The sequence below is a fragment of the Streptomyces sp. NPDC093225 genome (genome assembly GCF_044753805.1).
Classification (GTDB): domain Bacteria; phylum Actinomycetota; class Actinomycetes; order Streptomycetales; family Streptomycetaceae; genus Streptomyces.
Map to the genome: position 1 here is coordinate 1 of NZ_JBIVNX010000049.1, position 57,671 is coordinate 57,671.

49 protein-coding genes, 2 tRNA genes and 1 pseudogene (1 of these 52 running past the window's edge) are annotated in these 57,671 nt (G+C 73.0%); 42 read left to right on the plus strand and 10 right to left on the minus strand.

The genetic code is table 11. From position 1 onward, the window contains the following. Positions 1–277: 277 nt before the first annotated feature. The 7 genes from ACIQCH_RS31295 (at position 278) to ACIQCH_RS31325 (ending at position 6,904) form a co-directional block, all read left to right on the plus strand. Positions 278–1,255, plus strand: a complete 978-nt coding sequence (locus ACIQCH_RS31295) for a glycosyltransferase family 2 protein (protein WP_402586462.1) — start codon at positions 278–280, stop codon at positions 1,253–1,255. Next, positions 1,252–1,713, plus strand: a complete 462-nt coding sequence (locus tag ACIQCH_RS31300) for a GtrA family protein (protein ID WP_402586464.1) — start codon at positions 1,252–1,254, stop codon at positions 1,711–1,713. Before ACIQCH_RS31295 ends, ACIQCH_RS31300 begins: the two co-directional genes overlap by 4 nt. Before the next feature lie 20 nt (positions 1,714–1,733). After that, positions 1,734–2,861 (plus strand): glutamate 5-kinase, encoded by a 1,128-nt coding sequence (proB, locus tag ACIQCH_RS31305; protein ID WP_402586466.1) that lies wholly within the window; start codon positions 1,734–1,736, stop codon positions 2,859–2,861. A 52-nt stretch (positions 2,862–2,913) separates the two neighbouring features. Beyond that, a complete protein-coding gene (locus ACIQCH_RS31310; protein ID WP_402586537.1) occupies positions 2,914–3,396 on the plus strand; it encodes a hypothetical protein in 483 nt (160 codons plus the stop codon). Between the two features lie 305 nt (positions 3,397–3,701). Then, entirely contained in the window at positions 3,702–4,976 is a 1,275-nt protein-coding gene (locus ACIQCH_RS31315; RefSeq protein WP_402586468.1) for a glutamate-5-semialdehyde dehydrogenase, read from the plus strand. 77 nt (positions 4,977–5,053) lie between these two features. Continuing rightward, the gene (locus ACIQCH_RS31320; protein ID WP_402586470.1) at positions 5,054–5,659 is read left to right on the plus strand and encodes a hypothetical protein; all 606 of its coding nucleotides are present in this window, start codon (positions 5,054–5,056) and stop codon (positions 5,657–5,659) included. 75 nt (positions 5,660–5,734) lie between these two features. Next, on the plus strand, positions 5,735–6,904 hold the full coding sequence (locus ACIQCH_RS31325) for a hypothetical protein (RefSeq protein ID WP_402586472.1): 1,170 nt from the start codon (positions 5,735–5,737) through the stop codon (positions 6,902–6,904). On the opposite strand, the gene ACIQCH_RS31330 is transcribed toward ACIQCH_RS31325, so the two are convergent. Further along, complete coding sequence (locus ACIQCH_RS31330; RefSeq protein WP_402586474.1) at positions 6,901–8,082, minus strand: M48 family metallopeptidase; 1,182 nt, start codon at positions 8,080–8,082, stop codon at positions 6,901–6,903. The two genes, ACIQCH_RS31325 and ACIQCH_RS31330, sit on opposite strands and share 4 nt — an antisense overlap. Positions 8,083–8,204: 122 nt before the next feature. Here ACIQCH_RS31330 and ACIQCH_RS31335 point away from each other — a divergent pair, with 122 nt between their 5' ends. From ACIQCH_RS31335 to ACIQCH_RS31365, 7 genes are all read left to right on the plus strand, one after another. After that, positions 8,205–8,372 carry a hypothetical protein gene (locus tag ACIQCH_RS31335; RefSeq protein ID WP_037890146.1) on the plus strand — a complete coding sequence of 56 codons (168 nt, stop codon included), beginning with the start codon at positions 8,205–8,207 and terminating at the stop codon, positions 8,370–8,372. A gap of 50 nt (positions 8,373–8,422) precedes the next feature. Further along, on the plus strand, positions 8,423–9,040 hold the full coding sequence (gene nadD / locus ACIQCH_RS31340) for a nicotinate-nucleotide adenylyltransferase (RefSeq protein WP_030205537.1): 618 nt from the start codon (positions 8,423–8,425) through the stop codon (positions 9,038–9,040). A 26-nt stretch (positions 9,041–9,066) separates the two neighbouring features. Continuing rightward, a complete protein-coding gene (locus ACIQCH_RS31345) occupies positions 9,067–10,929 on the plus strand; it encodes a LytR C-terminal domain-containing protein (RefSeq protein ID WP_402586476.1) in 1,863 nt (620 codons plus the stop codon). Positions 10,930–11,090: 161 nt separating this feature from the next. Then, complete coding sequence (gene rsfS, locus ACIQCH_RS31350; protein ID WP_402586478.1) at positions 11,091–11,537, plus strand: ribosome silencing factor; 447 nt, start codon at positions 11,091–11,093, stop codon at positions 11,535–11,537. Continuing rightward, entirely contained in the window at positions 11,534–12,181 is a 648-nt protein-coding gene (locus tag ACIQCH_RS31355; RefSeq protein WP_402586539.1) for a histidine phosphatase family protein, read from the plus strand. The genes rsfS and ACIQCH_RS31355 overlap by 4 nt, the downstream gene beginning before the upstream one ends. A 152-nt stretch (positions 12,182–12,333) precedes the next feature. Continuing rightward, a tRNA-Ala gene (locus tag ACIQCH_RS31360) sits at positions 12,334–12,406 on the plus strand. A gap of 226 nt (positions 12,407–12,632) precedes the next feature. Continuing rightward, positions 12,633–12,866: a hypothetical protein gene (locus ACIQCH_RS31365; RefSeq protein WP_078910470.1), complete on the plus strand. Its 234-nt coding sequence runs from the start codon at positions 12,633–12,635 to the stop codon at positions 12,864–12,866. On the opposite strand, the pseudogene ACIQCH_RS31370 reads toward ACIQCH_RS31365, so the two are convergent. Further along, positions 12,760–14,121, minus strand: a pseudogene (locus tag ACIQCH_RS31370) (glycosyltransferase 87 family protein); the annotation flags it as partial. The gene ACIQCH_RS31365 and the pseudogene ACIQCH_RS31370 overlap by 107 nt on opposite strands. 140 nt (positions 14,122–14,261) lie before the next feature. Here ACIQCH_RS31370 and ACIQCH_RS31375 point away from each other — a divergent pair. The 9 genes from ACIQCH_RS31375 to holA all read left to right on the plus strand — a co-directional run bounded on the left by ACIQCH_RS31375 (position 14,262) and on the right by holA (position 26,225). After that, positions 14,262–14,334 (plus strand) — tRNA-Ala (locus ACIQCH_RS31375). 258 nt (positions 14,335–14,592) lie between these two features. Beyond that, positions 14,593–17,457, plus strand: a complete 2,865-nt coding sequence (leuS, locus tag ACIQCH_RS31380; RefSeq protein ID WP_402586480.1) for a leucine--tRNA ligase — start codon at positions 14,593–14,595, stop codon at positions 17,455–17,457. Between the two features lie 196 nt (positions 17,458–17,653). Further along, a complete protein-coding gene (locus ACIQCH_RS31385) occupies positions 17,654–18,457 on the plus strand; it encodes a hypothetical protein (protein WP_402586482.1) in 804 nt (267 codons plus the stop codon). Between the two features lie 340 nt (positions 18,458–18,797). Next, positions 18,798–19,643, plus strand: a complete 846-nt coding sequence (locus ACIQCH_RS31390; protein ID WP_402586483.1) for a DegV family protein — start codon at positions 18,798–18,800, stop codon at positions 19,641–19,643. Positions 19,644–20,250: 607 nt separating this feature from the next. After that, a complete protein-coding gene (locus tag ACIQCH_RS31395) occupies positions 20,251–20,937 on the plus strand; it encodes a helix-hairpin-helix domain-containing protein (protein WP_402586485.1) in 687 nt (228 codons plus the stop codon). A 65-nt stretch (positions 20,938–21,002) separates the two neighbouring features. Beyond that, positions 21,003–23,603 carry a ComEC/Rec2 family competence protein gene (locus ACIQCH_RS31400; protein ID WP_402586487.1) on the plus strand — a complete coding sequence of 867 codons (2,601 nt, stop codon included), beginning with the start codon at positions 21,003–21,005 and terminating at the stop codon, positions 23,601–23,603. A gap of 260 nt (positions 23,604–23,863) precedes the next feature. Beyond that, on the plus strand, positions 23,864–24,745 hold the full coding sequence (locus ACIQCH_RS31405; protein ID WP_402586489.1) for a YceI family protein: 882 nt from the start codon (positions 23,864–23,866) through the stop codon (positions 24,743–24,745). 170 nt (positions 24,746–24,915) lie between these two features. Next, positions 24,916–25,176 (plus strand): hypothetical protein, encoded by a 261-nt coding sequence (locus tag ACIQCH_RS31410; protein ID WP_402586491.1) that lies wholly within the window; start codon positions 24,916–24,918, stop codon positions 25,174–25,176. Between the two features lie 59 nt (positions 25,177–25,235). Continuing rightward, the gene (gene holA, locus ACIQCH_RS31415) at positions 25,236–26,225 is read left to right on the plus strand and encodes a DNA polymerase III subunit delta (RefSeq protein WP_402586493.1); all 990 of its coding nucleotides are present in this window, start codon (positions 25,236–25,238) and stop codon (positions 26,223–26,225) included. 706 nt (positions 26,226–26,931) lie between these two features. Here the strand turns inward: holA and rpsT are convergent. After that, entirely contained in the window at positions 26,932–27,198 is a 267-nt protein-coding gene (gene rpsT, locus ACIQCH_RS31420; protein WP_030205502.1) for a 30S ribosomal protein S20, read from the minus strand. Between the two features lie 197 nt (positions 27,199–27,395). On the opposite strand from rpsT, the gene lepA reads away from it, so the two are divergent. From lepA to ACIQCH_RS31440, 4 genes are all read left to right on the plus strand, one after another. Beyond that, positions 27,396–29,261 (plus strand): translation elongation factor 4, encoded by a 1,866-nt coding sequence (gene lepA / locus ACIQCH_RS31425; RefSeq protein ID WP_402586495.1) that lies wholly within the window; start codon positions 27,396–27,398, stop codon positions 29,259–29,261. A 272-nt stretch (positions 29,262–29,533) separates the two neighbouring features. Further along, positions 29,534–31,423 (plus strand): AMP-dependent synthetase/ligase, encoded by a 1,890-nt coding sequence (locus ACIQCH_RS31430; protein WP_402586497.1) that lies wholly within the window; start codon positions 29,534–29,536, stop codon positions 31,421–31,423. Positions 31,424–31,627: 204 nt separating this feature from the next. Continuing rightward, on the plus strand, positions 31,628–32,860 hold the full coding sequence (hemW, locus tag ACIQCH_RS31435) for a radical SAM family heme chaperone HemW (protein WP_402586499.1): 1,233 nt from the start codon (positions 31,628–31,630) through the stop codon (positions 32,858–32,860). A gap of 123 nt (positions 32,861–32,983) precedes the next feature. Further along, positions 32,984–33,541 (plus strand): Uma2 family endonuclease, encoded by a 558-nt coding sequence (locus ACIQCH_RS31440; protein ID WP_402586541.1) that lies wholly within the window; start codon positions 32,984–32,986, stop codon positions 33,539–33,541. Here the strand turns inward: ACIQCH_RS31440 and ACIQCH_RS31445 are convergent. Further along, positions 33,519–34,328, minus strand: a complete 810-nt coding sequence (locus ACIQCH_RS31445; protein ID WP_402586501.1) for a DUF3097 domain-containing protein — start codon at positions 34,326–34,328, stop codon at positions 33,519–33,521. The two genes, ACIQCH_RS31440 and ACIQCH_RS31445, sit on opposite strands and share 23 nt — an antisense overlap. A 28-nt stretch (positions 34,329–34,356) precedes the next feature. Beyond that, positions 34,357–35,082: an MBL fold metallo-hydrolase gene (locus ACIQCH_RS31450; protein WP_030205484.1), complete on the minus strand. Its 726-nt coding sequence runs from the start codon at positions 35,080–35,082 to the stop codon at positions 34,357–34,359. A 161-nt stretch (positions 35,083–35,243) separates the two neighbouring features. On the opposite strand from ACIQCH_RS31450, the gene hrcA reads away from it, so the two are divergent. From hrcA to ACIQCH_RS31510, 12 genes are all read left to right on the plus strand, one after another. Continuing rightward, complete coding sequence (hrcA, locus tag ACIQCH_RS31455) at positions 35,244–36,260, plus strand: heat-inducible transcriptional repressor HrcA (RefSeq protein WP_402586504.1); 1,017 nt, start codon at positions 35,244–35,246, stop codon at positions 36,258–36,260. Continuing rightward, complete coding sequence (dnaJ, locus tag ACIQCH_RS31460; RefSeq protein WP_030205479.1) at positions 36,261–37,397, plus strand: molecular chaperone DnaJ; 1,137 nt, start codon at positions 36,261–36,263, stop codon at positions 37,395–37,397. A gap of 112 nt (positions 37,398–37,509) precedes the next feature. Continuing rightward, a complete protein-coding gene (locus ACIQCH_RS31465; protein ID WP_402586506.1) occupies positions 37,510–38,574 on the plus strand; it encodes a nitronate monooxygenase in 1,065 nt (354 codons plus the stop codon). Between the two features lie 56 nt (positions 38,575–38,630). Continuing rightward, positions 38,631–39,380, plus strand: coding sequence for a 16S rRNA (uracil(1498)-N(3))-methyltransferase (locus tag ACIQCH_RS31470; RefSeq protein WP_402586508.1), 750 nt, complete (start codon positions 38,631–38,633; stop codon positions 39,378–39,380). A gap of 147 nt (positions 39,381–39,527) precedes the next feature. Continuing rightward, on the plus strand, positions 39,528–39,887 hold the full coding sequence (locus tag ACIQCH_RS31475) for a histidine triad nucleotide-binding protein (protein WP_402586510.1): 360 nt from the start codon (positions 39,528–39,530) through the stop codon (positions 39,885–39,887). A gap of 3 nt (positions 39,888–39,890) precedes the next feature. Next, on the plus strand, positions 39,891–40,796 hold the full coding sequence (locus ACIQCH_RS31480; protein ID WP_402586511.1) for a ribonuclease Z: 906 nt from the start codon (positions 39,891–39,893) through the stop codon (positions 40,794–40,796). 395 nt (positions 40,797–41,191) lie between these two features. Then, entirely contained in the window at positions 41,192–42,292 is a 1,101-nt protein-coding gene (locus tag ACIQCH_RS31485; RefSeq protein WP_402586543.1) for a carbohydrate kinase family protein, read from the plus strand. A 530-nt stretch (positions 42,293–42,822) separates the two neighbouring features. Next, on the plus strand, positions 42,823–43,848 hold the full coding sequence (locus ACIQCH_RS31490; protein ID WP_402586513.1) for a PhoH family protein: 1,026 nt from the start codon (positions 42,823–42,825) through the stop codon (positions 43,846–43,848). Positions 43,849–43,860: 12 nt separating this feature from the next. Next, on the plus strand, positions 43,861–44,358 hold the full coding sequence (ybeY, locus tag ACIQCH_RS31495) for an rRNA maturation RNase YbeY (protein WP_402586515.1): 498 nt from the start codon (positions 43,861–43,863) through the stop codon (positions 44,356–44,358). Then, the gene (locus tag ACIQCH_RS31500) at positions 44,355–45,653 is read left to right on the plus strand and encodes a hemolysin family protein (RefSeq protein WP_402586517.1); all 1,299 of its coding nucleotides are present in this window, start codon (positions 44,355–44,357) and stop codon (positions 45,651–45,653) included. Before ybeY ends, ACIQCH_RS31500 begins: the two co-directional genes overlap by 4 nt. Next, complete coding sequence (locus ACIQCH_RS31505; RefSeq protein ID WP_402586519.1) at positions 45,650–46,003, plus strand: MmcQ/YjbR family DNA-binding protein; 354 nt, start codon at positions 45,650–45,652, stop codon at positions 46,001–46,003. Before ACIQCH_RS31500 ends, ACIQCH_RS31505 begins: the two co-directional genes overlap by 4 nt. Positions 46,004–46,227: 224 nt before the next feature. Further along, positions 46,228–46,575 carry a cytidine deaminase gene (locus tag ACIQCH_RS31510; RefSeq protein ID WP_402586521.1) on the plus strand — a complete coding sequence of 116 codons (348 nt, stop codon included), beginning with the start codon at positions 46,228–46,230 and terminating at the stop codon, positions 46,573–46,575. Positions 46,576–46,655: 80 nt separating this feature from the next. Here ACIQCH_RS31510 and ACIQCH_RS31515 read toward each other — a convergent pair whose 3' ends face one another. After that, complete coding sequence (locus tag ACIQCH_RS31515; RefSeq protein ID WP_402586523.1) at positions 46,656–48,002, minus strand: MFS transporter; 1,347 nt, start codon at positions 48,000–48,002, stop codon at positions 46,656–46,658. A gap of 70 nt (positions 48,003–48,072) precedes the next feature. Here ACIQCH_RS31515 and ACIQCH_RS31520 point away from each other — a divergent pair, with 70 nt between their 5' ends. The 3 genes from ACIQCH_RS31520 to era all read left to right on the plus strand — a co-directional run bounded on the left by ACIQCH_RS31520 (position 48,073) and on the right by era (position 52,564). Further along, entirely contained in the window at positions 48,073–49,095 is a 1,023-nt protein-coding gene (locus ACIQCH_RS31520; RefSeq protein ID WP_402586525.1) for a GlxA family transcriptional regulator, read from the plus strand. A 95-nt stretch (positions 49,096–49,190) separates the two neighbouring features. Continuing rightward, complete coding sequence (locus ACIQCH_RS31525) at positions 49,191–50,603, plus strand: beta-xylosidase (protein ID WP_402586527.1); 1,413 nt, start codon at positions 49,191–49,193, stop codon at positions 50,601–50,603. 1,019 nt (positions 50,604–51,622) lie between these two features. Beyond that, positions 51,623–52,564, plus strand: coding sequence for a GTPase Era (gene era, locus ACIQCH_RS31530; RefSeq protein WP_030205406.1), 942 nt, complete (start codon positions 51,623–51,625; stop codon positions 52,562–52,564). A 96-nt stretch (positions 52,565–52,660) separates the two neighbouring features. Here era and galE read toward each other — a convergent pair whose 3' ends face one another. The 4 genes from galE to ACIQCH_RS31550 all read right to left on the minus strand — a co-directional run. Beyond that, positions 52,661–53,641 (minus strand): UDP-glucose 4-epimerase GalE, encoded by a 981-nt coding sequence (galE, locus tag ACIQCH_RS31535; protein WP_402586529.1) that lies wholly within the window; start codon positions 53,639–53,641, stop codon positions 52,661–52,663. Continuing rightward, the gene (gene galU / locus ACIQCH_RS31540) at positions 53,638–54,570 is read right to left on the minus strand and encodes a UTP--glucose-1-phosphate uridylyltransferase GalU (RefSeq protein WP_402586531.1); all 933 of its coding nucleotides are present in this window, start codon (positions 54,568–54,570) and stop codon (positions 53,638–53,640) included. The genes galE and galU overlap by 4 nt, the downstream gene beginning before the upstream one ends. Positions 54,571–54,619: 49 nt before the next feature. Further along, entirely contained in the window at positions 54,620–55,780 is a 1,161-nt protein-coding gene (locus tag ACIQCH_RS31545; RefSeq protein WP_402586533.1) for a glycosyltransferase, read from the minus strand. Continuing rightward, positions 55,777–57,671: part of a CDP-glycerol glycerophosphotransferase family protein coding region (locus tag ACIQCH_RS31550; RefSeq protein WP_402586535.1), annotated on the minus strand (this coding region is incomplete at its 5' end). The annotated region continues 76 nt past the right edge of the window; the window shows 1,895 of its 1,971 annotated nt. The genes ACIQCH_RS31545 and ACIQCH_RS31550, both read right to left, overlap by 4 nt.

Here is a 57,671-nt window from a genome sequence, read left to right on the forward strand (position 1 = left end):
GACGACCTCGACCCCGTGCAGGGTCTGGTCCAGAACGGACTGGACCGCCGTCGGAAGACGCTCTGCGTCGTTGTAGACGATGACGACCACGGAGACGTCAGGCACTGGCACCTCAATCGTTGTGTTCCGTTTACGCCCGCCAAAGCTACCGTGTGTTCCACTCATCGGCGGCAGGTCGTACGGCGGGGTGTGGCGGCCGTGCATACTTCCTTTGAGAGGTGAGTGTCGGGTCCCGTGGGCGACAATCACCCGTTCGGACCCGCAGGTGGAAGAGTTCATGACGAAGCTGTCCGTAGTCGTTCCCTGTTACAACGAAGAAGCGGTCATCGACAGCTTCGACACCGAGATCCGCAGGGTGCTCGACGCACTCCCCGTGGACTACGAGGTCTGCTACGTCGACGACGGTTCCCGTGACGGCACTCTCGGCAGGCTCCGCGCCATCGCGGCCCGGCACGGCGAGCAGACCAGGTACGTCTCCTTCAGCCGCAACTTCGGCAAGGAGGCCGGCATGCTCGCCGGCCTGCGCGAGGCCACCGGCGACGCCGTCGTCATCATGGACGCCGACCTCCAGCACCCGCCGGAGCTCATCGGAAAGATGCTCGACCTGTACGCCCTCGGGCACGACCAGATCATCGCCCGCCGCAACCGCGAGGGCGACAAGAAGGTCCGCAGCGCGCTGAGCAGCCTCTACTACCGGGCCGTCAACAGCTGGGTCGACGTCGAGCTCACCGACGGCGTGGGCGACTTCCGCCTGTTGTCGCGCCAGGCCGTCGACGCGCTGCTGTCCCTCCCGGAGTACAACCGCTTCTCCAAGGGCCTGTTCTCCTGGGTCGGCTTCGACACCGTCACCTTCGACTACCAGAACGCGCAGCGCGAGGCCGGCGAGACCAAGTGGCGGTTCGGCGCCCTGCTGAACTACGCCATGGACGGCCTGATCTCGTTCAACAACCGGCCGCTGCGCGCCGCGATCTGGACCGGCGCGATCCTGACCGCCCTCGGCGCCCTCTACACCCTGTGGATCGTCATCGCGGCGCTGACCACCGGCATCAAGACCCCCGGCTACACCACGCTCGTGGCCATCATCGTCGGCCTCGGCGGCGTCCAGATGACCATGCTCGGCCTGATCGGCGAGTACATCGGCCGCATCTACTACGAGACCAAGCGCCGCCCGCACTTCCTCGTCAAGGAGTCGCACGGCGCCGACGTCCGGACCGGCGCGGCGCTGTCCGCCCCGGCGGAGACGGACGCCCGGTGAAGCTGCGCGGCCAGCTCGGCCAGGTCCTGCGCTTCGGCCTGGTCGGCGGGGTCAACACCGGGACGTTCTTCGGCATCTACCTGCTGCTGCACCCGTGGATGCCGTACTTCGCCGCGTACACCCTCGCCTTCCTGCTCAGCATGGTCGGGTCGTTCTTCATGAACACCTACTTCACCTACCGCACCCGGCCGACCTGGAAGAAGTTCCTGCTCTTCCCCCTCACCCAGGTGACCAACTACGTCGTCCAGTCCATCGGGCTGTACGCGCTGGTGGCCTGGGCCGGGATGGACTCGAAGATCGCCCCGCTGGCGGCCGCGGTCCTCGCGATCCCCTTCACGTACCTGATCGCCCAGCGGATCCTGGTCAGCCGCGGGCCGGCCGCTCCGGTGTCCACGGTCCGGAACGCGGACGCCGGCGCCGAGCCGGACCCCGTAGATTGGGCGCAGAGCAACCGGTAGAGCGCATAGGGGTCAGGGACGTGTCAGGGGCAAGGCAGGCTGTGGCGGACGCCCGCAGGATCGTGGTCAAGGTCGGCTCCTCCTCCCTGACGACCGCTTCGGGAGGCCTCGACGCCGATCGCGTCGACGCCCTCGTCGACGTCCTCGCCAAGGCCCGCAGCGGTGGCGAGAAGGAGATCGTCCTGGTCTCCTCCGGCGCCATCGCTGCCGGCCTGGCCCCCCTCGGCCTGCGCCGCCGCCCGAAGGACCTGGCCCGCCAGCAGGCCGCCGCGAGCGTCGGCCAGGGCCTCCTGGTCGCCCGCTACACCGCCTCCTTCGCCCGCTACGGCGTCCGGGTCGGCCAGGTCCTGCTGACCTCCGACGACACCAGCCGGCGCGCCCACTACCGCAACGCCTACCGCACCCTCGACCAGCTGCTGGCCATGGGCGCCCTGCCGGTCGTCAACGAGAACGACACCGTCGCCACGGACGAGATCCGCTTCGGCGACAACGACCGGCTCGCCGCCCTCGTCGCCCACCTGGTCCGCGCCGACCTGCTCGTCCTGCTCTCCGACGTCGACGGCCTCTACGACGGCGACCCGTCCCAGCCCGGCACCTCCCGCATCGACGAGGTCCGCGGCCCCGAGGACATCGCGCACGTCTCCATCGGCAGCGCCGGCAAGGCGGGCGTGGGCACCGGCGGGATGGTCACCAAGGTCGAGGCCGCGCGCATCGCCGCCGCGGCCGGCATCCCGGTCGTCCTCACCTCCGCGAGCCAGGCCGCCGACGCCCTCGCCGGCCGCGGCACCGGCACCTACTTCCACGAGACCGGGCGCCGCTCCGCCGACCGGCTCCTGTGGCTCCAGCACGCCTCCACCCCCCAGGGCCACCTCACCCTCGACGACGGCGCCGTCGCGGCCGTCACCCAGCGCGGCGGCTCCCTGCTGCCGGCGGGCATCGCGGCCGTCGAGGGCGAGTTCGTGGCCGGGGACCCGGTGGAACTGCGCGACACCAGCGGCCGGGCCGTGGCCCGCGGCCTGGTCAACTTCGACGCCAAGGAGCTGCCGCGACTGCTCGGCCGCTCCACCAAGGAACTCGCGAAGGAACTCGGCCCCGAGTACGAGCGCGAGGTCGTCCACCGCGACGACCTGGTCGTTCTCCAGCGCTGAGGGCCCGCCCAGGGGCCGGATCCGGCAAAACCGTCGCACGGCGGGCCGCGGACTGGTCAACTTTGTTGGCAGGGGGGCTGTGGGGGACCAGGCAGGACACCGACGCACAACCAGGAGGCCGCCGGTGAGACGAGCGCGCGCCGAGCGCACGCTGACCAGCGTCGCAGTGGGCGAGGATGCCGGGCCCGCGGAGACGACCCGGCTCTGGCACGTCACGCTCAGCGTCTCCGGCGACCCCGTCCCGCTGGCGGAGGTGCGACGGGGCCTGGAGCAGCTGGCCCACGACCACCCCTTCCTCCTCACCAGCCGGTACGCCGCCGACCACGCGGAGATCCGGTACTGGGAGGAGGCCCGCGACCTGCACGACGCGGCGGCCGTCGCCCTGCGGCTGTGGGGCGAGCACCGCTCCACGGCGAAGCTCCCGCCCTGGGAGATCGTCGGCCTGGAGGTCATCGACCGCGCCACCTACCACCAGCGCGTCGCCGAGGGCTACGGTCCACCCCCGGCCTCCCCGGTGGGCGTCCACCCGTACTGACCCCTCCGCGTCGCCGGTGGTCCGACCCCGCCCGCCCCGTGGTGTGTGGGGAAGCCTCTTGAGGCGTCATGGCAGGCTGGTCCGGAGGCAGGCCCGGGCCTGGGGTGGCCGTAGGCCAGGGCCGAAGGCCCCGAAGCCCCAGGGGTGGGCCTGCCGCAGGGCCTGCAGGCCATGACGCCTCAAGAGGCGAGGGGACCCACACACCACGGGGCGGCCCACGGAGCGAGCAAGCACCGACACCGGCCGGCCGTCTCGGGGGCTGAAACCCCGGCCGACCGGCCGCAGCGGGGGGCTACCCTGCAAGCATGACCTCGCAGAACGCCGCCTCTCCCGTGATCGCCACCGCGCAGCGCGCCCGCACCGCCGCCGCCGTGATCGCCCCACTGCCGCGCTCCGCCAAGGACACCGCGCTGCACGCGATCGCCGACGCGCTGGAGGCCCGCTCGGCGGAGATCGTCGAGGCCAACGCCAAGGACATCGAGAAGGCCCGGGCGGCCGGCACGAGCGAGACCGTCGTCGACCGCCTCACCCTCACCCCCGAGCGCGTCGCCGCCATCGCCGCGGACGTCCGCCACGTCGCCGCCCTGCCCGACCCGGTCGGCGAGGTCGTCCGCGGCTCGACCCTCCCCAACGGCATCGACCTGCGCCAGATCCGCGTCCCGCTCGGTGTGGTCGGCATCATCTACGAGGCCCGCCCCAACGTCACCGTCGACGCCGCCGCCCTCTGCCTGAAGTCCGGCAACGCCGTCCTGCTGCGCGGCTCGTCCTCCGCGTACGCCTCCAACACCGCCCTCGTCGCCATCCTGCGCGACGCCGTCGAGAGCACCGGCCTGCCCGCCGACGCCATCCAGCTCGTGCCCGGCGAGTCCCGCGACTCCGTCCGCGAGCTGATGCGCGCCCGCGGCCTCGTCGACGTCCTCATCCCGCGCGGCGGTGCCTCCCTCATCAAGACGGTCGTCGAGGAGTCCACCGTCCCCGTCATCGAGACCGGTACCGGCAACTGCCACGTCTACGTCGACGCCACGGCCGATCTCGACATGGCCGTGGACATCCTCGTCAACTCCAAGGCCCAGCGGCCCTCCGTCTGCAACTCCGCCGAGACCCTCCTGGTCCACCGCGACATCGCCGCCGCCTTCCTGCCGCGGGCCCTCGACGCCCTCGCCGAGGCCGGCGTCACCGTCCACGGCGACCCGGCCGTCCTCGGGTACGCCGAGGACAGCAAGGTCACGGCGCTGCCGGCCACCGACGAGGACTGGGCGGCCGAGTACCTCTCGTACGACATCGCCGCCGGCGTCGTCGACTCCCTCGACGCGGCCGTCGAGCACATCCGCCGCTGGACCTCCGGCCACACCGAGGCGATCGTCACCACCTCCCAGGCCGCCGCCCGCCGCTTCACCCAGCTGGTCGACTCCACCACCGTGGCCGTCAACGCCTCCACCCGCTTCACCGACGGTGGCCAGTTCGGCTTCGGCGCCGAGATCGGGATCTCCACGCAGAAGCTGCACGCCCGCGGTCCGATGGGGCTGCCGGAGCTGACCTCGACCAAGTACATCGTCACCGGCGACGGTCACGTACGGTAATCAGACCCTGGACTCCGAGTGGCCGATTTTCGGCGTACTCCCTGCCCAAAACAGCCCCCCAGGTCTACTCTGGTCCCGTGCCGGACGACGTGGGGGGCAAGCCGTTCCCGGACGACTGGGAGCCCGACGACGACCGCGGAGGCGCGGACCAGGACTTCGCCTCCGTGGTGTTCGACGAGGACTTCGTCCGGAGCGCCGAGATCCATGAACCGACCGCCGCCGAGCGGGTGCTCGCCGCCGCCCAGGCGCGCGCGCAGGCCGAGGAGGCGCGCGCGGTCGCGGCCGCCCGCGCCACCGACGACGAGGGCCTCGAGAGCCACGACAGCTACGACGGCTACCTCGACCGCTACGGGTACGGGTACGGCCCCGACGGTGAGCCCTACGGCTTCGGCCCCGAGTACGCCTACAGCTACCCCTACGGCGGCCACGGCCCGTACGGGGTCTACGGCGGCACCCTGCGCCCCTACCGCGGCCGGTCCCGCTGGCTGCGCCCGGTGGCCTGGATGCTCGCCGTCGTGATGGGCGTCGGCATGGTCGCCCTCGCCTTCAGCGCCGTCTACCGCAGCGCCACCCGCGACGAGGCGCCCCCGCCCGCCACCACCGGCGTCGAGGGCAACCGCGCCGAGTCGGAGAAGTTCCCCGCCAGCGGTGCGTTTACGTACAGCGGTAGCCGCCAACCCTGAAAGTACGACCCCTCGAACGCCCCTGCGCGGGACCGGGAGGGGGCTTCTCTAGTGCGGGGACAGCGGGGAGAAGCGATGGCCGTGCCAGGAGATCCACCCAACGGCGCCCCCGACGGCATCGGCGGCGAGGACGAGTACCGTTCCGTGGTGTTCGACGAGGACTTCGTCCGGGCCGCCCGGCTCCAGGAGTTCTCCGCCCAGGAGCGGATGGGCGAGCACGCCCGCGCGGTGCGCAGCCGCTCCGTGTGGGCCGGCAGCGCGCCCGGCGCGGGCTCGGGCCGCGGCGCCCGGCAGGGCCTGGCCCTGCTGCTGGTCGTGGTGCTGGCCTTCACCATGGCCGTCTACCTGGGGCTGCGCCAGCCCTACACGGCCCCGCCCGACACCCACACCGACCCGCTCGCCATGACGGTCGTCCCGCTGGCCCCGAAGGGCGCGGTCCCCGGCGGACGGCCCGCCGACCTGTACGCGGCGAGCCCCGCGGCCGACTTCCGGGCCGGTGCGGCCGGCATCACCCTGCCCGCGGTCCGCCGCACGGACCACTTCACCGAGGCGCAGGTGCTCACCGCCCTGTCCACGGCCAAGGACTACCTCGTCCAGTCCGGGATCGACCCGGACGTGCTGTCCGGCGACGCCACCCGGCCGGTGCGGGTCCTGCTCGACCCCGACCTGCTGGCCCAGTTCGACCACAGCCTGAGCCGGCCCGCCCCGGACGGGCGGCACGCGCTCACCGGCTGGCTGGTGCGCATCGATCCGGCCACCGCCGTCCTCGCCGACCCGGGGGTGCGCGTCCAGGGCACGATGGCCTTCACCGAGGCCGGCCCGGACACCCTGGAGGTCGTCACCGACCACACCTTCGTCTACGCCGTCCGGCCGGCCGTCGCCGGGCCGCGGACCGAAGGGGGCGCGGCCTCGCTCTTCACCGTCCGGCGCGAGCTGCGGCTGCGCTTCGACCGCGAGGACCTGGAGGCCCGGCGCGCCGAGGTGTTCTCCGCGTACGTGCAGGCCGGTCCGCAGGACTGCGCGGCCGACCCGTCCGGCGGCTTCACGCCGCTGCTCGCGGGGCAGCGGGCCACCGGCACGGGGCCGGCGGCCAGCGATCCGTACGCCACCGGGGACGGGCCGGGCGCGACCGGCGCGGTCGCGGGGACGGGCGCGGCGGTGGGCACGGGCACGGCCGCGGGCACGCGCGGGCTGTGCGGGGTGCTGGCCCCGGGGGCCCAGCCGAGCCCGCGGCCCCCCGCTTAGGCGGTGTCCCCGCCGGGCGTCGTACCGCCGTCCTTGCCGGTGTCCCCGCCCGTGCCGCGGGCGGAATCCCGGCCGGCGTCCTTGGCCTCGCCCTTGGCCTCGCCCTCGGCACCGTCTTCGGCGCCGTCCTTGGTGCCGGCCCTGCCGGAGCCCTTGGCGCCGCCCGAGAACCGGTCGAAGAGCTTGCCGCCGACGTCGCCGACGCCCCCGGCGAGGTCCCCGACCAGCTTCAGCAGCGGGTCCTTGCTGGTCCGCACGGTGTCCGCGTAGTGCGTCGCGGACTGGCGGAACGAGTCCGTGACCGAGGTGTCGCCGTCCTCGGACCGGCGCGGGTAGTGCCCGTCCATGAGCCGCTGGTGGTCGCGGCTCTCCGCCCACCGCTTCAGCTCCGCGGCGCGCACGGTGGTGAAGGGGTGCGTCCGCGGCAGCAGGTTAAGGATCTTGAGCACCGAGTCGCGCAGGTCACCGCTCTCCTCGTACTCCTTCGCCTGCTCCAGGAACGCGTCCACGTTCATCTCGTGCAGGTGGTGGCCGCCCGCCAGCTTCATCAGCCCGCGCATCGAGGCCTGCAGGTCCTGCCCCACCAGCAGCCCCGCCCGGTCCGCCGACAGCTCCGACTTGCGGAACCACTCGCGCAGCGCGGTCACCAGCGCCGTGACGGTGACCGTGCCCAGCGGGATCCACGCCACCTTCAGGGCGAGGTTCGTCAGGAACAGCAGTATCGTCCGGTAGACCGCGTGGCCGGACAGCGCGTGGCCCACCTCGTGGCCCACGACCGCCCGCATCTCCTCCTCGTCGAGCAGCTCCACCAGCGCGGTGGTCACCACGATGATCGGCTCGTCGAGGCCCACGCACATCGCGTTCGGCTTCGGGTCCTGCTGCACGTACATCTGCGGGACCTTCTCCAGGTCCAGGATCATGCAGGCGTCCAGCAGCATCGCGTGCAGCTGCGGGAACTGCACCTCGCTCACCCGCACCGAGTCCGACAGGTACAGCAGGCGCAGGCTGCGCTCCGGCAGCAGCCCGCTGAGCGTCTTGAACACCGTGTCGAAGCCGCTCAGCTTGCGCAGCGCCACCAGTGCCGAACGGTCGGCAGGGTGCTCGTACGCCCGCGAGGAGATCCCCGGGAAGCGCCTGCGGCTGCGCCCGGGCAGCTTCTCGAAACCCTGGTCAGTCATCGGTTCCCCCTCGGTCGTGCGGACGTCCACGCTCCCTAACGCCTGAGTCGACGTGATCGTGCCCGGAGCCCCCGCATACGATGTCCGCGACGTCTGACGCCCTCACGATAGGTCCCTGCCTGATGAGCCTCCTGAGCACCGCCCACGACCTGGTCACCCTCGCGTCCGACGAGGTCGAGCAGCACGGCGGCAACCACGACAGCCTCAGCCCGTACATGACCGGCGGTGCCGCCCTCTTCATCCTGCTGTTCCTGCTGTGGATCACCACCCGCCTCAACCGCGACCGCTGAATCGACCGCCGGTTCGGGGCCGCCGCACCGGGCCAGTAGGCTCTGCACGCATGGGAGAGCAGGAAGTGCCTACCGGTCCGGTCAAGCGCCGCCTCGGCGTGATGGGCGGGACGTTCGACCCGATCCACCACGGACACCTCGTGGCCGCCAGTGAGGTGGCCGCGCTGTTCCACCTCGACGAGGTGGTGTTCGTGCCCACCGGCGAGCCCTGGCAGAAGTCCCAGCGGGCCGTCTCGCCCGCCGAGGACCGCTACCTGATGACGGTCATCGCCACGGCTTCCAACCCGCAGTTCTCGGTCAGTCGCATCGACATCGACCGCGGCGGTCCGACCTACACCATCGACACGCTGCGGGACCTGCGCGCCATGAACACGGACGCGGACCTGTTCTTCATCACCGGCGCCGACGCGCTCGCACAGATCCTCACCTGGCGCGATGCCGAGGAGCTGTTCTCGCTGGCGCACTTCATCGGCGTCACGCGGCCGGGCCACATACTGACCGACGACGGGTTGCCCGAGGGCGGTGTCTCGCTCGTCGAGGTGCCGGCGCTCGCCATCTCGTCCACCGACTGCCGCGAGCGCGTGGCCGCGGGCGATCCGGTCTGGTACCTGGTGCCGGACGGCGTGGTGCGGTACATCGACAAGCGAGAGCTGTACCGGGGCGCCTGAGGGTTCCGGGAAAGAGAGGGGCGCCGGTGAACGACCGCCAGGACCCGCAGGATCCGTACTCCGTCCCGGAGCAGCAGCTCATCGGGTACGACGCCTACGGGCAGCCGGTGTACGGACAGGCCCCCGCCGCGCCCGCGCAGCAGTACGACGCGTACGGGTACGGCTACGACGCGTACGGGCGGCCGGTGTCGCAGCCCGCGCAGGACCAGGGGTACGACCCCTACGCCGGGCAGCAGCAGTACGGCTCCCAGGGGTACGGGTACGACACCGGCACCGGCCAGTACCCGGCGGTCGACGCCACCGGCTCGTACCCGGCCGTGGACGGCACGGGCTCGTACCCCGCCGTGGACGCGACGGGCTCGTACCCGGCGGTCGGCTCGACGGGCTCGTACCCCGCCGTGGACGCCACCGGCTCGTACCCGGCGGTCGACTCGACCGGCTCGTACCCCGCCGTGGACGCGACCGGCCAGTACGCGTCGGTCGGCACCGCGCCGCAGTGGATCCCGCAGCAGGCCCCCGCCCCCGAGCCGGAGGTCGACCCCGAGGCCCCCGCGGGCCGGACCGCGGACGACCGGGGCCCCGGCGGCGGCAACCCGGCCGGCCAGGTCCCCGGGCAGCGCCGCGAGGCCCCCGACTACCGCACCGAGCAGTTCTCGTTCATCGAGGAGCCCGACGAGGACTCCGAGGACGTCATCGACTGGCTCAAGTTCACCGAGAGCCGCACGGAACGCCGCGAGGAGGCCAAGCGCCGCGGCCGCAACCGCGTCACCGTGCTCATCGTCGTGCTCGCCCTCTTCGTCGTGAGCGGCGTCGGCTACCTCTGGTACGCCGGCAAGCTGCCCTTCCTCGGCGACGGCGCCGGCAAGGAGGCCGTGGCCACCGGCCCGCAGAAGCGCGACATGATCGTCGTCCACCTGCACAACACCCGCAAGGGCGGCACCTCCACGGCCCTGCTCGTCGACAACGTCACCACCAAGCGCGGCGCCACCGTCCTGCTGCCCAACGCCACCACCGTCACCGGCGAGAACGGCACCGGCACCACGCTGGGCAAGTCCGTCGACGCCGACGGCCTGGGCGGCACCCGCGACTCCCTCGACACCCTGCTGGGCACGAAGATCGAGGGCACCTGGCGGCTCGACACCCCGTACCTGGAGAACCTCGTCGACCAGCTCGGCGGGATCGAGGTGGACACCGACGCCGCCGTGCCCGCCGACGCGAAGGCCAAGACCCCGGCCGTCGGCAAGGGCGACAAGCAGGACCTGAGCGGCCCCATGGCCGTCGCCTACGCCACCTACCGGGCCCCCGGCGAGCCCGAGACCAAGCAGCTGGAACGCTTCGGCACGGTCCTGTACGGCACCCTGCGCAAGATGCCCAGCGACGAGCGGTCCGCCACCATCTCCATCGAGACCCTCGGACAGATCCTCGACCCGTCCCTCACCGAGAAGGACCTGGGCTCCTCCCTGGCCAAGCTCGGCGAGCACGCCAAGGTCGGCGACTACACCACCGAGGTCATGCCGGTGAAGGGCGACGGCACGCTCACCGAGGCGGCCGTCAGCACCGTCGTCAAGGACCTCCTCGGCGGCGCACTGAAGGCCGCGGCCCCCAATGCCGCCCCCCGGGTCGCCCTCAAGGACGGCACCGGCGGTGCCAAGACCGTCATCGAAGCGCAGGCGGCCCTGGTCAACGCCGGGTACACGTTCATCGACGGCGGCAAGGCCTCCGGGACCCTGTCCGCCACCGAGGTCACCTACGCCGACGACGCGGCCAAGCCCAAGGCCGTCGAGGTCGCCAAGACCCTCGGCCTGAAGGAGACCGCCGTCAAGAAGGCCCCGGGCGCGGGCAACGCGGAGGTCACCGTGGTCCTCGGCACGGACTACAAGACGCCCTGAGACCCCTGACGGGGTCCCCGTCCGTCTCTCCGCCCAGGGCCGCAGGCCGGCCCTGGGCGGCCTGACCAGGCAGGACTCCCGGGCGGTTAATCATTGCGAGCGGGGCCGGCGGTACATGAGACCCTTGAACTGATCTGCCACCCGACCCGAAAGCATGGCCAGTGACCGCCACGGACCGCTCCATCGAGCTCATCAACGCCGCCGCCCAGGCGGCTGCGGACAAGCTCGCGCACGACATCATCGCCTACGACGTCAGCGACGTGCTGTCGATCACCGACGCCTTCCTGCTGGCCTCCGCGCCCAGCGACCGCCAGGTCAAGTCCATCGTCGACGAGATCGAGGAGAAGCTCCTCAAGGACCTCGGCGCCAAGCCGGTGCGCCGCGAGGGCGACCGCGACGCGCGCTGGATCCTGCTCGACTACGTCGACATCGTGGTGCACGTCCAGCACAGCGAGGAGCGCGTCTTCTACGCCCTGGAGCGGCTGTGGAAGGACTGCCCCGAGATCGACCTGCCCGAGGACGCCAAGCTCACCAAGGGCAAGGCGGCCGAGCACGCCGCACTGCGCGAGGCGGCGGGGGACGACGACCTGGACGGTGATCTGTTCTGAGCGCGCCCAAGACCGGCCGCAAGATCGTCCTGTGGCGGCACGGCCAGACCTCGTGGAACCTGGAGCGCCGCTTCCAGGGCTCCACGGACATCGAGCTGACGGCGACCGGCGTGGCCCAGGCCCGCCGGGCCGCCCGCCTGCTGGCCGCCCTGAAGCCGGACGCGATCGTCGCCTCCGACCTCAGCCGCGCGGCGGCCACCGCCGCCGAGCTCGCCGCCGTCACCGACCTGTCGGTCGAGCACGACGCGGACCTGCGGGAGACCTACGCCGGCGAGTGGCAGGGCCTCACCCACGACGAGATCGTCGCGAAGTACGGCGAGCAGTACGCGGCCTGGAAGCGCGGCGAGCCCGTCCGCCGCGGCGGCGGCGAGCTCGAGACCGAGGTCGCCGACCGGGCGGCCCCCGTCGTGCTGCGCCACGCCGCCCGGCTGGGCGAGGGCGGCACGCTGGTCGTCGTCAGCCACGGCGGCACCATCCGCACCACCATCGGGCGGCTGCTCGGCCTGGAACCGCACAACTGGGAGAGCCTGGGCGGCCTGTCCAACTGCTGCTGGTCGGTCCTGGGGGAGGGCGCGCGCGGCTGGCGCCTGCTGGAGCACAACGCCGGCACGCTGCCGGAGCCGGTGCTCGGCGACGACGACTGACCTGCGACGACCCGGTCCGGAGGGCTTCCGGAGGCGCCTCGTGAGGGGCCTCCGGACCCGGATTTCGTTTCTGGGACAACGCAGGCTAGAGTTCTTCTTGTCCGCAGCGGAGAGCACCGGAAACGGAGCGAGGAAGCGGCGGGCGACAGCAAGGGGCTATAGCTCAGTTGGTAGAGCGCTTGCATGGCATGCAAGAGGTCAGGAGTTCAATTCTCCTTAGCTCCACAATCAGGATCCCGTCCCCAACAGGGGGCGGGATCCTCGCTTTTGTCCCACAGATACCCCATCCGCCACACGCGTCACAGGGGTTCCGGGCGGGGGGATCCAGCCGGAACCGTGTCCGGTCCCGGACCGACCGGACATTCGGGGCTGACCGGCCGCACGGCGTCATGGCAGAATCGGACGGCCGGAGGGGGACACGACGGCCCGAACGGGAGGGAGTCGCTGACGGATGGGCGCACACCGGCGGCGTTGCGATTGGTGCGACAGCGGCACGCCGATCGTCCGGGACATGGACCCGGTCAATCCCGACTACCAGTACTGGTGCGAGGAATGCGCGCGGGCGCTGATCATAAAAGGCGACCCGATCGAGCGGTACCGCGAGCTGGAGGGCGAGCCGATCTACGGCCGTCTGCTCGACGAGCACTGCACTCTGAAGCGCTTCTACTCGTTCGCCAGAGCATGACCAGCACGCCGGCCGCCGCGAGCGCGTAGAGCGCCGAAGCCGCCATCGGGACCGCGCCCAGTCCGAGTTCGGGACGGTCCGGGCCGTGCGGTACCGCCCACCACAGCGCGTACGAGCAGAAGGCGAGCCAGAACGCCGGCGTCGGGCGGCGGCCCGCCCGCTCCCGCACCAGCAGCGCCGCGGGAACGCACCAGATCCAGTGGTGGGACCACGAAATCGGGCTCACCAGCAGCGCCGTCAGCGCGGTGGCCACCACCGCCCCGGCCCGGTCCTCCCGCAACTCGGCGCCCACGGCCACCACCAGCCCGGCGACCCCGGCCAGCAGCGCCGCCGCGACCCACGGCAGGCCCGGGTGCCCCGTGTGCAGCAGCCGGGCGAGCACGCCGCGCAGCGACTGGTTGGCGGTCTCCTCCGCGTAGCCGGCCCGACCGGAGTCGAGCACCAGCGAGGTCCAGTACGTGCGAGAGGCCCCGGGCAGGACCGCCCAGGCGGCGGCGCCGGCCGCGCAGAAGACCCCGGCCGCGACCCCGGCGGCGCGCAGCTCGGCGGCGCCGGGGCCGTCGCCCGGGCGGGCGTACGGGGCGCCGGGAGCGTGCCCGGTGTGCGGGGTGGGGGGCGTGTGTGGGGCGCGCGGGGGCGCGTACGGCGGCCGGCGGGCGCGCAGGGCCCGTACGAGCCCCGCCGTCAGCAGGAAGGCCGCGAACAGGGCCGGGGTGAGCTTCACGGCGGCCGCCAGGCCGGTGCCGACGCCCGCCCACCGGTGGCCGCGCGGTCGGGTGAGGTCCCACAGGACCGCCACCGCGAGCAGCAGGTTGACCTGGCCGTAGCGCAGCGTCCCCCAGACGGGCTCGCACCACACCGCGGCCGCCGCCACCCACAACACCGTCGCGGCGCCCGGCCGGCGGCCGGTGACCAGACGCAGCGACAGACCCGCGAAGGCCGTCAGCAGCCCCAGGTTCGCGAGCACCCCCAGCGCCTTCAGGGTCGCCGGGGGCAGCAGCGCCAACGGGGTGAACAACAGCGCTGCCGCCGGGGGGTAGGTGGCGGGCAGGCGTGCCCGGCCGACCTCGATCGCGTACAGGTCCCCGCCGGTGAGCACCGCCCGGCCCTCGGCGCGGTAGACGAGCAGGTCGACGTACGACACGTAGGCCAGGCGCTGGGCCAGGCAGAAGGCACCGAAGGAGAACAGGCAGGCGGCTGCCGCGACGAGGACGGGGCGCCGTACGAGGCGCTCAGATGGCACAAATAGCGACATTATCGGGCGAAGTGTGCGGATGGCCGCTCCTGCGGAAACCGATTTTTGGACCTGGGCCGTGACCGTGTAATGTTTGGGACGTCGCCAAGGGGAACCGGCAAGGGAAACCGGAACGGGAACCGGGGCGGCGAGCAGGACAAGGGGCTATAGCTCAGTTGGTAGAGCGCTTGCATGGCATGCAAGAGGTCAGGAGTTCAATTCTCCTTAGCTCCACAGTGAACAAGCGGGTCACCCGGATCGGGTGGCCCGCTTCTCGTTCTGCGGTCGCCTGCGCGGCGCCGGTTACCCCTGCGGTACCCTGGCGCCATGCGTGCCGTACGCCTTCTGCTTACCGAGCCGCGCTGATCAGTACCGGCCCCCTCCTTCCGCTGGCGGGCCGGCATCGGCGCGGCGTCCCCTCCTGTGCGAGGGGCTTTTTCGTTTGGTGGCGCGGAACCCACGGCAGAGACGATCGATGGAGCTTCAAGAATCATGAGCGAGACGAATTCCCCGGCCCCCGAGGCGGTCGAGGCGCACCGTTACACGGCTGCGATGGCCGCCGACATCGAGGCACGCTGGCAGGACGCCTGGGACGCCCAGGGGACCTACGAGGCCCCGAACCCGACGGGCGACCTCGCCGGGGACCCCGCGGTCGTCGCGCGCCCCAAGAAGTTCATCATGGACATGTTCCCCTACCCGTCCGGCGCCGGCCTGCACGTCGGCCACCCGCTGGGGTACATCGCCACCGACGTCTTCGCCCGCCACCAGCGCATGACGGGCCACAACGTCCTGCACACCCTGGGCTTCGACGCCTTCGGCCTGCCGGCCGAGCAGTACGCCGTGCAGACCGGCACGCACCCGCGCGTGTCGACCGAGGCGAACATCGAGAACATGAAGAAGCAGCTGCGCCGGCTGGGCCTGGGCCACGACCGCCGCCGCTCCTTCGCCACGATCGACCCGGACTACTACAAGTGGACCCAGTGGATCTTCCTGCAGATCTACAACTCCTGGTACGACGGCGACGCGAAGAAGGCCCGCCCGATCGCCGAGCTGGTCGCCGAGTTCGAGGCCGGCACGCGTGAGGTCCCCGGTGGGCGCACCTGGTCCGCGCTGACCGCCGCCGAGCGCGCCGACGTCCTGGGCGGGTTCCGCCTGGCCTACTCCTCCGACGCGCCCGTCAACTGGTGCCCCGGGCTGGGCACCGTCCTGGCCAACGAGGAGGTCACCGCCGACGGCCGCTCCGAGCGCGGCAACTTCCCCGTCTTCAAGGCCCGCCTGAGCCAGTGGAACATGCGCATCACCGCGTACGCCGACCGGCTGCTGGAGGACCTGGAGGAGCTGGACTGGCCCGAGGCCATCAAGCTGCAGCAGCGCAACTGGATCGGCCGCTCCGAGGGCGCCCGCGTCGACTTCGCCCTGGGCGACGAGGCCGTCACCGTCTTCACCACCCGGCCCGACACCCTGTTCGGCGCCACCTACATGGTCCTGGCGCCCGAGCACCCGCTGGTCGAGAAGTTCGTCCCGGCCGCCTGGCCCGAGGGCACGAACGAGAAGTGGACCGGCGGCCACGCCACCCCGGCCGAGGCCGTCGCCGCCTACCGCGCCACCTCCGCCGCCAAGTCCGACGTCGAGCGCCAGGCCGACGCCAAGGAGAAGACCGGCGTCTTCACCGGCGAGTACGCGGTCAACCCGGTCAGCGGCGAGAAGGTCCCGGTCTTCATCGCCGACTACGTCCTGATGGGCTACGGCACCGGCGCCATCATGGCCGTCCCCGCCCACGACGCCCGCGACTTCGAGTTCGCACGCGCCTTCGAGCTGCCGATGCGCTGCGTCGTGCGGCCCACCGACGGCCGCGGCACCGACCCGGCCGAGTGGGACGAGGCGTTCGCCTCGTACGACGCCGAGCTGGTCAACTCCGCCGGCGACGGCATCACCCTGGACGGCCTGGGCGTCGTCGAGGCCAAGGCCGCCATCACCGACTGGCTGGCCGAGCGCGGCATCGGCGCCGGCACCGTCAACTTCCGCCTGCGCGACTGGCTGTTCAGCCGTCAGCGGTACTGGGGCGAGCCCTTCCCGATCGTCTACGACGAGGACGGCGTCGCGCATGCGCTGCCCGAGTCGATGCTGCCGCTGGAGCTGCCCGAGGTCGACGACTACTCGCCGCGCACCTTCGAGCCGGACGACGCCACCTCCCAGCCCGAGACCCCGCTGTCGCGCGCCGAGGACTGGGTCCACGTCGAGCTGGACCTGGGCGACGGCGTGAAGTCGTACCGGCGCGAGACCAACACCATGCCCAACTGGGCCGGCTCCTGCTGGTACGAGCTGCGCTACCTGGACCCGCACAACGACGCGGCCCTGGTCGACCCGGCCGTCGAGCAGTACTGGATGGGCCCGGGCGAGGGCGCCCCGCACGGCGGCGTCGACCTGTACGTCGGCGGCGCCGAGCACGCCGTGCTGCACCTGCTGTACGCGCGCTTCTGGTCCAAGGTGCTGTTCGACCTGGGCCACGTCTCCTCGGCCGAGCCGTTCCACAAGCTGTTCAACCAGGGCATGATCCAGGCCTACGCGTACACCGACGCGCGCGGCGTGTACGTGCCGGCCGCGGACGTCGAGGAGCGCGACGGCGGCTACTTCTACGAGGGCCAGCCGGTGCGCCGCGAGCACGGCAAGATGGGCAAGTCCCTGAAGAACGCCGTCACGCCCGACGAGATCTGCGCCGAGTACGGCGCCGACACCCTGCGCCTGTACGAGATGGCGATGGGCCCGCTGGACGTCTCCCGCCCGTGGGACACCCGCGCGGTCGTCGGCCAGTACCGGCTGCTGCAGCGCCTGTGGCGCAACATCGTCGACGAGGAGACCGGCGCGGTCACCGTCGTGGACGGCGAGCCCGACGAGGCCACGCTGCGCGCCCTGCACAAGGCCATCGACGGGGCCGGCTCCGACATGGCCGGGCTGCGCTTCAACACGGCCATCGCCAAGATCACGGAGCTGAACAACTTCCTGACGAAGGCGGGCAGGCCGCTGGAGCGGTCGGTGGCCGAGCGGCTGGTGCTGCTGATCGCCCCGCTGGCCCCGCACGTCGCCGAGGAGCTGTGGCACCGCCTGGGTCATGCGGAGTCCGTGGTGCACCAGGACTTCCCGGTCGCCGACCCGGCGTACGTCGTGGACGAGGCCGTGACCTGCGTCGTGCAGATCAAGGGCAAGGTCAAGGCGCGCCTGGAGGTGCCGCCGACCATCTCGGACGACGACCTGGAGAAGCTGGCGCTGGCCGACGACGCGGTCGTGGCGGCGCTGGGCGGGGCCGAGATCCGCAAGGTGATCGTGCGCGCGCCGAAGCTGGTCAACATCGTCATCTGACGATCTGACGCCGGCGGTCTCCTCTCAGGGAGATCCCGTACGGGCAGGTTGGGGGTTCGAATGGAACCCCCGACCTGCCCGTCGCGTTTACGGTGGAAGGGACGCAGAACCGGGGCGGCCGACCGGACCGGACCGGACCGGATCAGATCGGGTCGGGTCGGGTCGGTCGGATCGGACCAGGGAAGGGACAGCTCTGATGGAGGCCACGTTGCTGATCTTGGTGCTGCTGGTGTTCTTCACCTTCGTGGGCCTGGGCGTCTACGTCACGGCCAAGGCCGTCGGGGCGGCGAAGCGCGGCGTGGACCGCGGCATCGAGCAGGCCCGGCGCACCGTGGAGGACACCACCCTGCGCGCCAAGAGCCTGGGGCAGGTCGGGACCGGGGGCGCCCTGGCCCAGCTCCGCCTGGACCTGCGCACCTCGATGCGCGCCACGCAGGCGGCGCTGCACGAGGGCGTCCGGGAGGACCCCTCCCTGAAGGAGTCGCTCTCGCTCTTCGAGCAGCTGAGCGCGCACGGGCGGGAGCTGGACGCGGAGCTGAAGCGGCTGGAGCAGGAGCCCGACAAGAGCAAGATCATCGAGCGGCTGCCCGACCTGCGCGCACGCACGCAGCGCATCGTCCGGTCCGCCGACTCCCTTCGCTGGGCCGCTCACGACCGTGCCCGCCGCTTCGCCGACGACGACCTCGCCCACCTGACCGCCCAGATCGAGGTGGAGTCGGACGCGCTCCGCGACTGGTCCTCCCCGACGACCGCCCCTGACTTCCTGGACGACGCGTTCGCGGCGTCGACGGGTGCGGCGTCCGCCGGTCCGGCGGACGACTCCCTCCGCACGCCGGCGGGTGGGGCGGACGAAGGGCTCCGGACGCAGGCCGCTCCCGCGGCCCCGCCGGCATCCGACGCGACCGCCGCCCCGTCCCCGAAGGCCCTGCACGCCCCGGACCCGGCCGCGACCGCCGCCCACCCCTGGCAGGCGACGAAGCGCCGGCCCGAAACGGCCTGACGGCCGGCCCGCCGGGGCCGTCTCGGGCTTTCCGCGCCGCGCAAGGGCGGCGGCGGTGTTCGCCGTGGACTGCCGCGGGGGCCGGTGCGACGCACCGGAAGCCGCCTCGGAAGTCGGGCGGCGCGCCGTGAGCAGCCGCGAACGTCGCGGCGACACCGTGTGAACCGCCGCAAGGGCCGGGGCGGGGCGGCGTGAAGCGTCGCGGGGCCGCGGCGGCGCGGTGTGGATCGCTGCGGGGCAGGGGCGATGCGGCGTGAACCGCCCCCGGACGGCTGCGGCGACCCGCAGCCGACCGCCCCCGAGCTGCCACCCGGGTTCCGCTCCCGGTAACCTCCCGCTCATGTCCCGCCATGTCGCGATCGTCACCGATTCCACGGCCTACCTGCCCCACCCGGCGATCCGGCGCCACAACATCACGGCGGTGCCCCTGACGGTCGTGATCGGCGACGAAGCCCTCGAGGAGGGCACCGAGATCTCCGCCCGCTCCCTCGCCCTCGCCCTCCAGAAGCGCCGCTCGGTGACGACCTCCCGCCCGAGCCCGGAGGACTTCGTCCGGGCCTACCGGACCGCCGCCGACCAGGGCGCCAGTGCCATCGTCTCGCTCCACCTCTCCGCCGAGTTCTCCGGCACCTACGACGCCGCCGTCCTCGCCTCGAAGACCGCGCCCGTGCCGGTGCGCGTGGTGGACACCGGCATGGTCGCCATGGCCCTCGGCTTCTGCGCGCTCGCCGCCGCCGAGGCCGCCGAGGCCGGCGGGTCCCTCGACGACGCCGTCGCGGCCGCCGAGAAGCGGGCGTCGGGCATGTCCGCCTTCTTCTACGTCGACACCCTCGACTACCTCCGCCGCGGCGGCCGCATCGGGGCGGCCCAGGCGCTGCTCGGCTCGGCGCTGGCCGTCAAGCCGCTGCTCCAGCTCGACGGCGGGCGCATCGAGATGCTCGAGAAGGTGCGCACCGCCTCGAAGGCCATCGCCCGGCTCGAAGAACTCGCCGTCGACCGCGCCGGCACGGCCGACGTGGACATCGCGGTCCACCACCTCGCGGCCCCCGAACGCGCCGAGAAGCTCGCCGAGCACCTCCGCGAACGCGTCCCCGGCCTCGTCGAGCTGCACGTCAGCGAGGTCGGCGCGGTCATCGGCGCGCACACCGGACCGGGACTGCTCGCCGCGGTGGTCTCGCCCCGCTGACGCACCGGTGGGCGGCGACCGAGCCGCCCCGCACGTCTGATCCCACTCTCACTCCCACTCCCCGCCCTCGTGGGCTCACCCTCACGGGTGACCGAGTTATCCACAAGCGGCAGTCTTTCCACAGACTTACGGCGGCCCGGCCGGGAATTCCCTTTCGCCCCTACCGTCTTGTGCCATGACTCTTCGAACTCCCGTGCCGCGTAGGCCGCACACCGCCCGAGCTCCCCGTCCGCTCCGCACGCGTACGGCCGCGTCGCCCGTGACCAGCGGCCCCGGCCGCGCCGCAGGCTCCGACAGCCGCGCCGCCCGCCGCGGCCGCGTCACGCCCGATCCCGCCGCGGTACGGGCCCGCGCCGCGGCGCTGTTCCCGACCCGCCCGGCGCCCGCGCCACCGGATCCACCCCCGGATCGGCACCCCCTCCCGCCGACCCTGGCCCCGCCGGCCCTCGACGACCGCGCGGGGGGCGCGGCCGTGCACCCCACCGGGTCGGCCGCGGCGGAGGACACGGCGTACGACCCGCCACCCGGGCCCGCGCCCGCGCCGGTGTTCGAACTCGCCCCCGCACCCGCGCCCGTGTCCGTGTCCGAACCAGCACCCTTGCCACCCATGACGCCGCTCCCGCTCCGGGACCGGATCCGGGCCCGGGTGGGCGACCGGTTGCCCCTGTGGCTGCAGCTCAGGTGCGGGCTCGAACCGCGGGCGCTGGCGGCCGTCGCGGTCATCCTGCTCGTGGCGGTCGGCTTCGCCGTCCAGCAGTTCGTCTCGGGCCGGCCGGAGGCGGTGGCCGCGCCCGAGGTCGTGTCCTCGGCTCCGGCCCCGCCTCCCGGGCCTCCTGCCGCGGCCCCCTCACCCACGCCGTCCGCGGTGGTGGTGGACGTCTCCGGCAAGGTCCGGGACCCCGGCGTCCGCCGCCTGCCCGCCGGTGCCCGGGTCGAGGACGCCCTGGCGGCGGCCGGGGGAGTGCGCCCGGGTGCGGACACCACCGGCCTCAACCGGGCCCGGGTCCTGGTGGACGGTGAACAGGTGCTGGTCGGCGTCCCGCAGCCGGCCACGGCCCCCGGTGCACCGGTCGGTCCCGGCGGCGGGACCACCGGCCCCGGCGTGCCGGTCAGCCTCAACACCGCCACCGTGGACCAGCTCGACGGCCTCCCGGGGGTCGGACCGGTCCTGGCCCAGCACATCGTCGAGTTCCGTACGACCCGCGGCGGCTTCCGCTCCGTCGAGGACCTGCGCCAGGTCAACGGCATCGGTGAGCGCCGCTTCGCCGACCTGCGCGCCCTGGTGCGGCCGTGAACGGCCCGCGGCCGGCGCCTGCGGACCGCCGCCCGGCACGCACCGCGTCACGACGGCCCGAGGACGTGCCCGCGGCACGGGACGAGGGCCCGACGGACCTGAGGCTGGTGGGTCCCGCCCTCGCGGCTTGGGGGGCGGCAGCGCTCGCCCTCACGGCACCCGCCGGCCAGACCCTCGCCGGGGTGACGGGCGGGCTGGTCCTGGCCGGCGGCCTCCTGGTCGTCGCGGCCCGCGGCTCCCGTCGTGGGCTCGGCCTCACGGCCTTGGCCGCCGTGTTGCTGAGTGCCGTCGCGGGCGGCGCCGCGGGCGGGCTGCGGGCCGCCGACGCCCGCGCCGGACCCGTACCGGGGCTGGCCCGCGAGCACGCCCGCGTGTCGGTGGAGCTCACCGTCACCTCCGACCCCCGCCGCCCGCGGAACGGCCCGCCCGCCGTCCTCCTCGACGCGGAACTGACGGAGGTGGACCTGGGTGGCGTCGGGTCGGGGGCGCCCGCCGGGTCGGGGACGCCCGCCGGGCCGGGGTTGGCGCACGGGCGGGTCGGTACGCACACCCCCGTGCTCGTCATGGCGCGACACCGGGCCTGGGCCGGGTTGCTCCCGTCCACCCGCGTGCGCGTGACGGGCCGCCTCGCGCCCGCCCGGGACACCGGCGAACGCGCGGTGGCCGTCCTGCGGGTGGGCACCGCCGTCCCACCGGACGTCATCGCCGGGCCCAGCGCCGTCCAGCGGGCCGCCGGCGCCCTGCGGGACGGGTTGCGCGAGGCCACCCGGGCCCTGCCGGCGGACGCACGCGCGCTCCTCCCGGGGCTGGTGGTGGGCGACACCTCGCGGGTGCCCGCGGACCTGTACGAGGCCTTCCGGAGGACCGACCTCGTGCACCTGCTGGCGGTGTCCGGTTCCAACCTCACCGTGGTGCTGTTCCTCCTGATCGGACCGGCCGGGCGCGCCTCGCTCGCCGAGCGCGGGGGGCTGGCACCCCGCCTGGGGCTGTCCCTGCGGGCCACGGCGGTGTGCGGCGCGGCGCTCACGCTCGGGTTCGTCCTCGTGTGCCGGCCCGATCCGAGCGTGCTGCGGGCGGCGGCCTGCGGGGCGGTCGTCCTCCTCGCGATCGCCACCGGACGCCGCCGGTCCCTGGTCCCCGCACTGGCCGCAGCCGTCCTGCTGCTCGTGCTGTGGGACCCGTGGCTGGCCCGGAGCTACGGGTTCCTGCTGTCCGTACTGGCCACCGGCGCCCTGCTCACCCTCGGACCCCGGTGGAGCGAGGCGCTGCAGCGGCGTCGCGTCCCGGCCCGGCTCGCGGAGGCGGTGGCGGCCGCCGCGGCCGCCCAGGCGGTGTGCGCGCCCGTCGTGGTGGTGCTGGCGGCCCGGGTGAGCCTGGTGGCCGTGCCCTGCAACCTGCTGGCCGAGCTGGCCGCCGCTCCCGCCACGGTCCTGGGCTTCGCCGCACTGGCAGTGGCGCCGGTGGCCATGCCGGTCGCGGAACTGGTGGCCCGGTGTGCCGCGGTACCGGCGGACTGGATCGCCGCCGTGGCCCGCACCGGAGCGTCACTGCCGGGCGCCGAACTGGCCTGGCCCGGTGGTGCGGCGGGCGGTGCCCTGCTCGCCATGGTGACGCTGATCACCGGTGCGGCCGTGGCGCGCTGGCACGGACCGGAGCCGCCGGGCCCGCCGGATCGGTCGGATCGGTCGGGCGAGTTGCGCGAGTTGCGCGGGTCGGGTGGGTCGGGCCGGTCGGATCAGGCGGTGCCGCCGGCCCCGTCGGCCCCCGGGGGGAGCCGGGGTGGGGGCAGGGGGCGGTCGCGGTGGGCGCGGGGCCTGCTCTCCGCGGCAGCCGTCCTGGCGCTCGTCCTCGCGGTCCTGCGGCCGGTGCCGCTGACCCGGGTGCTGACGGGCTGGCCGCCCGAGGACTGGCGTTACGTGCAGTGCTCGGTGGGCCAGGGCGACGCCGGGGTCCTGGCGGCGGGCCCGGGTACGGCCGTGGTCGTGGACGCGGGTCCCGACCCTGGGCCGGTGGACCGCTGCCTGACCGAGTTGTCGATCACCCGGGTGCCGCTCCTCATGCTCACGCACTTCCACGCCGATCACGTGGGCGGCCTGGCCGGGGTCCTCGACGGGCGGGTCGTCGGCGCCATCCAGGCCACGGGGTACGAGGAGCCGGCGGAGCAGGCCGCGTTCGTACGCCGTACCGCCGCCGCGGCCCGGATCCCGGTGCTGACGGGATCCGCCGGCGAGCACCGCCGGGTCGGAGCGGTGGAGTGGCAGGTCCTGTGGCCGCCGAGCGGTGCCCCGCCGCCGGCGGGCGGCCCGAACGACGCCAGCGTCGTGGTGCTGGCCCGCACGGCGGGACTGAGCCTGCTGTTGCTCGGCGACCTCGAACCGGCGGCCCAGGAGGAGTTGCTGACGACCCATCCGGAACTGGGTCCGGTGGACGTGCTCAAGGTGGCCCACCACGGTTCGGTGCACCAGTCCCCGGCCCTGATCCGACGGGTCCGCCCGCGCCTGGCCCTGGTCCCGGTGGGCGCGGCCAACCGCTACGGTCACCCGGCCCCGGCGACGCTCGACCTGCTCCGCTCGACGGGCGCCACCGTCGTGCGCACCGACACCGACGGCCCCCTCGCCGTCCTCGGCGACCGCGCGGCGCTCCAGGTCGCCCGGGGCGGGGGGTGAGGGGCGAAGGGGGAAAGGCGAAGGGGGAAAGGCGAAGGGGAAGGGGGAAGGGGAAGGGGGAAGGGGGAAGGGGGAAGGGGGAAGGGGGAAGGGAGGTGAACGGGTGGCGCAGGGGAGGCCCACGGGAGGCGGACGGGAGGCCAAGGGCAACAGTTGGGAACCGGACAGGGCGCGTGCTGTTTGCCCCGAAGTCGGCCGCATGATCGAATGCGTTTTCGCCAAAGGAGCGTGATCACAGACAAGCACGGGGGTGCATCAACATGTTCGGTCGCCGACGGGGGCATGAGACGGCCGGCACGGGCGCTTCGACCCACACGCAGGAGGTGCTGCTGCCACCGGCGGCGGCACTGTTCAGCCTGCGGGTCGTCGACGGGGCCAACCGGCCGGTCCGGTTGGCCAAGTTGGAGGTGACCGATCCGATCGGTCGCCGCATCACGGCGGGTGAGACGGACCCGTACGGAGGTTTCCACGCGGTCGTTCCGGAGGGCGAGTACCGCGTGGCCGTCACGGCGGACGGCTACGCGCCGTACCACGCGTCGGCGTTGCTCGTGGCCGGGGGCCAGCCGGGGCCCGGGGACATCGTCCTGGAGGACGTGGACCCGCCCCTGCTGCCGGAGCCGGGGCACTGGGAACTCGAACCGACCCATTCCTCGATAGGTTTCACGGCCCGTCACATCGGACTGGCCAAGATCCGGGGCCGGTTCAACACGTTCGCGGGTGCGGTGCGGATCGCCGGCCGCATGGAGGACTCCTCCATGCACGTGATCATCGACGCGGCCAGTATCGACACGGGCGTGCGCATGCGTGACGACCACCTGCGCTCGCCCGACTTCCTCGACGCCGCCCGCTACCCGACGATCGAGTTCTACAGCGAGCGCTTCATCCACCGCAGCGGAACCCGCTGGGCGGTCGCGGGCGCGCTGACCCTGCACGGGGTGAGCCGTTCGGTGACCCTCGACACCGAGTACCTCGGTCTCGGCACGGGGCTGGAGGGCGAGGCCCGAGCGGCCTGCCGGGCGAGCACGGAACTGCACCGCGAGGACTTCACCCTCAACTGGCAGTCCATGCTCGCGCACGGCATCGCGGCCATCGGGTCCAGCGTGAAGGTGGGGCTGGACGTCCAGATCGTGCGTAAGAACTGAGGGGGGTGGGGGTGTAGGGGTGCTGGGTGCCTGGGTGTGGGGTGTCTGGCCTGGCTGCTAGCTGGTGGCTGCCGGGTGCCGGGTGCCGGGTGCCGGGTGCCGGGCGCCGGGTGTCGGGGGCCGGCTTTGGTTCCATGCCCTTCTGACCGCCATGCGGCGGGCGGGAGGGCATGCCGGAGAATGGGCCCGTGAACGCTCGACACGTACTGGTGCTCCCCGACCGCGACTCCGCAGAGGAGGTCGCGGTCGAACTGGCCGACCGTTTCGGCGTCGCCGACGAACCGCAGCTCGTGCGCGATGCGCTCGCCGGTGAGGACGACGCCGAGGACGCCCAGTGGCTGGTCGTCGTCGAGGACCCGGAGTCCCGCCTGGACCCGTCCGGGCTCGACGCCCTCGCCGCCGAGTACGAAGGGTGGCTGGAAGCCCCGTAATCCCGTAGCGGGCGCCGGCCGGGCGGGGTTGTCGGTGGGGCGTGGGATGCTGGACGGCGATGGCCACCAGGAAGAACCCCACCGACGATCCCCTCGCCCCCGTCACCCTCGCGGTGGGGCAGGAGGAGCTCCTGCTCGACCGTGCCGTACGGGAGGTCGTGGCGGCCGCCCGGGCCGTCGACGCCGACACGGACGTCCGCGACCTCGCCCCCGAGCAGCTGCAGCCCGGCACCCTCGCCGAGCTGACGAGCCCGTCTCTGTTCGCGGAGCGCAAGGTGGTGGTCGTGCGCAACGCGCAGGACCTCTCGGCCGACTCCGTCAAGGACGTGAAGGCGTACCTCGACGCGCCCATCGAGGAGATCACCCTGGTCCTGCTGCACGCCGGCGGGGCCAAGGGCAAGGGCCTGCTGGACGCCGCCCGGAAGGCGGGGGCGCGCGAGGTGGACTGCCCGAAGATGACGAAGCCGGCGGACCGGCTGGCGTTCGTACGCGGAGAGTTCCGGGGACTCGGGCGGTCGGCCACCCCCGCGGCGACCGAGGCGCTGGTCGACGCCATCGGCAGCGACCTGCGGGAGCTGGCCAGCGCGGCCGCGCAGCTGTGCGCGGACGTCGAGGGCACGATCGACGAGGCCGTGGTCGGGCGCTACTACACCGGCCGGGCGGAGGCCTCCAGCTTCACGGTGGCCGACCGCGCGGTGGAGGGCCGGGCAGCGGAGGCCCTGGAGGCGCTGCGGTGGTCGCTGTCGACCGGGGTGGCACCCGTGCTGATCACCAGTGCGCTGGCCCAGGGCGTACGGGCCATCGGCAAGCTCGCGTCCGCACCGCGCGGCGCCCGGCCCGGTGACCTCGCCCGGGACCTGGGCATGCCGCCGTGGAAGATCGACCGGGTGCGGCAGCAGATGCGGGGCTGGTCCGCGGACGGGGTGGCCGTCGCGCTCCGCGCGATCGCCGAGGCCGACGCCGGGGTCAAGGGTGGCGGCGACGATCCGGAGTACGCCCTGGAGAAGGCCGTGGTGGCCGTCGCCCGAGCGGCCCGCAGCCGCCGGTGAGGTTGCCGGCCGGTTGGCCGGTTGGCCGGTTGGCCGTTTGGTGGGCGGCTGGCTGGTGGTTGGTGGGTTTGGTGGCCGGCGGTTTCCTCAGGCGGCCCGGGTCGCCTGCCGGGGTGCTCGGGGCGGGGTCGGAGAGGGTCCTGGAGCCACCCGCCTCTTGAGGGTGTTTCCGGGGCGGGGCGGGCCGTCAAGGGCGCCCTTCGGGCGTCGCCTTCGGCGATTCCGCTGCGCTCCACCCTTGACGGCCCACCCCGCCCCGGAGGCAGACACCCTTCGGCGGGAGGCTCCAGGAAGGACGGTCAGGGAGCCGAATTCCCCGGACGACTCCCGTGCCTTCCACCTCGGGGTCCACGCCCCGGATCGCTACGCCCCTCAGGTCGGCTCGGCGTCTGGCGGGCCGATGGGGGTCGGACATAGGCCGCCCACGACGTCCATGTGGTGCTGGGCGGTTCGGCGGCCGGCGGGCCGGTGGGGGCTGGGCTGGGGTTGCTGCGGATCGTTACGCCCTCGTGGGCGGCCGGTGGGTCGGTGGGGTGGGTCTGCATGACGAAGGCCCCGGGCGTCCTTCCCAGGACGGCCGGGGCCTTCGGTACCGCTGTGGTGCGCCGCACCCGCGTGGCGAACGCAGGCCGCGTGCGGCGCGGGATGCCGGTCGGGAGCGGAGAGAGAGGGCCCGCTGGGTCCCTACCGGCGGTTACATCAGAGCTCAGCCCTGAAGGGAGGCAACCTTGGTGGCCAGCGCCGACTTCTTGTTGGCGGCGGCGTTCTTGTGGATGACACCCTTCGAGACGGCCTTGTCCAGCTGGCGCGAGGCGGCGCGGGCGGCCACGGTGGCCTTCTCGACGTCGCCGGCGGCCACGGCCTCGTTGGCCTTGCGGATGAAGGTGCGCAGCGCGGACTTGACGGACTTGTTGCGAAGGCGGGCCTTCTCGTTCGTCTTGTTGCGCTTGATCTGGGACTTGATGTTCGCCACGAAAGAGCCTTTACAGGTTCAGAGTTTTCTTCGGATGCGTCTTGCTAGCTGAGAGGGCACACAAGACACAGCTGTCCACGTTACCAGGTGCCGTTCGGTCGGCCCAAACCGAGCACAGTCGCCGCGTCATGGGACCATGGGGGTCTGCGTATCGATCCCGATCCGACATCGCCCGAGAACGAGAATCAGGACACTGCGTGCCCGCGACCCCTAGCCACGTGCCCGAGCCGAGCCGTACCGACCCGGCGCTGATCCGCAATTTCTGCATCATCGCGCACATCGACCACGGCAAGTCGACCCTCGCCGACCGGATGCTCCAGCTGACCGGTGTGGTCGAGCAGCGGCAGATGCGTGCCCAGTACCTCGACCGCATGGACATCGAGCGTGAGCGCGGCATCACGATCAAGTCCCAGGCCGTGCGTCTGCCCTGGGAGCCCCGGACGGGTGACGGTGTGGGCAAGACCCACATCCTGAACATGATCGACACGCCGGGTCACGTCGACTTCACCTACGAGGTGTCCCGCTCGCTGGCCGCCTGCGAGGGCACCGTCCTGCTGGTGGACGCCGCGCAGGGCATCGAGGCCCAGACGCTGGCGAACCTGTACCTGGCGATGGAGAACGACCTCGCGATCGTTCCCGTGCTCAACAAGATCGACCTGCCGGCGGCCCAGCCGGAGAAGTTCGCCGAGGAGCTGGCGAACCTGGTCGGCTGCGACCCGGACGACGTGCTGCGCGTGTCCGCCAAGACGGGTGTGGGCGTGGACGCCCTGCTCGACCGCGTCGTGCAGACCGTGCCCGCTCCGGTGGGCGTGGCCGACGCACCGGCCCGCGCGATGATCTTCGACTCGGTGTACGACTCGTACCGCGGTGTCGTCACGTACGTGCGTGTCGTCGACGGCCAGCTCAACAAGCGCGAGCGCATCCGGATGATGTCCACCGGCGCCACGCACGAGCTGCTGGAGATCGGCACCAACTCGCCCGAGATGCTCGCGGCCGACGGGCTCGGCGTGGGCGAGGTCGGCTACCTCATCACCGGTGTGAAGGACGTCCGCCAGTCCAAGGTGGGTGACACGATCACCCAGATGACGGGCGGCGCGACCGAGGCGCTGGGCGGGTACAAGGACCCCAAGCCCATGGTCTTCTCCGGTCTGTACCCGCTCGACGGGTCCGACTACCCGGACCTGCGCGAGGCGCTCGACAAGCTGCAGCTGAACGACGCGGCCCTCGTGTACGAGCCGGAGACCTCGGCGGCGCTCGGCTTCGGCTTCCGCGTCGGCTTCCTGGGCCTGCTGCACCTGGACGTGATCCGCGAGCGGCTGGAGCGCGAGTTCGGGCTCGACCTGATCGCCACCGCGCCGAACGTGGTCTACCGCGTGGTGCTGGAGGACGGCAGCGAGGTCACCGTCACGAACCCGAGCGAGTTCCCCGAGGGCAAGATCTCCGAGGTGTACGAGCCGGTCGTGCGCGCCACGATCCTCGCGCCGAGCGAGTTCATCGGCTCGATCATGGAGCTGTGCCAGACCCGCCGCGGCACCCTGCTCGGCATGGACTACCTGTCCGAGGACCGGGTCGAGATCCGCTACACGCTGCCGCTCGCGGAGATCGTCTTCGACTTCTTCGACCAGCTGAAGTCCAAGACCCGCGGCTACGCGTCGCTGGACTACGAGCCCACCGGCGAGCAGAGCAGCTCCCTGGTCAAGGTCGACATCCTGCTGCACGGCGACAAGGTCGACGCCTTCTCGGCGATCACCCACAAGGACGCCGCGTACGCGTACGGCGTGCGCCTGGTCGCCAAGCTGCGCGAGCTCATCCCGCGGCAGGCGTTCGAGGTGCCGGTCCAGGCCGCCATCGGCTCCCGGGTCATCGCCCGCGAGACCATCCGCGCCATCCGCAAGGACGTCCTCGCCAAGTGCTACGGCGGTGACATCTCCCGTAAGCGGAAGCTGCTGGAGAAGCAGAAGGAAGGCAAGAAGCGGATGAAGATGGTCGGCTCGGTGGAGGTGCCGCAGGAGGCCTTCATCGCCGTCCTGTCGAGCGACGAGTCCGGCGCCAAGAAGAAGTAGCCCTTCCGGCCGCGCCCCGGTTCGGTTCGCTCCGGGTTCGGCTGCCGTTGGGCCGGTGTTCGCGTCCCGTATCGGGACGTCCTGGCTGAAAACGGGCCTCCGTGCAGGTGCGCGGGGGCCCGTTTCGTTATGAACCGGCCGCACACTGGCTCTTACGCCCCGGCCGGGCGGCCTCTACTCTGATCACTGCTCGATGGTTACTCGCCAGTCACAAAAACCCGCCAGTCCCCACGCTCCCACGCAACTCCGCGTGGACCGGTCCGGAGGATGTCGTGAGCGACACACAGTCCTTGATCGAGAATCGACCCCCCACCGTTGCGGCCGTCTTCCTTGAGCGGGTCGCCGCGACCCCGGATGCGGAGGCGTACCGCTACCCCGTCCCGGCGGCCGCCGGCAGCGGCCCGGACGACTGGAGGTCGTTGAGCTGGGGGCAGGCCGCCGAGCGCGTCTTCGCCATCGCGGCCGGCCTGATCGAGCTGGGTGTCCAGCCCGAGCAGCGGGTCGCCCTCGCCTCCTCCACCCGGGTGGACTGGATCCTCGCGGACCTCGGCATCATGTGCTCCGGCGCCGCCGTCACCACCATCTACCCGAGCACGAACGCCGAGGAGTCGGCGTTCATCCTCGGTGACTCCGACAGCCGCGTCCTGATCGCCGAGGACGGCGCCCAGCTCGCCAAGGCCCGCGAGCGCCGCGGGGAGCTGCCCGAGCTGCACCACGTCGTCGTCATCAACGCCGAGGACGCGGTCTCCGAGGCCGGCGACCCCGAGGGCTGGGTGCTCTCCCTCGCCGAGCTGGAGCAGCGCGGCGCGAAGTACCTGGACAAGCACCCCGAGGTCGTCAAGGAGCGGGTCTCGGCCATCACGGCCGACCAGCTCGCCACCCTGATCTACACCTCGGGCACCACGGGCCGCCCGAAGGGCGTGCGCCTCCCGCACGACAACTGGTCGTACATGGCCAAGGCGACCGTGGCCACCGGCCTGATCACCAAGGACGACATCCAGTACCTGTGGCTGCCGCTGGCGCACGTCTTCGGCAAGGTGCTCACCTCCGGCCAGATCGAGGTCGGCCACGTCACGGCCGTCGACGGCCGGATCGACAAGATCATCGAGAACCTGCCGGTGGTCCGGCCGACGTACATGGCCGCCGTGCCGCGCATCTTCGAGAAGGTCTACAACGGCGTGGCCGCCAAGGCCCGCGAGGGCGGCGCCGCCAAGTACAAGATCTTCAAGTGGGCGTCCGAGGTGGCCCGCGAGTACGCCAAGGTCACCCAGGACAACTTCCGCCGCACCGGTCGGGCCACCGCGCCCTTCGGCCTCTCCGCCAAGCACGCGGTCGCCGACAAGCTCGTGTACTCCAAGCTCCGCGACGCCTTCGGCGGCCGCCTGCGCGCCTGCGTCTCCGGCGCCTCCGGCCTGGCCCCCGAGATCGGCTACTTCTTCTCCGGCGCCGGCATCCACATCCTGGAGGGCTACGGCCTCACCGAGTCCAGCGCCGCCTCCTTCGTCAACCCGGGCGAGGCCTACCGCACCGGTACGGTCGGCAAGCCGCTGCCCGGCACCGAGGTCCGCATCGCCGACGACGGCGAGATCCTGCTGCGCGGCCCCGGCATCATGGAGGGCTACCACGGCCTGCCCGAGAAGACCGCCGAGGTCCTCGAGTCCGACGGCTGGTTCCACACCGGCGACATCGGCGAGCTCTCGCCCGACGGCTACCTGCGCATCACCGACCGCAAGAAGGACCTGATCAAGACCTCGGGCGGCAAGTACGTCGCCCCGGCCGAGATCGAGGGCCAGTTCAAGGGCATCTGCCCCTTCGTGTCGAACATCGTCGTGCACGGCGCCGACCGGAACTTCTGCACCGCGCTCATCGCCCTCGACGAGCCCTCGATCCTGGGCTGGGCCGCCGAGAACGGGCTGGAGGGCAAGTCGTACGCCGACGTCGTGGCCGCGCCCGAGACCAACCGGCTGATCGAGACGTACGTCCAGACCCTGAACCAGGGGCTGCAGCGCTGGCAGACGGTCAAGAAGTTCCGGCTGCTGCCGCGCGACCTGGACGTCGAGCACGGCGACCTGACTCCCAGCCTGAAGCTGAAGCGGCCGGTGGTCGAGCGTGAGTTCAAGCACCTGATCGACGAGATGTACGAGGGCGCGCGGGAGGCGTAGCCGCCCGACCGGGCGGGGGCCGTACGCCGCCGCCCGGGCCGCTCCGCCGCCGCCCGTACGGGCCTTCGGGGTCCGTACGGGCCCGCCGCCGTCCGGACGGCCGCGGGCCGGACCGGGCTCCGGGCGGCCGCCGGACGCGGCCGGTCGGGTCCCGGCGGGTGCCGGGCGGGCCGGTGCCGCCGGGCGGTGCGGGACAATGGGGCCATGCCTTCCGTACTGCCCGATGGCGAGCCCATGCCCGACGACGGGGCGCTGCCGTCGCACGCCCTGGAGGGCGCCGCGGACCGGCCGCTCGGTTTCTACCTGCACGTGCCGTACTGCGCCACCCGCTGCGGCTACTGCGACTTCAACACCTACACCGCCACCGAGCTGCGCGGCACGGGCGGGGTGCTGGCCTCCCGCGAGAACTACGCCGACACCCTGATCGACGAGCTGCGCCTGGCCCGCAAGGTGCTGGGCGACGACCCGCGGCAGGTCCGCACGGTCTTCGTCGGCGGCGGCACCCCGACGCTGCTGCCGGCCGGGGACCTGGTGCGGATGCTCGCCGCGATCCGGGACGAGTTCGGGCTGGCCCCCGACGCCGAGGTCACGACCGAGGCGAACCCGGAGTCGGTGGGGCCCGCGTACCTGGAGGAGCTGCGGGCCGGCGGCTTCAACCGGATCTCCTTCGGCATGCAGAGCGCGAAGCAGCACGTCCTGAAGGTGCTGGACCGCACGCACACGCCCGGCCGGCCGGAAGCCTGTGTCGGCGAGGCGCGGGCGGCCGGCTTCGAGCACGTCAACCTCGACCTGATCTACGGCACGCCCGGCGAGACCGACGACGACTGGCGGGCCTCGCTGGACGCCGCCCTCGGCGCCGGCCCCGACCACGTCTCGGCGTACGCGCTGATCGTGGAGGAGGGCACCCAGCTGGCCCGCCGGATCCGGCGCGGCGAGGTGCCGATGACCGACGACGACGTGCACGCCGACCGGTACCTGATCGCCGACTCCGTCCTCGGGGGCGCGGGCTACGAGTGGTACGAGGTGTCGAACTGGGCCACCTCGGAGGCCGGCCGCTGCCTGCACAACGAGCTGTACTGGCGCGGGGCCGACTGGTGGGGCGCGGGCCCCGGTGCGCACTCGCACGTGGGCGGCGTCCGGTGGTGGAACGTCAAGCACCCCGGCGCCTACGCGGCCGCCCTGGCGGAGGGCCGCTCCCCGGGCGCGGGACGCGAGGTCCTGTCGGACGAGGACCGGCGCGTGGAGCGCATCCTGCTGGAGCTCCGCCTGGTCGACGGCGTCCCGCTGTCCCTGCTGGCCCCGGCCGGGCTCGCCGCCTCCCGCCGCGCGCTGGCCGACGGCCTCCTGGAGGCCGCTCCGTACGAGGCCGGTCGCGCGGTCCTCACGCTGCGGGGGCGGCTGCTGGCGGACGCGGTGGTGCGGGACCTGGTGGACTGATCCCTCGGCGGGGTGAATCCCGGGGGGAACGGCCATGGCCTGGGCCTCGCGGCCCTAGGCTCCGTCCGTGAGCGGGGCCGGGTGAAGCGGAGGGGCCGTGGTGTGAACGCTTTGTACGAAGCGATGGTCGCGGTGTTCGATGAGCATCCGGAGCTGTTCGGCCGGTTCAAGATCGAGCTTCTGCGGGGTGACGTCGTCATGACGCCCGGCCCCGAGACGGGCCACAACCTCATCGTGGAGGCGGTCCAGGACCAGATCCCGCGTGACCGCTGGCGCCGCTTGCAGCGGCAGGACGTCGCGATCCCAGGTGAAATCAGCGAGCCGCAGCCCGACCTCGTGGTGGTCGAGCGCGGGGCGGTGCCGGGGAGCGGGAGGTTGATGCCCGCACAGGTGATCTCGCTCCTCGTCGAGGTCGTCACCGAGTCGACCGCCGATCGCAACTACGGCGTGAAGCGCTCGCTCTATGCCTCCGCGGGCATCCCGGCGTACCTGATCGTCGACCCGTTCGAGGCGGCCTGCCTGCTGCTCACCCAGCCGGGCGGAACGGGAGGGGAAGCCGACTACCAGCAGCGGCTGACGCAGGACTTCGGTGATCCTTTGCCGCTGGACGTGCTCGGCATCGAACTGGACACCAGCGAGTTCGGCACCCTCCCCAAGTTCAAGCGCCACCGTCGCCCGTGACGAAGTCGATCAGTTCCTCCACGCGGCCCAGGAGGGACGGCTCCAGGTCGCGGTAGGACGTGACGCGGGACAGGATGCGCGTCCAGGCGGCGCCGGTGTTCTCGGACCAGCCCAGAGCGCGGCAGACGCCCGTCTTCCAGTCCTGCCCCCGCGGGACCACCGGCCAGGCGGGGATGCCCAGGGCGGACGGCTTCACGGCCTGCCAGACGTCGACGTACGGGTGGCCGACGACCAGGACGTCGGGGGAGGAGATCCGGGCCGCCAGGCGGGACTCCTTGGACCCCTCGACCAGGTGGTCGACCAGGACGCCGAGGCGGGCGTCCGGCCCCGGGGCGAACTCGGCGACGATCGCGGGCAGGTCGTCGACACCGGACAGGTACTCGACCACCACGCCCTCGATGCGCAGGTCGTCCCCCCAGACCCGCTCCACCAGCTCCGCGTCGTGCCGGCCCTCGACGTAGATGCGGCAGGCCCGGGCGACCCGGGCGCGGGCGCCGGGGACGGCGAGCGACCCCGAGGCGGTACGGGCCGGCGCCGCGGGCGCGCGGGAGGGGCGTACGAGGGTGACGACCGCGCCCTCCAGCAGGAAGCCGCGCGGCTCCAGCGGGAAGACCCGGCGCTTGCCGAAGCGGTCCTCCAGCGTCACCGTCCCGCCCTCGCAGGCCACCACCGCCCCGCAGAAGTCCGTGCCGGCCACCTCGACGACCAGGTCCGGGTCCGCCGGCACCTCGGGAGCGGGCCGGGACTTCTTCCAGGGCGGGGTGAGATCGGGACCGTACTGTCGCATCCGCACGACAGTAGGAACGCCGTCACCCTCAGGCGCGCGACACGCCGAAGCGGCGGGCCAGTGTGGCGCGCTGCGCACGGACGAACCGGGCATCGACGACGGAACCGTGCCCCGGCACGTAGAGGGCGTCCTCGCCGCCCAGCGCCAGCAGCCGGTCCAGGGCGGCCGGCCACTGGCTGGGGAGCGCGTCCGGGCCCGCCTGGGGCTCGCCGGACTCCTCCACGAGGTCCCCGCAGAAGACGACCTCCCGCTCGCCGGGCACCAGGACCGCCAGGTCGTGCGGGGTGTGCCCGGGCCCCACGTTCGCCAGCAGGACCTGCACCCCGCCCAGCTCCAGCGTCCACTCGCCCGAGACCAGATGGCGCGGTACGACCAGCACGTCCACCGACGCGGTGGCCTCCGCCGGCGCCAGGCCGTGCCCCACCGCGTCCGCCCGCAGGGCGTTGCGGTCCACGGTCAGCATCGATTCCAGCCCCACCGCCCCGAAGGCCTCGACGCCGGCGAACGCCGCGGCCCCCAGCACGTGGTCGAAATGTCCGTGCGTGAATGCGAGGTGCGTCACGCGGCGGCCGGTCAGCCGCTCGGCCTGGGCACGGATCTCGGCACCCTCGCGCAGGGACGACCCGGGGTCGACGAGGAGCACCGCATCGTCCCCCACCACCAGTCCCACCGTGCAGTCCCACACCGGCAGACGGCGGCGGCCGGACCGCCCGGTCAGGCGTTCCCACCCCAGCTCTTCCCAAGCGACGTCCATACCGCGACGCTACCGTGACGGGCCACCCTTGCTAGGGGCGTACCCGGCCGCCGTACACTGACCGGGGGATCTCTGGCACTCGCACGCACCGAGTGCCAGCACGGTCCGAACAGGGTCGGTCACGGAAACAGGTCAGGCATCACAGCTGGAGGTGGGCGCAGATGCTCAGCGAACGCAGGCTCGAGGTGCTGCGCGCCATCGTCCAGGACTACGTCGGGACGGAGGAGCCGGTGGGCTCCAAGGCGCTCACGGAGCGCCACAAGCTCGGCGTGTCGCCCGCCACGGTCCGCAACGACATGGCCGTGCTGGAGGAGGAGGGGTACATCGCCCAGCCCCACACCAGCGCGGGCCGCATCCCGACCGACAAGGGCTACCGGCTCTTCGTCGACAAGCTCGCCGGCGTCAAGCCGCTGTCGACCCCGGAGCGCCGGGCCATCCAGAACTTCCTGGACGGCGCGGTGGACCTGGACGACGTGGTGGGGCGCACGGTGCGGCTGCTCGCGCAGCTGACCCGACAGGTCGCCGTGGTGCAGTACCCGAGCCTGACCCGCTCCACGGTGCGGCACGTCGAGCTCATCGCGCTCGCGCCGGCCCGGCTGATGCTCGTCCTGATCACCGACACGGGCCGGGTCGAGCAGCGCATGGTCGACTGCCCGGCGCCGTTCGGCGAGCAGGCGCTGTCGGACCTGCGGGCCCGGCTCAACAGCCGGGTGGTGGGACGCCGGTTCGCCGACGTGCCGCCGCTGGTGCAGGACCTGCCGGAGGGCTTCGAGCCGGAGGACCGCGCGACGGTCTCCACCGTGCTCTCGACCCTGCTGGAGACCCTGGTGGAGGAGACCGAGGAGCGGCTGATGATCGGCGGTACCGCCAATCTGACCCGCTTCGGACACGACTTCCCCCTCACGATCAGACCGGTGCTGGAGGCGCTGGAGGAGCAGGTCGTGCTCCTCAAGCTCCTCGGCGAGGTCAATGAATCGGGCATGACCGTACGCATCGGGCACGAGAACGCCTACGAAGGGCTGAACTCCACGTCCGTCGTGTCGGTCGGCTACGGTTCGGGCGGCGAGACCGTCGCCAAACTCGGCGTGGTCGGACCGACCCGCATGGACTACCCCGGAACGATGGGAGCGGTACGCGCAGTGGCACGTTACGTCGGACAGATCCTGGCGGAGTCGTAAGTGGCCACGGACTACTACGCCGTACTCGGCGTACGCCGCGACGCGTCCCAGGACGAGATCAAGAAGGCCTTCCGCCGGCTGGCGCGCGAGCTCCACCCGGACGTGAACCCGGATCCGAAGACGCAGGAGCGCTTCAAGGAGATCAACGCCGCCTACGAGGTGCTCTCCGACCCGCAGAAGAAGCAGGTCTACGACCTCGGCGGCGACCCGCTGTCCTCCTCGGGCGGCGCCGGTGCCGGCGGCTTCGGCGCGGGCGGCTTCGGCAACTTCTCGGACATCATGGACGCGTTCTTCGGTACGGCGTCCCAGCGCGGCCCGCGCTCGCGCACCCGGCGCGGCCAGGACGCGATGATCCGGATCGACCTGGAGCTCGACGAGGCCGCGTTCGGCACGACCAAGGACATCCAGGTCGACACCGCCGTGGTGTGCACGACCTGCTCCGGCGAGGGCGCCGCACCCGGCACCTCCGCCCAGACCTGTGACATGTGCCGCGGCCGCGGTGAGGTCTCCCAGGTCACCCGGTCGTTCCTGGGCCAGGTCATGACCTCGCGCCCCTGCCCGCAGTGCCAGGGCTTCGGCACCGTGGTCCCGACCCCGTGCCCCGAGTGCGCGGGCGACGGCCGGGTCCGTTCCCGGCGCAACCTGACGGTCAAGATCCCGGCGGGCGTGGAGAACGGCACCCGCATCCAGCTCGCGGGCGAGGGCGAGGTCGGCCCCGGCGGCGGCCCCGCCGGCGACCTCTACGTCGAGATCCACGAGCTGCCGCACCCGGTGTTCCAGCGGCGCGGTGACGACCTGCACTGCACGGTCACCATCCCCATGACGGCGGCGGCCCTGGGCACCAAGTGCCCGCTGGAGACGCTCGACGGCATGGAGGAGATCGACATCCGGCCCGGCACGCAGTCCGGCCAGTCGATCCCGCTGCACGGGCGGGGCGTCACGCACCTGCGCGGCGGCGGCCGCGGCGACCTGATCGTGCACGTCGAGGTGACCACCCCCGGCAAGCTCGACCCGGAGCAGGAGGCGCTGCTGCGCCAGCTGGCGAAGCTGCGCGGCGAGGAGCGGCCGATGGGCCAGTTCCAGCCGGGCCAGCAGGGGCTGTTCTCGCGCCTGAAGGACGCGTTCAACGGCCGCTGACGGCCGCAAGGCGAGGCTGTCGGGCCCCGGGCGGGAATCCGCCCGGGGCCCGACCGCGCCAGGCGACGGTGCCGATTCGGCGGGGTGCGGTGGACGTGGCACGATGCAGCACATGTCCTCCGCGCTGAGCGATCTCCACCCCCATCCGATCGTGCAGGCCCCCATGGCGGGCGGGGCGTCCCGCCCCGAACTCGCCGCCGCCGTCTGCGAAGCGGGCGGACTCGGCTTCCTGGCAGGCGGCTACAAGACCGCCGACGGCATGTACCAGGAGATCAAGCGGCTGCGCGCCCTGACCCGCCGGCCCTTCGGCGTCAACCTCTTCATGCCGCAGCGCAGTTACGTCGACCCGGCGGCCGTGCGGACCTACCGCGGGCAGCTCGCGGGCGAGGCCAAGTGGTACGAGACCCCGCTCGGCGACGACGTCTTCGCGGGTGCCGACGACGGGTACGACGCCAAGCTCGCGATCCTCCTCGACGACCCGGTGCCGCTGGTGTCGTTCACCTTCGGCTGCCCGAGCCCCGAGGTGCTCGGCTCCTTCGCCGCCGCCGGCACCCGGACCGTGGTCACCGTCACCTCGGTCGAGGAGGCCCGTACCGCGCAGGCGGCCGGGGCGGCGGTCCTGTGCGTCCAGGGCATCGAGGCGGGCGGCCACCAGGGCACCCACCGCGACGACCCCGAGTCCGACGGCACCGGCTTCGGACTGCTGCCGCTGGTCGCGCAGGTGCGGGAGGCCGTCGCGCTGCCGATCGTCGCCGCCGGCGGGCTGATGCGGGGCGCGGACATCGCCGCCGTGCTGGCCGCCGGGGCCGAGGCGGCGCAGCTGGGCACCGCGTTCCTGGTCTGCCCCGAGTCCGGGGCGCACCCGCTGCACAAGCAGGCCATGACCGATCCGCGGTTCACCCGTACCGAGTTCACCCGGGCCTTCTCCGGGCGGCCGGCGCGGGGGCTGGTCAACCGCTTCATGCGCGAGCACGGCCCGTACGCCCCGGCCGCGTACCCGCCGGTGCACCACCTGACGAGCCCGCTGCGCAAGGCGGCGGCCGAGGCCGGGGACCCGCAGGGGATGGCCCTGTGGGCCGGGCAGGGCCACCGGCTGTCCCGCGCCCTGCCGGCGGGGGAGCTGGTGGAGGTCCTCGTGGCCGAACTGGCCGAGGCGCAGAATGCGTTGAGTCGTTGAGTCGTTGAGTCGCCGAGTTGTTGCTTAACCGCAGGACCCTTGAACAGGAGCACGTCATGACAGCCCCGGTATTCGTGGTCGAGCAGGTGCCCGCCGGGCCCGGTCCCGGCTTCGTCCTCGACGGGCCCGAGGGGCGCCACGCGGTGTCCGTGAAGCGGCTGAACCCCGGCGAGGAGGTCGTGCTCACCGACGGGCGCGGCGGCTGGGCCGAGGGTGCGGTCGAGGCGGCGGAGGGCAAGGACCGGCTGGTGGTCGCCGTACGGGCCACCGGGGTCGAGGCCGAGCCGGAGCCGCGGGTCACGGTCGTCCAGGCCCTGCCGAAGGGGGACCGGGGCGAGCTGGCGGTCGAGACGATGACCGAGACCGGGGTCGACGCGATCGTGCCGTGGCAGGCGTCGCGGTGCATCACGCAGTGGCGCGGGGAGCGGGGCGCCAAGTCGCTCGCGAAGTGGCGCGGCACCGCCCGGGAGGCCGGCAAGCAGTCCCGGCGGGTGCGGTTCCCGGTCGTCGAGGAGGCGATGACCACCAAGCAGGTGGTCGCGCTGCTGGCCTCGGCCGACCTCGGTGTCGTCCTCCACGAGGACCGTGACGCGCCGTCCCTCGCCCTGGCGGTGGCCGACCTCCCGGTCAAGGGCTCGATCGTCGTCGTCGTCGGGCCCGAGGGCGGGGTCTCGCCCGAGGAGCTCGCCGCGTTCGCCGGAGCGGGGGCGCAGCCGTACCGGCTCGGGCGGTCGGTGCTGCGCACCTCCACCGCCGGCACCGCGGCCGTCGCGGTGCTCCTGGCCCGTACCGGTCGCTGGTCGTAGCCCCGGCGGGGGCGCTCCCCGCGCCGCCGGGGGCGCTCCCCGCGCCGCCGGGCCGGGGGCGCGGTGGGGCCCGATATCCGGTCCGCATCGGCGGGGACGGCCGATACGATGCGGGCGTACCGATCATGGATGAGCGAGGAGGCCCGCATGGCCGGTGAGGCACAGTCCGACTGCCTGTTCTGCAAGATCATCTCGGGAGACGTACCCGCCACGATCGTGCGGGAGACCGACAGCACCGTGGCCTTCCGGGACATCAACCCGCAGGCGCCCACGCACGTCCTGGTCATCCCCAAGGTCCACTACCCCGACGCCGCCTCGCTGGCCGCCGCCGAGCCGCAGGTGCTCGCGGACGTGCTGCGGGAGGCCGGTGAGGTCGCCGGGGCGGAGGAGATCGACGGCACGGGCTACCGGGTGGTCTTCAACACCGGTGCCGGCGCCGGCCAGACCGTCTTCCACGCCCACGCCCACGTGCTGGGCGGCCGCGGCATGCAGTGGCCCCCCGGATAAGCCGTGTCCGTACGTGAATTCGTGGTGCTCGGCACCGCCAGCCAGGTGCCGACCCGGCACCGCAACCACAACGGCTACCTGCTGCGCTGGGACGGCGAGGGCTTCCTCTTCGACCCGGGCGAGGGTACCCAGCGGCAGATGCTGCGGGCCGGCGTGGCCGCCCACGACATCAACCGGATCTGCGTCACGCACTTCCACGGCGACCACTCCCTGGGCCTGGCCGGGGTGATCCAGCGGATCAACCTCGACCGGGTGCCGCACCCGGTCACGGCCCACTACCCGGCCAGCGGCCAGCGCTTCTTCGACCGGCTCCGGTACGCCACCGCGTACCGCGAGACGGTCGAGCTCGGCGAGGCGCCGGTGGCCGCGGACGGGGTGCTCGCCACCGGGCCCTCGTACACCCTCGAGACCCGGCGGCTGAGCCACCCCGTGGAGTCCTTCGGTTACCGGATCACCGAGCCCGACGGCCGGCGGATCCGGCCCGAGCTGCTGGCGCGGTACGGGATCAAGGGTCCCGACGTGGGCCGCATCCAGCGCGAGGGCGCCCTGGGCGGGGTCACGCTGGAGCAGGTCAGTGAGCACCGGCGCGGGCAGAGCTTCGCGTTCGTCATGGACACGCGGCTCTGCGAGGGCGTCTCGGCGCTCGCCGAGGGCTGCGACATGCTCGTCATCGAGTCGACGTTCCTGGACGAGGACGAGGGCCTGGCGGTCGAGCACGGGCACCTGACCGCCGGGCAGGCGGCCCGGGTGGCGGCCGAGGCGGGGGTGCGGCACCTCGTGCTGACGCACTTCTCGCAGCGCTACTCGGAGCCGGACGACTTCGAACGGCAGGCCAGGGAGGCCGGGTTCGCCGGCGAGCTGACCATCGCGCGGGACCTGCTGCGGGTGCCGCTGCCGAAGCGGAGCTGAGGCGGGGCCGGCGGGGCCGGCGGGGCCGGCGGGGCCGGCGGGGCCGGCGGGGCCGGCGGGGCCGGCGGGGCCGGCGGGGCCGGCGGGGCCGCCCCGCAGGCGGGCCGGGTGGTGCGGACGGGCCGGCGAGCGCTTCGGGGCGGCTCGCGCACGGGCGATCAGCAGGCCGTCGAGCCGCTCTCGAGCGGAGCGCGGCACGGTCCCCAGAGAGGGCGGCCACCGTGTGCTCTGGGCCACACTGGGTGTGGGTCCGACGGCGGGGGGAAGGGCTGCAACTTTCTCGCGCACAGAACGGGGAGCACGCCGTGGCCGACAGGAACGGACAACGCCCGGACCGGCCCGCCGTCGCCGAACCGGCGGCCCCGAACCGGCTCGACCCGGCGGCGCCCGACCCCGTGGCGCTCGACCCGGTGGCGCTGGACCCGCTGAGCCGGGTGCGGGCGCCCCGTGACCCGCGGTGCGACGTCTTCCTGACCGGCACGGTCTTCCTCGACATCATCTTCACCGGCCTCGATTCCGCCCCGGTGCGCGGTACGGAGTCCTGGGCGCGCGGCATGGGCCAGAGCCCCGGCGGCGTCGCCAACATGGCCACCGCCCTCGCCCGGCTCGGCCTGCGCACCTCGCTCGCCGCCGCCTTCGGCGACGACTTCTACGGCGAGTACTGCTGGGACGCCCTGGAACAGGGCGAGGGCATCGACCTGACGATGTCCCGCACGATCCCCGGCTGGCACTCCCCGGTCACGGTCTCCATGGCTTACGAAGGCGAGCGCACCATGGTCTCGCACGGCCACGAGGCCCCGCCCCCGACGGGCTCCGGCCCGTTCCCCTACTGCCCGCCCCGGGTCCGGGCCGCCGTGGCCTCCCTGGAGCCCGGCCGGCCCGCCGACTGGATCGCCTCCGCGGCCGGCCGGGGCGCGCGGATCTTCGCGGACGTCGGCTGGGACGACAGCGGCCGCTGGGACCTGGCAGGGCTGGAGGACCTGCGGTACTGCGAGGCCTTCCTGCCCAACGCCGGCGAGGCGATGCGCTACACCCGCACCGACTGCCCCCGCGCGGCCGCCCGGGCGCTGGCCGAGCGGGTGCCGGTGGCCGTGGTGACGATGGGCGAGGAGGGTTCGTACGCCGTGGACGGCCGCACCGGCGAGACGGCCGAGGTGCCCGCCATCGCCGTGGAGGCCCTGGACCCCACCGGTGCGGGGGACGTGTACGTGGCGGGCTTCGTCACCGGCACGCTCGCGGGCTGGCCGCTGGCGGACCGGCTGGCCTTCGCGGGGCTCACGGCGGCGCTGTCGGTGCAGGAGTTCGGCGGCTCGCTGTCGGCGCCGGGCTGGGCCGAGGTGGCGCACTGGTGGCACGCCGTGCAGGCGCTGCCGGGCGGGCTGCCGCTCGGGCTGGAACGTTACGCCTTCCTCGACGCCCTGCTCCCGGGCCAGGGGCACGCCGCCCCGGCCCGCCGTCGCGCCGTGCCCACGATCGGGTTCCGCAACGCTGTGTGAGGGGGGCGGTCTGGAGTGGGTTCCCGTGGGGCGGTTCCCATGAGGGGGTTTCTCAGGGCTTGAGGCGTCGGGCCTGCCGGAGCGGTGTCGGGGTGGGCTCGCTTCGGGGGTGGGCCCTGTGGTGTGTGGGTCCCCTTGGCGCTTGACGGGGGCGGCCTGCAGGCCCTGCGGCAGGCCCACCCCGAGGGCTTCGGGCCTTCGGCCGGGCCTGCGGCCCCCCTCGGCCCGGGCCTGCCTCCGGACCAGCCTGCCACCCCCGTCAAGCGCCTCCCCCACACACCACACGGCCCACCCGGCACCGCCAAGGATGGGGCGGACCGGGCGGGGCTGTGGACCGTCCCACAGGTACGTCGGGTGAGGGGACGGACGCGGACCGGATCCGTATCGGCCGGGCCGTGCGGGGCCTGCGGGACCGGGGCTCGAAAACCCCTCGGGCATGCCCCGGTGGCGTCGTACGCTTGGTAGTCCAAGAGGTCGTCGATCGGCGAGACCTCGCAACGGGAGGTATGCGCAGGCCACAGAGCCAGCCCATGACTCAGACACCCACAGCCCACAGCCCCCTGCCGGGGCAGGCACGAGCCCGGTTCACCGTTCCCGCGAAGCACCCCATGGTGATGGTGCTCGGCTCGGGTGACGCCCTGTTGCGCGTGATCGAGAGGGCATTTCCCGACGCCGACATCCACGTCCGGGGCAATGAGATCAGCGCCGTCGGGGAGGCTAGTGAAGTCGCCCTGATCCAGCGCCTGTTCGACGAGATGATGCTGGTGCTCCGCACCGGGCAGCCGATGACGGAGGACGCAGTGGAACGCTCGATCGCCATGCTCAAGGCGAGCGAGAACGGCGACGGACCGACCGAGACCCCGGCCGAGGTGCTCACCCAGAACATCCTCTCCAGCCGCGGCCGCACGATCCGTCCCAAGACCCTCAACCAGAAGCACTACGTCGACGCGATCGACAAGCACACCATCGTGTTCGGCATCGGCCCCGCCGGTACCGGCAAGACCTACCTCGCCATGGCGAAGGCGGTCCAGGCCCTGCAGTCCAAGCAGGTCACCCGGATCATCCTGACCCGGCCCGCCGTCGAGGCGGGGGAGCGGCTGGGCTTCCTGCCCGGCACGCTCTACGAGAAGATCGACCCGTACCTGCGGCCGCTGTACGACGCGCTGCACGACATGCTCGACCCCGACTCCATCCCGCGCCTGATGGCCGCGGGCACGATCGAGGTCGCGCCGCTGGCGTACATGCGCGGCAGGACCCTGAACGACGCCTTCATCATCCTCGACGAGGCGCAGAACACGAACCCCGAGCAGATGAAGATGTTCCTGACGAGGCTCGGCTTCGACTCGAAGATCGTCATCACGGGTGACGTGACCCAGATCGACCTTCCCGGCGGCACCAAGTCGGGCCTGAAGCAGGTGCAGGAGATCCTCGAAGGGGTCCCCGATGTGCACTTCTCGCGGCTCACCTCGCAGGATGTCGTACGGCACAAGCTCGTCGGCCGTATCGTCGACGCGTACGAGCAGTACGACAGCCGTAACGGTTCCCGAGGGAAGTAGTACAACAGCACCATGTCGATCGACGTCAACAACGAGTCCGGAACCGAGGTCGACGAGCGGGCGATCCTCGACATCGCCCGCTACGCCCTCACCCGGATGCGGATCCACCCGCTGTCCGAGCTGTCCGTGATCGTCGTCGACGCCGACGCCATGGAACAGCTGCACATCCAGTGGATGGACCTGCCCGGGCCCACCGACGTCATGTCCTTCCCGATGGACGAGCTGCGGCCGCCGGCCAAGGACGACGAGGAGCCCCCGCAGGGGCTCCTCGGCGACATCGTGCTCTGCCCCGAGGTCGCCAAGCGGCAGGGCGAGGAGGCCGCGACCGGGCACTCGATGGATGAGGAGCTCCAGCTCCTGACCGTCCACGGGGTGCTCCACCTGCTCGGCTACGACCACGAGGAGCCGGACGAGAAGGCCGAGATGTTCGGCCTGCAGGCGGCGATCGTGGACGGCTGGCGCGCCGAGCAGGGGCTGACCGGTCCGTCCCCCGCCCCGACCGTCTCGTGAACGTCGCGCAGCTCGTCACCGGGGCCGTCCTGCTGGTCGTCGTGGCGTGGCTGGCGGCCTGCGCCGAGGCGGGCATCGCCCGCGTCTCCAGCTTCCGCGCCGAGGAGGCCGTACGGTCGGGCCGGCGCGGCAGCGCGAAGCTCGCGCAGGTCGCCGCCGACCCGACCCGCTACCTCAACGTCGCGCTGCTGGTGCGGGTCGTCTGCGAGATGGCGGCGGCGGTCCTCGTCACGTACGCCTGCCTCGACGCGTTCGGCGAGACGTGGAAGGCGGCGCTGGTCGCGATCGCCGTGATGGTGCTCGTCTCGTACGTCGCCGTGGGCGTCTCCCCGCGCACCATCGGCCGCCAGCACCCCCTCAACACCGCCACGGCGGCCGCGTACGTGCTGCTGCCGCTGGCCCGGGTCATGGGCCCGATCCCGCAGCTGCTGATCCTCATCGGCAACGCGCTCACCCCCGGAAAGGGCTTCCGCAAGGGCCCGTTCGCCTCCGAGGCCGAGCTGCGCGCCCTGGTCGACCTCGCCGAGAAGGAGTCGTTGATCGAGGACGACGAGCGCCGCATGGTGCACTCGGTCTTCGAGCTCGGCGACACCCTGGTGCGGGAGGTGATGGTGCCGCGCACCGACCTGATCTGCATCGAGCGGTTCAAGACCGTCCGGCAGGCCACGACGCTCGCGCTGCGCTCGGGCTTCTCCCGGATCCCGGTGACCGGCGAGAACGAGGACGACATCGTCGGGATCGTCTACCTCAAGGACCTGGTCCGCAAGACGCACGTCAACCGCGACGCCGAGGCCGACCTGGTCTCCACGGCCATGCGTGCGGCGGCGTTCGTGCCCGACACGAAGAACGCGGGCGACCTGCTGCGGGAGATGCAGCAGGAGCGCAACCACGTGGCCGTGGTCATCGACGAGTACGGCGGCACGGCCGGCATCGTCACCATCGAGGACATCCTCGAGGAGATCGTCGGAGAGATCACCGACGAGTACGATCGCGAACTCCCGCCGGTCGAGGACCTGGGCGACGACCGCTACCGGGTCACCGCGCGCCTCGACATCACCGACCTCGGCGACCTCTTCGGCCTGGACTCCTTCGACGACGAGGACGTCGAGACGGTGGGCGGACTGCTCGCCAAGGCCCTGGGCCGGGTGCCGATCGCGGGCGCCAGGGCCGAGGTCGACCTGCCGGACGGGCGGGTGCTGGAGCTGACCGCCGAGTCGCCGGCCGGCCGCCGGAACAAGATCGTCACGGTGCTCGTGGAGCCCGTCGCCACCACCGGACCGGAGGAAGCGGAATGACCCCGGCCGAGCTGCGCGCCTTCTGCCTGTCCTTCAACGCGGCGGTGGAGGAGTTCCCCTTCGACACCGAGACCTCGGTGTTCAAGGTGCTGGGCAAGATGTTCGCGCTCTCGGCGCTGGACGGGCGGCCCCTCACGGTGAACCTCAAGTGCGAGCCCGAACTCGCGGTCCGGCTGCGCGCCGAACACCCCGCGATCGTGCCCGGCTGGCACATGAACAAGCGGCACTGGAACACGGTGACCGTGGACGGGGTCCCGGAGGGGATGCTGCGCGAGCTGGTCGAGGACTCGTACGACCTGGTCGTCGCCAGACTCCCGCGGGCCGACCGGCTCCGTCTCGACCGGCCCTGAGCCGGCCGGCGGACCCCGCCGGTCCGCTTCGTGACGCAGCTCACGGCCGACCAAGGTCACGATTTGTGAGGCCCCGGGGGCGGGGCGATCTCCTTACCCTACTGTTGGGTTTGCTTGTGCCAAGCAAGATCTACTTGCGAAGGCCCCTGGAGGGGAGAGCGCCTCGGCGGTCCGTCCGGCGGACCGCCGAGGCGCTCCTGGGTGGTGCTCCCTATGCTTCGGACATGACCGACACGATGGGTCCCGAGGACCAGAAGCTGATCACCCTCGCGCGCAGTGCCCGTGCCCGCAACGGCGTTCCCGAGGGCGCGGCCGTACGCGACGAGACCGGCCGCACGTACGTCGCCGGCACCGTGGAGCTGGCCTCCCTCAAGCTCACCGCCCTGCAGACGGCCGTCGCCATGGCCGTGGCCAGCGGGGCCCGGTCCCTGGAGGCGGCCGCCGTGGTGAGCGGCGCCGAGGCACCCGCCGAGGCCGACCGCGCCGCGGTGCGCGACCTGGGCGGGGCGCAGACCCCGGTCCTGCTCGCGGGCCCCGACGGCACCCTCAAGACCACGGTGCACGCGGGCTGACGTCCGTCCGGTCCGCCGCGGCCCCGGTCGCGGTGGTCCGACGCCGGTCGGGCCGCGGCCGGGTCGGTGGCGGGCCCGGATCAGGCCGCGGCGGCGGTGGCCGGTGCGGGTGACGGGGTGCGGCGGATGACCATCGCCATCAGGGCCGCCAGCGCGCACAGGGCTCCCGAGGCGTACCAGACCAGGTCGTACGAGCCGGTCAGGTCGCGGGCCAGGCCGCCGAGGAAGGCCACCAGCGCGGCCCCCACCTGGTGCGAGGCCAGCACCCAGCCGAACACGATGGCGCTGTCCTCGCCGTACTGTTCGCGGCACAGCGCGATGGTCGGCGGCACCGTGGCGACCCAGTCGAGCCCGTAGAAGACGATGAAGAACAGCATCGGCGGGTGCACGGCCGGGGCCAGCAGCGCCGGCAGGAACAGCAGCGACACCCCGCGCAGCGCGTAGTACACGGCGAGCAGCCGGCGCGCCTCGAAGCGGTCGGTGAACCAGCCCGAGGCCACCGTGCCGACCACGTCGAAGACGCCGATCACGGCGAGCAGCGAGGCGGCGGCCGTGATGGGCATGCCGTGGTCATGGGCCGCCGGCACGAAGTGGGTCTTGACCAGGCCGTTCGTCGAGGCGCCGCAGATGGCGAAGGTGGCGGCCAGCAGCCAGAACGGTCCGGTGCGGGCGGCCCGGAGGAGGACCGTCACCGCGCGCCGCGCGGCCCCGGTCACCGGAGCCGGCTTCGGTACGAACTCCTGCGCCCCGTACGGGGCCAGGCCCGCGTCCGCCGGGTGGTCGCGCAGCAGCAGCCACACGAACGGCACCACCGCGAGGGCGGACAGGGCGACGGTGACGGCGGCCGGGCGCCAGCCGTGGTGCTGCACCAGCCAGGACAGCAGCGGCAGGAACACCAGCTGACCGGACGCGCTCGCCGCGGTCAGGACGCCGGTCACCAGCCCGCGCCGGGCGGTGAACCAGCGGTTGGTGACGGTGGCGGCGAAGGCCAGCGCCATCGAGCCGCTGCCCAGGCCGACCAGCACGCCCCAGTAGAGGACCAGTTGCCAGGCGGCCGTCATCCAGACGGTGAGCAGCGAGCCGGCCGCGATCACGGTCAGGGCGACGGCCACCACGCGGCGGATGCCGAAACGGTCCATCAGGGCGGCGGCGAAGGGCGCGGTGAGCCCGTACAGGGCGAGGTTCACGGAGACGCCGAGGCCGATGGTGCCGCGCGACCAGTCGAACTCGGTGTGCAGCGGCTCGATGAGCAGACCGGGCAGCGAGGCGAAGGCGGCCGCGCCGACGATCGTCACGAAGGTCACGGCGGCGACCCACCACGCCCGGTGGATCCGGCCGCGGCGCGCGGGTGCGGGAGCGGGGGCGGCGCCGGCCGGGCCGGGGGCCGGGCCGGCGGGGGAGGGCTGGTGGGGTGTCTGCGTCGTCACCCCCACAGCTTCGACGGCCGGAGAGCGGACATCGAGTGGCCCGATGGTCAGTATTCGCTACGATCGAGCCATGGCCGTATCGCATGCACCGGGTGCCGCGGACGCCCCGCACCGCGTCGTCGTCCTCGCACTGACCGGACTGCTGCCCTTCGAACTGGGCATCCCGCACCGCATCTTCGGCCGCGCCCAGGACCCCGCGGGCCGGCCCCTGTACGAGATCCTCACCTGCGGCCTGGCCGCCGGGCCGGTGCGCACCGACGCCGACTTCGCGATCGACGTCGAGCACGGCCCCGAGCTGCTGGCCACCGCGGACACCGTCGTCGTCCCGGCCTCGTACGAGCTGGGCCCGGTCTACGAGGAGGGCCGGCTCACCGGGGAGCTGGCCGCCGCCCTGGAGCACGTCAGGCCGGGTACGCGGCTGGTCGCCATCTGCACCGGCGGGTACGTGCTCGCCGCCGCCGGGTACCTGGACGGGCGGCGGGCCACCACGCACTGGTCCTCCGCCGAGCACTTCCAGCGGCTCTTCCCGGCCGTCGAGGTGGACCCGGACGTGCTGTTCGTCGACGACGGCGACGTGCTCACCTCCGCCGGGGTGGCCGCCGGGATCGACCTGTGCCTGCACATCGTGCGCCGCGACCACGGCACGGCCGTCGCCAACGACGTGGCCCGGCGCACGGTCGTGCCGCCGCACCGGGACGGCGGGCAGGCCCAGTTCATCGCGCGGCCGGTGCCCGAGGAGGGGCGGCCGGGCACCACCACCGCCCGGGGCTGGGCGCTGGAGCGGCTGCACGAGCCGCTGACGCTGGAGGACCTGGCCCGTCTGGAGTCGATGTCCGTACGGACCTTCACGCGCCGGTTCCGCGAGGAGGCGGGCCTCAGCCCCGGCCGGTGGCTCACCCGGCAGCGGGTCGAACGGGCCCGGCACCTGCTGGAGTCCACCGACCTGCCGGTCGACCGGGTCGCGCGCGACGCGGGGTTCGGCACCGCGCAGTCCATGCGCAAGCACCTCCAGGCGGTGCTCGGGGTGACCCCGACCGCGTACCGGCGGACCTTCCGGACCGGTGCCGGCGTGCCCGAACCTGACAGTATCTGATGGTCCATCAGTCAATGCGGGGCCGCTGCCTTGACTTCTGCCGCCCCCGACTCGTGAATGGCCCCCCGGGCGGACCGGAGCGGTAGGGGGATGCGATGACGGCACGGGCGCGCCAGGCGGCCGCGGCGCGGACGCGCGGGGCGGCGGGCGGGCGGACCCCGCGGGCGGCGACGGCGCGCCCGCGCCGCCCGGCGGCGGCCCTGGCGGCCCTGGGTGCGCTCGCCCTCGCGGCCGCCACGGCCCCCGCCAGCGCCGCGGGCCCCGAGCAGCCGGGGGGAGCCCGCACCGGCCCCGTGGAGTTCTCCACCCATTGCGTGCCGCCCCAGGAGGCCGGACTCCCGCCCGGCGACGGCACCACCACCGCCCTGATCGCGGTGGACAACCCCCGGCCCCGGGTCGGCGACACCGTCACCGTCACCTACCGGGTCACCGCCACCACCGCCGTGAACCCGCTGGACACCGAGCTGCCCGCCGACACGCTGACCCCCGCCGGCAAGGTCGTGCTCGGCGGGGTGCAGCCGGGCGAGCTGACGGTCACCGGACCGCGGAAGAACGACCCCGTGGACGCCCGGGCCGGCTTCGCGGCCTTCGCCATGACCGGCACCTTCACGGTCACCCGGCCCGGCGAGATCACCCTCGCCCCCGGCGACTACACCCTCCACACCAGCCACCTCATGGAGCTCGACACCCCCTGCACCGTGGACCGCGCCCACCCCGCCCCGGTCTCCGAGCGGCTCACCGCCGCCGCGGCCCCCGGGGTGAACGCGCGGGCCATCGCCCTGGCCACCCCCGCCGGCCGGCCCGGTGCGAAGGTCCACGTGGTGGGGGCCGGCTTCACCCCCGGCGCCGCCGTCACCGTCGCGGGCCGCGCGGGCACCGCCGAGACCGCCGACCGGGCCGCCGCCACCGCCGACGAGCGGGGCGTCCTCCAGGCGGAGCTGACGGTCACCGACCGGGCCACCACGGCCGTCGTGGCGTACGAGGGCCCCGGCTGGACCCCCGCGGCCGGCGCCGGACCGGCCGCGTACACGGTCACCGACGCCGCGCCGCTGCCGCCCGGCAGCCAGAAGGTCGGCGTCACCGTCGAACCGGGCGGGCTGACCATGACCCAGGCCGGCGAGGAGATCGCGCTCAGCCCCGTCCCGTACGGACAGGGCGGCACCGCCCGGGGCCGGATCCACACCGTCACCGTCAAGGACGCCCGCGGCGGCCCGGCCGGCTGGACGCTCACCGGCCGCCTCACCGACTTCACCGGGCCCGGCGGCGGCCGCATCGACGGGGCGGGACTCCGCTGGACCCCGTCCTGCACCACCAAGGAGGGCAGCCCCAGCAGCTGCGTCCCCGGCACGCCCGGCCCGGTCGGCACCGACGGGGCGACGCTGGCGGGCACCCCGGACGCCGCGCTGGTCGGCGGCGAGTTCACGGTGGGCGCCGACGTCGCCCTGACCGTCCCGCCCTACACCGCGCCGGGCGCCTACGCGGCGCTCCTCACCCTGACCCTGTCGTGAGCCGGACGCCCGGCAGGGCCGCGGTACGGCTGCTCGGAGCCCTCGCGCTCGCCCTGCTCGGGCTCCTGGTGCCCGGCGCGGCCGGGGCGGCGTACGGGGCCGACAACGGCCAGTGGTCCGTGGAACCGGCCGCCACCCGGATCGCCCAGCGGCCCTACTTCTTCCTGGCCGCCGACCCCGGCGCCACCCTCACCGACCGGGTCACCCTCACCAACCGCACCACCCGCCCCCTCGCCCTGCGCCTGTACGTCGCCGACGCCTACAACACCGCCCGCGACGGCGGCTTCGCCGTCCGCGGCGCCGACGAGCCCCGCACCGGCGTGGGCGCCTGGACCCGGCTGTCCCGCGAGCGGGTGACCGTACCGCCGCGCTCCTCGCTGACCGTGCCGTTCACCGTGGCCGTACCGGACCGGGCCGAGCCCGGCGACCACCCCGGCGCGGTGGTCGCCCTGGACGAGCGGACCGCGGCCGCCGGGCCCGGCCTGGGCGTGCGCCGGGCCGTGGCCGCCCGCGTCCACCTGCGCGTCGGCGGCCCCACTGCCCCGCTCCTGGCCGTCGAGCGGGTCACCGTACGCCGCTCCGGCGCCGGGCCCGCCGAGGTCGCGTACACCCTGCACAACCTCGGCAACACCACCCTGCACCCGCGGGGCACCCTCGACGCGCGCGGCCTGCTCGGCCGCGGGCTGCTGCACCGCCCCCTCGGCCGGCTCCCGGCCGACCTGCTGCCCGGCCAGCGGGTCCGGCTGGCCGAGCGCTGGCCGCACCCGCCGGTCTTCGACCGGGCCGAGGTCACCGTCGCCGTCACCGCAGCCGGCACCGCCGACCGGGCGGCCGCCGCCCTGTCCACCGGCCCCTGGGGGCCCGTGGCGGCCGGCACCGGGCTGCTGGCCGCGCTCGGGGCGGGACTGGCCGGACGGGGGCTGCGGACCCGCCGGCGCACGCTGCACCGGGGTCCCGGGCCGGGCCGGTCCCGCCCGGGCGGCGGCCACTGGTCGGCGCCGTCGGCCCGATCGGGGAGAATGGCCCGCATGAGCGATCGTTCCTCCACTGCACACCGCGCGGGCTTCGCCTGCTTCGTCGGCCGTCCCAACGCCGGCAAGTCGACCCTGACCAACGCACTCGTGGGCACGAAGGTCGCGATCACCTCCAACCGGCCGCAGACCACCCGCCACACCGTGCGCGGCATCGTGCACCGTGAGGACGCCCAGCTGGTCCTCGTCGACACCCCCGGCCTGCACAAGCCGCGCACCCTGCTCGGCGAGCGGCTCAACGACGTCGTCCGCACCACCTGGGCCGAGGTCGACGTGATCGGCTTCTGCCTGCCCGCCGACCAGAAGCTCGGCCCCGGCGACAAGTTCATCGCCAAGGAGCTCGCCGGGATCAAGAAGACCCCGAAGATCGCCATCGTGACGAAGACCGACCTGGTCGACTCCAAGGCGCTGGCCGAGCAGCTGCTCGCCATCCACCGCCTCGGCGAGGAGCTGGGCATCGAGTGGGCCGAGATCGTGCCCGTCTCGGCCGTCGGCGACACGCAGGTGGAGCTGCTGGCGGACCTGATCGTGCCGTTCCTGCCGGAGAGCCCGCCGCTCTACCCCGAGGGCGACCTCACCGACGAGCCGGAGATGGTCATGGTCGCGGAGCTGATCCGCGAGGCGGCCCTGGAGGGCGTCCGGGACGAGCTGCCGCACTCCATCGCCGTCGTGGTGGAGGAGATGATCCCGCGCGAGAACCGGCCCGCCGACAAGCCGCTGCTCGACATCCACGCCAACGTCTACATCGAGCGCCCCAGCCAGAAGGGCATCATCATCGGCCCGAAGGGCTCCCGCCTGAAGGAGGTGGGCATGAAGTCGCGCAAGCACATCGAGGCGCTGCTCGGCACGCCCGTCTTCCTCGACCTGCACGTGAAGGTCGCCAAGGACTGGCAGCGCGACCCCAAGCAGCTGCGCAAGCTCGGCTTCTGAGACCGGTCCCGAGAAGACGCCGAAGGCCGCCGTCGGCGGGGCACCCGTGCCCCGCCGACGGCGGCCTTCTCGTGTCGTGTGCGTGCGCGCCGGACGCTACGCGCCGGTGCCGGCGCGCTCCGCCGCACGGGCCTGCGCGAACGCCCACGCGTCGGCGACGATCCCGGCGAGGTCGGGGCGGCGCGGGGTCCAGCCCAGCCGCTCGTGCGCCGTCGCCGCGGAGGCGACCAGCACGGCCGGGTCGCCGGCCCGGCGCTCCGCCATCACCTCGGGGATCGGGTGCCCCGTCACCTTGCGGACGGTCTCGATCACCTCGCGCACGGAGAAGCCGTTGCCGTTGCCCAGGTTGCAGATCAGGTGCTCGCCGGGGGCGGCGGACTCCAGGGCGGCCAGGTGGGCCTCCGCGAGGTCCGCGACGTGGATGTAGTCGCGGATGCAGGTGCCGTCCGGGGTCGGGTAGTCGTCGCCGAAGACCGAGATGGCCTCGCGGCGGCCCTGGGCGACCTGGAGCACCAGCGGGATCAGGTGGCTCTCCGGGTCGTGCCGCTCGCCGCACTCGCCGTAGGCGCCGGCCACGTTGAAGTAGCGCAGCGAGACCGCGGCCAGCCCGTGGGCCGCGCACTCGCCCGAGATCATGTGGTCTACGGCCAGCTTGGAGGCGCCGTACGGGTTGGTCGGCGCGGTCGGCATGGACTCGGTGATCGGGGTGGACGCCGGCTCGCCGTAGGTCGCGGCGGTCGAGGAGAACACCAGCTTCGACACGCCCGCGCCGCGCATGGCGGCGAGCAGCGCCATGGTGCCGCCGACGTTGTTGTCCCAGTACTTGGCCGGGTTCACCACGGACTCGCCGACCTGGGAGAACGCGGCGAAGTGCAGCACCGCGTCGAACGAGGCGTCCAGGTGCTGGGCGGCCTCGCGGATGTCGGCCTCGACGAAGCGGGCACCGGCCGGCACGCCCTCGCGGAATCCGGTGGAAAGGTTGTCGAGGACGACGACCTCGTGGCCGGCCTCCAGCAGGTGCGCGGCGACCACGCTGCCGACGTAGCCGGCGCCGCCCGTGACCAGGTACTTGCTCACGCGCCCGCCCCCTCGGTCGGCTCCGCGGTCATCTCCTCGGCGACGTAGCGGCGCAGCCAGGTCCGGAACTCCGGGCCCAGGTCCTCGCGCTCGCTCGCCAGCCGGACGATGGCCCGCAGGTAGTCGCCGCGGTCGCCGGTGTCGTAGCGGCGGCCCTTGAAGACCACGCCGTGCACCGGGCCGCCGAGGGTCTCGTCGGCGGCGAGCTTCTGCAGGGCGTCGGTCAGCTGGATCTCGTTGCCACGGCCCGGCTCGGTCTCCCGCAGGACGTCGAAGACGGCCGGGTTCAGCACGTAGCGGCCGATGATCGCGTAGTTGCTGGGGGCCTCGCCCGCACCGGGCTTCTCGACCAGGTCGGTGATGCGGACGACGTCCTCGTCCTCGGTGGCCTCGACCGCGGCGCAGCCGTAGAGGTGGATCTGGGCGGGGTCGACCTCCATGAGGGCGATGACGCTGCCGCCGGTGCGGCCCTGGATCTCGACCATCTTGGCCAGCAGCGGGTCGCGCGGGTCGATCAGGTCGTCGCCGAGGAGGACCGCGAAGGGCTGGTCGCCGACGTGCGGGGCCGCGCACAGCACCGCGTGGCCCAGGCCGCGCGGGTCGCCCTGGCGGACGTAGTGCATGGTCGCCAGGTCGCTGGACTCCTGGACCTTCTTGAGCCGGTCGTCGTCGCCCTTGGCCTGCAGGGCCGACTCCAGCTCGTAGTTGCGGTCGAAGTGGTCCTCCAGCGGCCGCTTGTTGCGGCCCGTGATCATCAGCACGTCGCTCAGGCCGGCGGAGACCGCCTCCTCGACCACGTACTGGATCGCCGGCTTGTCGACGACCGGCAGCATCTCCTTGGGGGTGGCCTTGGTCGCCGGCAGGAACCGGGTACCCAGACCAGCCGCCGGGATGACGGCCTTGGTCACCGTCTGCTGCGAATTGTTCATGCCCATGAATCCACCAACTTGTCCAACACGAAGGAAACCGGCCCGTTCATCAACGGTCGAGGAAGGAGAACAGCTGCTCCCAGCGGGCGACGATCTCCGCGGGGACGTACCGCTGTATTCGCTCACGGGCCAGGTCGCCCATCCCGTCGCGCAGCTCCTTGTCCGCCATGAGGCGGCTCAGGATGCGGGCGAGGCCGGTGGTGTTGCCCAGGGCGGCCAGCAGGCCGTCCTCGCCGTCGTTGATGATCTCCCGCACGCCCGGCGCGCAGTCGAACGCGGCACAGGGCACACCGGCCGCCATGGCCTCCATCAGGGCGAGCGGGAAGCCCTCGCCGCGCGAGGACTGCACGAAGATCGAGCTGCCGTGCAGGGCGCCGATCACGTCACTGGTGCGCCCCATCCACTCGACGGAGGAGTCCAGGCCCAGCTCGGAGCACTGCTTCCTGAGCATCTCCTCGTCCTCGCCGGAGCCGTAGATGCGCAGCGTCCAGTCCGGGTGCTCCGGCGCGACCTCGGCCCAGGCGTCGAGCAGCATGTCGATGCCCTTCTGGTCCGCCAGCCGGCCGATGCTCGCGACGACCTTCTCGCTGCGGGGCGAGGGCTCGCCCGGCATGAACGGCAGCGGGTTGGGCATGTACGAGGCGTTGTTCAGGCCCTGGCGGATCCAGAGGTCGGAGTCCTCCTGGGTCAGCGCCAGCATCCGGTCGACGTCCTTGTAGTACCGCTGCACGCGCGGGAAGCGCGAGCAGGCCTTGGTGTACTCGAAGGACTCGTGGCTCATGCCGATGACGGTCACGTCCGAGGTGTCCGCGAGGACCACCCACTCCATGGCCCACACCTGCGTGACGATCACGACCGCGCCCGGAGCGGCCGCGCGGAACATCGCGCTCAGCCTGGCGGCCTGCTCCTGCATGCCCTCGTCGCGCCGGGACTTCTGCAGCCGCCGGCCGACGTTGAGCTTGTGCACGCCCTGGATGCGCGGCACCGGACCCGGGTGCTTGTCGCCGTACAGGGTGGTCGTCGGGTACGGCAGGTCGGTGCCGATGTCCTGGACGACCTCGGCCTGGGTGATGCCGATGACGTGGACGTTGTGGCCGCGCTCGGTGAACAGGCGGGCCATCTGGTGCGTCCAGGTGGTCACACCGCCCAGTTCGTCGACCTGGTTGCCGACGAAGAAGATGTCGCGCCGCGGGTCGGCGTACTCGGTCATCCATTCCTCCTGTGGGAGAAGAACTCGTCGACGATGCGGCGGGCTGCGGAACCCGTGTCGTACTCGCCGAACTCGGCAACGAAGCGCTTGCGGTCGGCGGCGTGCTCGACGACCGCGCGGTCGAACGAGCCGATCTCCTCGAACAGCTCGGCAGCCGTCCGCACGACCGGGCCCGGGGCGGACTCGAAGAGGTCCCAGTAGGCGCCCCGCTCGGTCGTGTACTCCTCGTAGTCGTACGCGAAGAGGAAGATCGGGCGGTCCAGGAGCGCGTAGTCGAACATGATCGACGAGTAGTCCGTGATCAGCGCGTCGGCGAGCTCCAGCACCGGCGACACGTCCGGCGAGGACGACACGTCGATCACCCGGCCGCGCACCGACGGCGGCAGCGTGACGTGGTTGAGGTAGTGCGAGCGCACCAGCAGCACGTACCGGTCGCCGAAGCGCTCGGCGAACTCCTCCACGTCGAAGGGCAGCTCGAAGGCGGCGCTGCCGCGGCCGCGGTTGCGGAAGGTGGGCGCGTACAGCAGGACCTTCTTGTCCGCGGGGATGCCGAGCTCGGCCGCCAGCTTCCCGCGCTCGCGCACGCCGGAGGCGTCCTCGCGCTCCTTGGCGGCCACGAGGGCGTCGTTGCGCGGGTAGCCCGTGCGCAGCAGCACCTTCTCCTGCAGGCGGAAGGCCTTGGCGAGGGTGCGGGTGTCGTGCTCGGAGCGGATCAGGAAGCGGTCGAAGCGGTCCAGCGTCCGCTGCATCTCGTCCTGCTGCGGCTTGGACTTCAGCTTCCAGGCCGCCTCGTCGAAGCCCATGCGCTTGAGGGCGGAGCCGTGCCAGGTCTGGATGTACGTGGTCTCGGGGCGCTTGGTGAGCTTGAGCGGGAAGCCCTGGTTGTCGATCCAGAACTCGGCCTGGGCCAGCGCCTTGAGGTACGGCAGCGACCAGCGCTTGACCAGGGTGGCGTCCTTCGGGAAGCCCTTGGTCGAGCCCTCGTGGGACCACACGGCCTCGAACTGCACGCCCTGGCGGCGCATCTCCTCGTAGATGGCGCGCGGGCTGTCGCTGTACTGCTTGCCGAGGTGGCTCTCGAAGACGACCAGGCCCTTCTTGACCGGCAGCTTCGAGAACACCTCGTGGTACAGGCGCAGCTTGGTCTCGCCCGAGGAGAGCTTGCCGCGGACGCCCTTCGCCTTGCGGACACCGGACTTGGCGAGCCGCGCGGGGGCGGCCTGCATGCTGCGGTCGATGAACGCCTGGATGTTCTCGGCCCGCTTGTCGTACGAGGCGAGGCAGAAGGCGAGGTGCCCGCGCGGGGAGACCTCGGGTTCCAGGTGGTCGGCGACCATGCGCGTCAGCCGCGGCCGCACCGGCAGGGCGCCCTCGACGAGCTCCGGGTTGCCGGCGGACAGGCGGGTGGTGGTCCGTACGCCGTCCACGTCCAGGTGCAGCCGTACGTCCCACACGGCGTCCACCACGCCGATCGGGCGCAGCTGCGCGGCGAGGTCGGCGGTGGCCGTCCACGTGACGGCGGTGCCCGCGTGCGTGACCGTCGCGACGGGGAAGCGGACCGGCTTCACGCCGACCTTGCGGCGGGCCCGGAACTCCAGCTCGGCGCTCAGCTTCGCGCCGGGCTTGATGCGGCCCAGCGGGTTCACGACGCGGCCGCTCAGCGTGACGGAGCCGTCCTTCGCCGCGTACGAGATGAGCTCGTTGCGCAGGAACATCTTGTCGATGCCCTTGGCGTGCAGGCCGAGGCTCGTCACGTCCAGCACGCGGCGGCCCTGCGGGTCGTCGAGGTGCTCGGCACACCAGTAGATCCGGCCGTCCTGCTCGTGCAGCGGCGACGCGACCTTGCCCTGGTTCGCCAGTGCGTCCACCGCCGGGAGGAGGTTGTCCCAGT

Coding starts and splice junctions, on each gene's coding strand:
- ACIQCH_RS31295 (WP_402586462.1), top strand. CDS start 278: ATGACGAAGCTGTCCGTAGTCGTTCCCTGTTACAACGAAGAAGCGGTC.
- ACIQCH_RS31315 (WP_402586468.1), top strand. CDS start 3,702: ATGACCTCGCAGAACGCCGCCTCTCCCGTGATCGCCACCGCGCAGCGC.
- ACIQCH_RS31325 (WP_402586472.1), top strand. CDS start 5,735: ATGGCCGTGCCAGGAGATCCACCCAACGGCGCCCCCGACGGCATCGGC.
- ACIQCH_RS31330 (WP_402586474.1), bottom strand. CDS start 8,082: ATGACTGACCAGGGTTTCGAGAAGCTGCCCGGGCGCAGCCGCAGGCGC.
- ACIQCH_RS31335 (WP_037890146.1), top strand. CDS start 8,205: ATGAGCCTCCTGAGCACCGCCCACGACCTGGTCACCCTCGCGTCCGAC.
- nadD (WP_030205537.1), top strand. CDS start 8,423: ATGGGAGAGCAGGAAGTGCCTACCGGTCCGGTCAAGCGCCGCCTCGGC.
- ACIQCH_RS31365 (WP_078910470.1), top strand. CDS start 12,633: ATGGGCGCACACCGGCGGCGTTGCGATTGGTGCGACAGCGGCACGCCG.
- leuS (WP_402586480.1), top strand. CDS start 14,593: ATGAGCGAGACGAATTCCCCGGCCCCCGAGGCGGTCGAGGCGCACCGT.
- ACIQCH_RS31385 (WP_402586482.1), top strand. CDS start 17,654: ATGGAGGCCACGTTGCTGATCTTGGTGCTGCTGGTGTTCTTCACCTTC.
- ACIQCH_RS31390 (WP_402586483.1), top strand. CDS start 18,798: ATGTCCCGCCATGTCGCGATCGTCACCGATTCCACGGCCTACCTGCCC.
- ACIQCH_RS31395 (WP_402586485.1), top strand. CDS start 20,251: ATGACGCCGCTCCCGCTCCGGGACCGGATCCGGGCCCGGGTGGGCGAC.
- ACIQCH_RS31405 (WP_402586489.1), top strand. CDS start 23,864: ATGTTCGGTCGCCGACGGGGGCATGAGACGGCCGGCACGGGCGCTTCG.
- ACIQCH_RS31410 (WP_402586491.1), top strand. CDS start 24,916: ATGCCGGAGAATGGGCCCGTGAACGCTCGACACGTACTGGTGCTCCCC.
- holA (WP_402586493.1), top strand. CDS start 25,236: ATGGCCACCAGGAAGAACCCCACCGACGATCCCCTCGCCCCCGTCACC.
- hemW (WP_402586499.1), top strand. CDS start 31,628: ATGCCTTCCGTACTGCCCGATGGCGAGCCCATGCCCGACGACGGGGCG.
- ACIQCH_RS31440 (WP_402586541.1), top strand. CDS start 32,984: ATGGTCGCGGTGTTCGATGAGCATCCGGAGCTGTTCGGCCGGTTCAAG.
- ACIQCH_RS31445 (WP_402586501.1), bottom strand. CDS start 34,328: ATGCGACAGTACGGTCCCGATCTCACCCCGCCCTGGAAGAAGTCCCGG.
- ACIQCH_RS31450 (WP_030205484.1), bottom strand. CDS start 35,082: ATGGACGTCGCTTGGGAAGAGCTGGGGTGGGAACGCCTGACCGGGCGG.
- hrcA (WP_402586504.1), top strand. CDS start 35,244: ATGCTCAGCGAACGCAGGCTCGAGGTGCTGCGCGCCATCGTCCAGGAC.
- ACIQCH_RS31465 (WP_402586506.1), top strand. CDS start 37,510: ATGTCCTCCGCGCTGAGCGATCTCCACCCCCATCCGATCGTGCAGGCC.
- ACIQCH_RS31470 (WP_402586508.1), top strand. CDS start 38,631: ATGACAGCCCCGGTATTCGTGGTCGAGCAGGTGCCCGCCGGGCCCGGT.
- ACIQCH_RS31475 (WP_402586510.1), top strand. CDS start 39,528: ATGGCCGGTGAGGCACAGTCCGACTGCCTGTTCTGCAAGATCATCTCG.
- ACIQCH_RS31490 (WP_402586513.1), top strand. CDS start 42,823: ATGACTCAGACACCCACAGCCCACAGCCCCCTGCCGGGGCAGGCACGA.
- ybeY (WP_402586515.1), top strand. CDS start 43,861: ATGTCGATCGACGTCAACAACGAGTCCGGAACCGAGGTCGACGAGCGG.
- ACIQCH_RS31505 (WP_402586519.1), top strand. CDS start 45,650: ATGACCCCGGCCGAGCTGCGCGCCTTCTGCCTGTCCTTCAACGCGGCG.
- ACIQCH_RS31510 (WP_402586521.1), top strand. CDS start 46,228: ATGACCGACACGATGGGTCCCGAGGACCAGAAGCTGATCACCCTCGCG.
- ACIQCH_RS31520 (WP_402586525.1), top strand. CDS start 48,073: ATGGCCGTATCGCATGCACCGGGTGCCGCGGACGCCCCGCACCGCGTC.
- ACIQCH_RS31525 (WP_402586527.1), top strand. CDS start 49,191: ATGACGGCACGGGCGCGCCAGGCGGCCGCGGCGCGGACGCGCGGGGCG.
- era (WP_030205406.1), top strand. CDS start 51,623: ATGGCCCGCATGAGCGATCGTTCCTCCACTGCACACCGCGCGGGCTTC.
- galU (WP_402586531.1), bottom strand. CDS start 54,570: ATGAACAATTCGCAGCAGACGGTGACCAAGGCCGTCATCCCGGCGGCT.
- ACIQCH_RS31545 (WP_402586533.1), bottom strand. CDS start 55,780: ATGACCGAGTACGCCGACCCGCGGCGCGACATCTTCTTCGTCGGCAAC.